Origin of the sequence: Enterobacter cloacae complex sp. P29RS, assembly GCF_014893445.1 — a bacterium.
GTDB lineage: Bacteria > Pseudomonadota > Gammaproteobacteria > Enterobacterales > Enterobacteriaceae > Enterobacter > Enterobacter intestinihominis.
In genome coordinates this window covers 1-57671 of record NZ_JADBPZ010000017.1, presented here as the reverse complement: position 1 = coordinate 57671, position 57671 = coordinate 1, and the positions used below count along the sequence as shown (strand labels likewise).

51 protein-coding genes and 1 riboswitch (1 of these 52 running past the window's edge) are annotated in these 57671 nt (G+C 56.4%); of the genes, 25 read left to right on the top strand and 26 right to left on the bottom strand.

The window, feature by feature from the left end:
- Both rhaA and rhaB read right to left on the bottom strand, forming a co-directional pair.
- Positions 1-644, bottom strand: the 5' portion of a protein-coding gene (gene rhaA / locus IM282_RS14075; RefSeq protein ID WP_192970500.1) for an L-rhamnose isomerase. Its footprint begins 616 nt before the window's first position; only the first 644 of its 1260 coding nucleotides appear in the window; it begins with the start codon at positions 642-644; its stop codon lies beyond the left edge, outside the window.
- Positions 641-2110 (bottom strand): rhamnulokinase, encoded by a 1470-nt coding sequence (gene rhaB, locus IM282_RS14070; protein WP_192970499.1) that lies wholly within the window; start codon positions 2108-2110, stop codon positions 641-643. The genes rhaA and rhaB overlap by 4 nt, the downstream gene beginning before the upstream one ends.
- Positions 2111-2411: 301 nt before the next feature.
- Here rhaB and rhaS point away from each other — a divergent pair, with 301 nt between their 5' ends.
- Together rhaS and rhaR are read left to right on the top strand one after the other, a co-directional pair.
- Positions 2412-3248, top strand: coding sequence for an HTH-type transcriptional activator RhaS (gene rhaS, locus IM282_RS14065; protein WP_022649815.1), 837 nt, complete (start codon positions 2412-2414; stop codon positions 3246-3248).
- A gap of 73 nt (positions 3249-3321) precedes the next feature.
- Positions 3322-4170: an HTH-type transcriptional activator RhaR gene (gene rhaR / locus IM282_RS14060; protein WP_192970498.1), complete on the top strand. Its 849-nt coding sequence runs from the start codon at positions 3322-3324 to the stop codon at positions 4168-4170.
- Here the strand turns inward: rhaR and rhaT are convergent, their stop codons facing one another.
- Positions 4171-5205, bottom strand: a complete 1035-nt coding sequence (gene rhaT, locus IM282_RS14055) for an L-rhamnose/proton symporter RhaT (RefSeq protein ID WP_022649813.1) — start codon at positions 5203-5205, stop codon at positions 4171-4173.
- A 288-nt stretch (positions 5206-5493) separates the two neighbouring features.
- Between rhaT and sodA the strand changes: the two genes are divergently transcribed.
- Together sodA and yiiM are read left to right on the top strand one after the other, a co-directional pair.
- A complete protein-coding gene (sodA, locus tag IM282_RS14050) occupies positions 5494-6114 on the top strand; it encodes a superoxide dismutase [Mn] (protein ID WP_003861999.1) in 621 nt (206 codons plus the stop codon).
- A 66-nt stretch (positions 6115-6180) separates the two neighbouring features.
- Positions 6181-6855, top strand: a complete 675-nt coding sequence (yiiM, locus tag IM282_RS14045; RefSeq protein ID WP_192970497.1) for a 6-hydroxyaminopurine reductase — start codon at positions 6181-6183, stop codon at positions 6853-6855.
- Positions 6856-6954: 99 nt separating this feature from the next.
- Here the strand turns inward: yiiM and cpxA are convergent, their stop codons facing one another.
- Together cpxA and cpxR are read right to left on the bottom strand one after the other, a co-directional pair.
- A complete protein-coding gene (cpxA, locus tag IM282_RS14040) occupies positions 6955-8328 on the bottom strand; it encodes an envelope stress sensor histidine kinase CpxA (RefSeq protein WP_022649811.1) in 1374 nt (457 codons plus the stop codon).
- The gene (gene cpxR / locus IM282_RS14035) at positions 8325-9023 is read right to left on the bottom strand and encodes an envelope stress response regulator transcription factor CpxR (protein WP_003862004.1); all 699 of its coding nucleotides are present in this window, start codon (positions 9021-9023) and stop codon (positions 8325-8327) included. Before cpxR ends, cpxA begins: the two co-directional genes overlap by 4 nt.
- Before the next feature lie 150 nt (positions 9024-9173).
- Between cpxR and cpxP the strand changes: the two genes are divergently transcribed.
- The 6 genes from cpxP to IM282_RS14005 all read left to right on the top strand — a co-directional run bounded on the left by cpxP (position 9174) and on the right by IM282_RS14005 (position 15296).
- The gene (cpxP, locus tag IM282_RS14030) at positions 9174-9680 is read left to right on the top strand and encodes a cell-envelope stress modulator CpxP (protein ID WP_023305089.1); all 507 of its coding nucleotides are present in this window, start codon (positions 9174-9176) and stop codon (positions 9678-9680) included.
- A 153-nt stretch (positions 9681-9833) separates the two neighbouring features.
- Positions 9834-10718, top strand: coding sequence for a CDF family cation-efflux transporter FieF (fieF, locus tag IM282_RS14025; protein ID WP_023298903.1), 885 nt, complete (start codon positions 9834-9836; stop codon positions 10716-10718).
- Positions 10719-10902: 184 nt separating this feature from the next.
- A complete protein-coding gene (pfkA, locus tag IM282_RS14020) occupies positions 10903-11865 on the top strand; it encodes a 6-phosphofructokinase (protein WP_003862009.1) in 963 nt (320 codons plus the stop codon).
- Positions 11866-12073: 208 nt separating this feature from the next.
- Positions 12074-13063, top strand: a complete 990-nt coding sequence (locus tag IM282_RS14015; RefSeq protein ID WP_023298902.1) for a sulfate ABC transporter substrate-binding protein — start codon at positions 12074-12076, stop codon at positions 13061-13063.
- 111 nt (positions 13064-13174) lie between these two features.
- Positions 13175-13918, top strand: a complete 744-nt coding sequence (locus tag IM282_RS14010) for a CDP-diacylglycerol diphosphatase (protein WP_022649807.1) — start codon at positions 13175-13177, stop codon at positions 13916-13918.
- Between the two features lie 73 nt (positions 13919-13991).
- The gene (locus IM282_RS14005; RefSeq protein WP_150312682.1) at positions 13992-15296 is read left to right on the top strand and encodes an SLC13 family permease; all 1305 of its coding nucleotides are present in this window, start codon (positions 13992-13994) and stop codon (positions 15294-15296) included.
- Positions 15297-15343: 47 nt separating this feature from the next.
- Here IM282_RS14005 and tpiA read toward each other — a convergent pair whose 3' ends face one another.
- Both tpiA and IM282_RS13995 read right to left on the bottom strand, forming a co-directional pair.
- The gene (tpiA, locus tag IM282_RS14000; protein WP_003862019.1) at positions 15344-16111 is read right to left on the bottom strand and encodes a triose-phosphate isomerase; all 768 of its coding nucleotides are present in this window, start codon (positions 16109-16111) and stop codon (positions 15344-15346) included.
- A 111-nt stretch (positions 16112-16222) separates the two neighbouring features.
- On the bottom strand, positions 16223-16819 hold the full coding sequence (locus IM282_RS13995) for a DUF1454 family protein (RefSeq protein WP_022649805.1): 597 nt from the start codon (positions 16817-16819) through the stop codon (positions 16223-16225).
- 112 nt (positions 16820-16931) lie between these two features.
- Here IM282_RS13995 and IM282_RS13990 point away from each other — a divergent pair, with 112 nt between their 5' ends.
- Positions 16932-17351 carry a DUF805 domain-containing protein gene (locus IM282_RS13990; RefSeq protein ID WP_022649804.1) on the top strand — a complete coding sequence of 140 codons (420 nt, stop codon included), beginning with the start codon at positions 16932-16934 and terminating at the stop codon, positions 17349-17351.
- Here the strand turns inward: IM282_RS13990 and fpr are convergent, their stop codons facing one another.
- The 4 genes from fpr to IM282_RS13970 all read right to left on the bottom strand — a co-directional run bounded on the left by fpr (position 17352) and on the right by IM282_RS13970 (position 21739).
- Entirely contained in the window at positions 17352-18098 is a 747-nt protein-coding gene (fpr, locus tag IM282_RS13985; protein WP_022649803.1) for a ferredoxin--NADP(+) reductase, read from the bottom strand.
- Positions 18099-18194: 96 nt separating this feature from the next.
- On the bottom strand, positions 18195-19205 hold the full coding sequence (glpX, locus tag IM282_RS13980; protein WP_023307187.1) for a class II fructose-bisphosphatase: 1011 nt from the start codon (positions 19203-19205) through the stop codon (positions 18195-18197).
- A 158-nt stretch (positions 19206-19363) separates the two neighbouring features.
- Positions 19364-20872 carry a glycerol kinase GlpK gene (gene glpK / locus IM282_RS13975; RefSeq protein WP_022649801.1) on the bottom strand — a complete coding sequence of 503 codons (1509 nt, stop codon included), beginning with the start codon at positions 20870-20872 and terminating at the stop codon, positions 19364-19366.
- Positions 20873-20893: 21 nt separating this feature from the next.
- Positions 20894-21739 (bottom strand): MIP/aquaporin family protein, encoded by an 846-nt coding sequence (locus IM282_RS13970; RefSeq protein WP_058646049.1) that lies wholly within the window; start codon positions 21737-21739, stop codon positions 20894-20896.
- Positions 21740-22139: 400 nt separating this feature from the next.
- On the opposite strand from IM282_RS13970, the gene zapB reads away from it, so the two are divergent.
- Positions 22140-22379, top strand: coding sequence for a septal ring assembly protein ZapB (zapB, locus tag IM282_RS13965; RefSeq protein ID WP_022649799.1), 240 nt, complete (start codon positions 22140-22142; stop codon positions 22377-22379).
- 583 nt (positions 22380-22962) lie between these two features.
- Here zapB and rraA read toward each other — a convergent pair.
- The 7 genes from rraA to priA all read right to left on the bottom strand — a co-directional run bounded on the left by rraA (position 22963) and on the right by priA (position 30900).
- Positions 22963-23448, bottom strand: a complete 486-nt coding sequence (rraA, locus tag IM282_RS13960) for a ribonuclease E activity regulator RraA (RefSeq protein ID WP_022649798.1) — start codon at positions 23446-23448, stop codon at positions 22963-22965.
- A 92-nt stretch (positions 23449-23540) separates the two neighbouring features.
- On the bottom strand, positions 23541-24467 hold the full coding sequence (gene menA, locus IM282_RS13955; protein WP_088581795.1) for a 1,4-dihydroxy-2-naphthoate polyprenyltransferase: 927 nt from the start codon (positions 24465-24467) through the stop codon (positions 23541-23543).
- A 62-nt stretch (positions 24468-24529) separates the two neighbouring features.
- The gene (gene hslU / locus IM282_RS13950; protein ID WP_022649796.1) at positions 24530-25864 is read right to left on the bottom strand and encodes an HslU--HslV peptidase ATPase subunit; all 1335 of its coding nucleotides are present in this window, start codon (positions 25862-25864) and stop codon (positions 24530-24532) included.
- A gap of 9 nt (positions 25865-25873) precedes the next feature.
- Positions 25874-26404, bottom strand: coding sequence for an ATP-dependent protease subunit HslV (hslV, locus tag IM282_RS13945; protein WP_022649795.1), 531 nt, complete (start codon positions 26402-26404; stop codon positions 25874-25876).
- Between the two features lie 94 nt (positions 26405-26498).
- On the bottom strand, positions 26499-27467 hold the full coding sequence (ftsN, locus tag IM282_RS13940) for a cell division protein FtsN (protein WP_017383099.1): 969 nt from the start codon (positions 27465-27467) through the stop codon (positions 26499-26501).
- A gap of 92 nt (positions 27468-27559) precedes the next feature.
- A complete protein-coding gene (gene cytR, locus IM282_RS13935) occupies positions 27560-28585 on the bottom strand; it encodes a DNA-binding transcriptional regulator CytR (protein ID WP_022649794.1) in 1026 nt (341 codons plus the stop codon).
- A gap of 119 nt (positions 28586-28704) precedes the next feature.
- Positions 28705-30900 carry a primosomal protein N' gene (gene priA, locus IM282_RS13930; protein ID WP_154850629.1) on the bottom strand — a complete coding sequence of 732 codons (2196 nt, stop codon included), beginning with the start codon at positions 30898-30900 and terminating at the stop codon, positions 28705-28707.
- Between the two features lie 200 nt (positions 30901-31100).
- Here priA and rpmE point away from each other — a divergent pair, with 200 nt between their 5' ends.
- Positions 31101-31313, top strand: a complete 213-nt coding sequence (gene rpmE / locus IM282_RS13925; protein WP_003862040.1) for a 50S ribosomal protein L31 — start codon at positions 31101-31103, stop codon at positions 31311-31313.
- Between the two features lie 48 nt (positions 31314-31361).
- Here rpmE and metJ read toward each other — a convergent pair whose 3' ends face one another.
- Positions 31362-31679 carry a met regulon transcriptional regulator MetJ gene (gene metJ, locus IM282_RS13920; RefSeq protein ID WP_006179183.1) on the bottom strand — a complete coding sequence of 106 codons (318 nt, stop codon included), beginning with the start codon at positions 31677-31679 and terminating at the stop codon, positions 31362-31364.
- Between the two features lie 275 nt (positions 31680-31954).
- On the opposite strand from metJ, the gene metB reads away from it, so the two are divergent.
- The 4 genes from metB (at position 31955) to katG (ending at position 39036) form a co-directional block, all read left to right on the top strand.
- Positions 31955-33115 carry a cystathionine gamma-synthase gene (metB, locus tag IM282_RS13915; RefSeq protein ID WP_017383102.1) on the top strand — a complete coding sequence of 387 codons (1161 nt, stop codon included), beginning with the start codon at positions 31955-31957 and terminating at the stop codon, positions 33113-33115.
- A gap of 2 nt (positions 33116-33117) precedes the next feature.
- Positions 33118-35550, top strand: a complete 2433-nt coding sequence (locus tag IM282_RS13910; RefSeq protein ID WP_023298896.1) for a bifunctional aspartate kinase/homoserine dehydrogenase II — start codon at positions 33118-33120, stop codon at positions 35548-35550.
- A gap of 270 nt (positions 35551-35820) precedes the next feature.
- Positions 35821-36711: a methylenetetrahydrofolate reductase gene (metF, locus tag IM282_RS13905; RefSeq protein ID WP_023307183.1), complete on the top strand. Its 891-nt coding sequence runs from the start codon at positions 35821-35823 to the stop codon at positions 36709-36711.
- Between the two features lie 144 nt (positions 36712-36855).
- The gene (gene katG, locus IM282_RS13900; RefSeq protein ID WP_023298895.1) at positions 36856-39036 is read left to right on the top strand and encodes a catalase/peroxidase HPI; all 2181 of its coding nucleotides are present in this window, start codon (positions 36856-36858) and stop codon (positions 39034-39036) included.
- A gap of 91 nt (positions 39037-39127) precedes the next feature.
- Here katG and IM282_RS13895 read toward each other — a convergent pair whose 3' ends face one another.
- From IM282_RS13895 to argE, 5 genes are all read right to left on the bottom strand, one after another.
- Entirely contained in the window at positions 39128-40231 is a 1104-nt protein-coding gene (locus tag IM282_RS13895) for a glycerol dehydrogenase (RefSeq protein WP_192970496.1), read from the bottom strand.
- 12 nt (positions 40232-40243) lie between these two features.
- Positions 40244-40906, bottom strand: coding sequence for a fructose-6-phosphate aldolase (gene fsa / locus IM282_RS13890; protein WP_192970495.1), 663 nt, complete (start codon positions 40904-40906; stop codon positions 40244-40246).
- A gap of 128 nt (positions 40907-41034) precedes the next feature.
- The gene (locus IM282_RS13885) at positions 41035-41799 is read right to left on the bottom strand and encodes a helix-turn-helix transcriptional regulator (protein WP_023298892.1); all 765 of its coding nucleotides are present in this window, start codon (positions 41797-41799) and stop codon (positions 41035-41037) included.
- Positions 41800-41901: 102 nt separating this feature from the next.
- Positions 41902-44553 (bottom strand): phosphoenolpyruvate carboxylase, encoded by a 2652-nt coding sequence (gene ppc / locus IM282_RS13880; RefSeq protein ID WP_022649787.1) that lies wholly within the window; start codon positions 44551-44553, stop codon positions 41902-41904.
- Positions 44554-44859: 306 nt separating this feature from the next.
- On the bottom strand, positions 44860-46011 hold the full coding sequence (gene argE / locus IM282_RS13875; protein ID WP_192970494.1) for an acetylornithine deacetylase: 1152 nt from the start codon (positions 46009-46011) through the stop codon (positions 44860-44862).
- An 88-nt stretch (positions 46012-46099) separates the two neighbouring features.
- On the opposite strand from argE, the gene argC reads away from it, so the two are divergent.
- From argC to oxyR, 4 genes are all read left to right on the top strand, one after another.
- Positions 46100-47104, top strand: coding sequence for an N-acetyl-gamma-glutamyl-phosphate reductase (gene argC / locus IM282_RS13870; protein WP_192970493.1), 1005 nt, complete (start codon positions 46100-46102; stop codon positions 47102-47104).
- A gap of 6 nt (positions 47105-47110) precedes the next feature.
- Complete coding sequence (gene argB / locus IM282_RS13865; protein WP_094948456.1) at positions 47111-47887, top strand: acetylglutamate kinase; 777 nt, start codon at positions 47111-47113, stop codon at positions 47885-47887.
- 105 nt (positions 47888-47992) lie between these two features.
- A complete protein-coding gene (gene argH, locus IM282_RS13860) occupies positions 47993-49366 on the top strand; it encodes an argininosuccinate lyase (RefSeq protein ID WP_192970492.1) in 1374 nt (457 codons plus the stop codon).
- Positions 49367-49671: 305 nt separating this feature from the next.
- Positions 49672-50589: a DNA-binding transcriptional regulator OxyR gene (gene oxyR, locus IM282_RS13855; RefSeq protein WP_022649783.1), complete on the top strand. Its 918-nt coding sequence runs from the start codon at positions 49672-49674 to the stop codon at positions 50587-50589.
- Here oxyR and sthA read toward each other — a convergent pair.
- Positions 50572-51972, bottom strand: coding sequence for a Si-specific NAD(P)(+) transhydrogenase (gene sthA, locus IM282_RS13850; protein ID WP_003862057.1), 1401 nt, complete (start codon positions 51970-51972; stop codon positions 50572-50574). The genes oxyR and sthA overlap by 18 nt on opposite strands.
- Positions 51973-52168: 196 nt before the next feature.
- On the opposite strand from sthA, the gene fabR reads away from it, so the two are divergent.
- Both fabR and IM282_RS13840 read left to right on the top strand, forming a co-directional pair.
- Complete coding sequence (fabR, locus tag IM282_RS13845; RefSeq protein ID WP_003862059.1) at positions 52169-52807, top strand: HTH-type transcriptional repressor FabR; 639 nt, start codon at positions 52169-52171, stop codon at positions 52805-52807.
- 9 nt (positions 52808-52816) lie between these two features.
- Complete coding sequence (locus IM282_RS13840; protein WP_017383113.1) at positions 52817-53176, top strand: YijD family membrane protein; 360 nt, start codon at positions 52817-52819, stop codon at positions 53174-53176.
- A gap of 90 nt (positions 53177-53266) precedes the next feature.
- Here IM282_RS13840 and trmA read toward each other — a convergent pair whose 3' ends face one another.
- Positions 53267-54367, bottom strand: a complete 1101-nt coding sequence (trmA, locus tag IM282_RS13835) for a tRNA (uridine(54)-C5)-methyltransferase TrmA (protein WP_023298887.1) — start codon at positions 54365-54367, stop codon at positions 53267-53269.
- 104 nt (positions 54368-54471) lie between these two features.
- A riboswitch (cobalamin riboswitch) is annotated at positions 54472-54648 on the top strand.
- Between the two features lie 65 nt (positions 54649-54713).
- Here trmA and btuB point away from each other — a divergent pair.
- Entirely contained in the window at positions 54714-56561 is a 1848-nt protein-coding gene (gene btuB / locus IM282_RS13830; protein ID WP_023330102.1) for a TonB-dependent vitamin B12 receptor BtuB, read from the top strand.
- Positions 56506-57357, top strand: coding sequence for a glutamate racemase (murI, locus tag IM282_RS13825; protein ID WP_023298885.1), 852 nt, complete (start codon positions 56506-56508; stop codon positions 57355-57357). The genes btuB and murI overlap by 56 nt, the downstream gene beginning before the upstream one ends.
- Positions 57358-57671: the final 314 nt, after the last annotated feature.

Genomic DNA, 57671 nt, shown 5'->3' with positions numbered 1-57671 from the left:
TTTTCGCTGATAGCTTCATCCAGCGCGGCCAGCAGACGCTGACGCGGGGCCAGTCGGTCTACGGTGATGTCCTTCATGCCGTCCGGGATCCAGATATTCATTACCGATGGCGTGCCAAGCTGCTCGCCGAAATACGCCGAGACGCGGCGGCTGGCTTTGACATGGTCGATCCAGAACTGGCGGATTTCGTCGTTGGCGTGCGCAAGGGTAAACCCGTCCGCGCTCAGCGGGTGCGAGAAGCAGGACGGGTTAAAATCCAGACCCAGCCGGTTGGCCTTCGCCCACTCCACCCAGTTCTGAAAGTGTTCCGGTTTGATTTCGTTACGCGCGACCGGCTCGTCGGATTCGAGATAAATGGCGTGCAGGTTCAGGCGCTTTGGCCCGGGGATCAGGCTCAGCGCCAGCTCCAGATCCGCACGCAGTTCGGTGGCGTTGCGCGCTTTGCCCGGGTAGTTACCCGTGGCCTGAATACCCCCCGTCAGGGAACCGCCCGGGTTCTCGAAACCGGCGACGTCATCACCCTGCCAGCAGTGCATGGAGACGGGCAGACGGTCGAGCTGGCGCAGCGCCTCTTCGACATCCACGCCGACGGCGGCGAAACGCTGTTTAGCCAGATCCCAGGCTTGTTCAAGTTGAGTGGTCATGCGCAAAGCTCCTTAGTCAGTCGTTTTTGCTGAAACTGCGCCCGGTAGCGGGCAATTTCATGGCAGGGATGGGGGGTGAAGGTGGTCAGGCTGTTATTCGCCGTCACCACCGAACGGAAATCGTCGACGTTTGAAAGTTCGTCCAGGGTCATCAGCTGAATGCCGATATTGCCGAGCGTGGAGGCTTCAATCGGACCTGCCACCACGGTAATGCCGCAGGCATCCGCGCAGAGCTGGTTCAGCAGCTGGTTCTGGCAGCCGCCGCCCACGATATGCAGTTGTGTGAACGGTTTGCCGCGAAGGTCAGCCAGCTCGCTCAGGATGTCGGCATACAGCAGGGCGAGACTGTCAAAAATGCAGCGTGCCAGCTCGGCGGAGCGGGAAGGTACCGGCTGCCCCGCTTCAAAACAGGCGGCCTGGATTTCGGCGCTCATGTGCACCGGGTTGATAAAGCGATCGTCGTTCGGGTTGATCAGGAAGGTGCAGGCCTTCAGCGTTTCGGTTTCCGCGATAAGCGCGGGCAGGTCGGTGATGGCCTGCTCTTTCAGCACACGCTGGAGCAGCCACAGCCCCATGATGTTCTTCAGCACCCGGTAGCGGCCTTCGGCACCGCCTTCGTTGGTGATGTTCGCCGCCATCGCGGCATCGCTGGTGTACGGGGTTTTGCTCTCGAAGCCCATCAGCGACCAGGTGCCGGAAGAGAGATAGGCCGCATCTTTGTCGGCGAGCGGCGAGGCAATGACCGCGCTCGCGGTGTCGTGACTGGCGACGGCGACAACAGGGATTTCATTCCCCTGCGGGCAAAGCCAGTGGCCGATCACATTGCCCGGATGGGTTGGCGCGCCGAACCAGGACGGCGAGGCGCCCGTCCAGGCCAGCAGATGTTCATCCCAGTTATCGGTGTTGATGTTGACCAGCTGCGTGGTGGTGGCGTTGGTGTATTCCCAGTTCATATTGCCGGTCAGACGGTAGCTTAAGTAGTCCGGGATCAGCAGCGCATGCGCCACCTTTTCGACCAGCTCAGGCTGTTGCTCAACCAGCGCACGTAGCTGATACAGCGTGTTAAACGGCAGGAACTGGATGCCACTGCGACCATAGATGTTCTCCTTGCCAAGCTGCGCGATGGCGTGCGCCATCAGCCCATCGGTGCGGCTGTCGCGGTAGGAGACCGGCAGGCCGACGCGTTCGCCGTGACTGTCCAGCAGCACGTAATCCACACCCCAGGTATCAATGCCGATACTGTCGATGCGAATACCGTCTTCGCAGACGTTGTGAAGTCCGGTGCGGATCTCTGCTTCCAGGGCGTCGATATCCCAGGTAACAAAATCGTCCTGTTTTTGCAGACAATTGGCGAAACGGTGCATTTCGCGAAGCGTAAGGGTGTGCAGGTCGCAGTCCCAGGTGGCGAGCATTACACGGCCGCTGGATGCGCCTAAATCGACAGCCACACAATGGCGAAAAGTCATGGTCGGGTCCTTTCTTAAGTCATTACCGAGGAGTGTAAGAAAGGGAAGAAATAGCCACCTTCTCGCCACTGACAGCCCAAATCTCGCGCTGGCAAGAAAGCAAAGATGAACGTGAGGGAGTTCACAGTTTCCAGTAATCGCGGGGTTTGCAGGCAGTGTGACGCTGACCGCATTTCCCGATCTTTCCACCTGTTTCTTGAAAAACCGGCAGCTTTTGCGCGGTTTGCTGTCAAAAATTTAAGGTGAGCGGGGAAGGCCTTAATTACTATTTTGAGAACTTTTCTCATTGGTAGAGGCCGTTATGACCGTACTGCACAGCGTCGATTTTTTTCCTTCGGGGGCTTCGCCGGTTGCGATTGAGCCACGGCTGCCTCAGGCTGCGTTCCCGGAACATCATCATGATTTTCATGAAATTGTGATCGTTGAGCACGGAACGGGCATCCACGTGTTTAATGGTCAGCCGTATACCATCAGCGGCGGTACGGTGTGCTTCGTGCGCGATCACGACAGGCACCTGTATGAACATACCGATAACCTGTGCCTGACCAATGTGCTCTATCGTTCTCCGGATGCGTTTCAGTTTCTCTCCGGGCTGAATCAGCTGTTGCCGCAGGAGAAGGACGGCCATTATCCGTCGCACTGGCGGGTGAATCAGTCCACGTTGCAGCAGGTGCGTCAGCTGGTAAGCCAGATGGAGCAGAGCGAGGATGGACAGGAGACGCACGCCATTGCTACCCGCGAGATGCTGTTTATGCAGCTGCTGGTGCTGCTGCGGCGCAGCAGCCTGGTGGAAGGGCTGGAAAATAACGACGCGCGCCTGAATCAGCTGATGGCCTGGCTGGAAGATCATTTTGCCGAAGATGTCTGCTGGGAAACGCTGGCGGATGACTTTTCGCTCTCGCTGCGCACGCTGCATCGTCAGCTCAAGCAGCATACCGGGCTGACGCCGCAGCGCTACCTCAACCGTCTGCGCCTGATCAAAGCGCGTCACCTTTTAAGGCACACGGATGAAAGCGTCACGGATATCGCCTATCGCTGCGGTTTCGGCGACAGTAACCACTTTTCAACGCTGTTTCGTCGGGAATTTAGCTGGTCGCCGCGCGATATCCGTCAGGGGAAAGACGCGTTGCTTCAGTAACGCGAGGGCAGTCACCGTTTTTTTACCGCAGAAAGGCTAATAATGTCCGGTTATTCGCCGTCGAGGTTGTGGTGTGGCTGCTCAGTTAATTCTTCGTAAAGATGATTTTTTTGCCTCCGCGAGTCAGGCCGTCGCGGTGGCGGACCGCTATCCGCAAAACGTCTTTGCCGAGCATACCCACGAGTTCTGCGAGCTGGTGCTGGTGTGGCGGGGCAACGGCCTGCACGTCCTCAACGACCGTCCCTACCGCATCACGCGCGGAGACCTGTTCTACATCCGCGCCGAAGATAAACACTCTTACGCCTCGGTTAACGATCTGGTGTTGCAGAACGTCATCTACTGCCCTGACAGGCTTAAACTGAATGTCGACTGGTCGGGCAATATCCCCGGTTTACATGATGCCAGAGGCGAACCGCACTGGCGCTTAAGCAGCAACGGCATGGCTCAGGTGCGCCAGACGATTTCCCAGCTGGAGCAGGAGAGCCAGAAGAGCGATCCGGTGGCAAACCAGATGTCGGAGCTGCTTTTTGCCCAGCTGGTGATGACCCTGAAGCGCCATCGTTACGCTACGGATAATCCCTCTGCCACCACGCAGGAAGCGCTGCTGGATAAGCTCATCACCCGGCTTGCGGGCAGTCTTAACAAGAGTTTCGTGCTGGAAAAATTCTGCGAGCAGGAGCAGTGCAGCGAGCGCGCGCTGCGCCAGCAGTTCCGCACCCAGACGGGGATGACGGTAAACCACTATCTGCGCCAGCTGCGCATCTGCCACGCTCAGTATCTGTTACAGCATACTGAGCTGATGGTGAGTGAAGTGGCGATGCGCTGCGGCTTTGAGGACAGTAACTACTTTTCGGTGGTGTTTAACCGTGAGGTGGGGATGACGCCGGTTCAGTGGCGTCATCGCAGTCGAAAGGAAGCGTAATCAGTTCGCCATGCCGAGGCCGACGATATTGGCCGCAATAATAATCACCACGCAGCCCAGGCTCAGCACGCCAACCGGACGACGCCCGGCGTTGTTCCACTCTTTCAGCACCAGCCCAACCAGCCCGCCGCACAGCACGTAGAAGCTCATGTGCAGCATCCAGCTCATGTAGTCATACTGCGCCGGAATACTGGCGTGACCCCAGGCGTAGAAGAAGAATTGCAGATACCACATCAGACCGCCGAGGGCGGAAAGCAGGACGTTGGTGACGATCAGCGGTTTTGCCAGCGAGAAGTCGGCTTTTACCGACAGATTCTTCACTTTTGCCAGACGAATGAAGCAAAAGCCGAGGTTTACCAGTGCGCCGCCGCCCATGATCACCACGTAGCTTGGCAGGGCAACGTACAGCGGGTCGACGCCCAGCGCCGCAGCGGCGTCGTGCATCGGTTTGGCGGCGTTCATCGCGAACGACATGCCCGCCGAGAAGACGCCGCACATCACCGCCAGTAGCAGCCCTTTCTTCAGGTTGAACTCTTCGGCTTTGATGCCCATCTTGCGTTCTTTCAACTGGCCCGCGCGGGTGACAATTCCCACGCCGATCACCGCTACCAGCACGCCCAGCAGCGTCATTCGCCCACCCTGGGTGTTGATCAGCACATCGAAGTTGCCGTTGAGGATTGGCGTCATCAGGGTGCCAACAATCAGCGTAATGCCGATCGCGATGCCAATCCCCATCGACATTCCGAGGTAGCGCATGGTGAGGCCGTAGTTGATATTACCGATACCCCACATCGCGCCGAACAGGAATACCGGCAGCAGGGTGGAGGCGTTGAAGGAGGAGAAGTAGCCCCAGAAATCGGGCAGCAGCATGGCGCTGATTGTCCACGGCAAAATCAGCCAGGACACGGTACCGCCAACGGACCACATGGTTTCCCATGACCAGCCTTTCACCTTTTTAAACGGGGCATAGAAACAGGCTGCACTGGCCGCGCCTATCAAATGCCAGAAGATACCCATCGTAATCGCATGATTCATTTTTACATCCTCATCGTTTTTATAGCCGGAGGCTTCCCGCCGACTTGATGAGTGTAAAAATTAGGCGGTTTGGGAACCTTCAGAAGGTTGCCGCACTTTTGTTTTGAATGGCAATCAGCACGTTAACCGCGTGAGCAGACTCACAATTCCTTCATTTCTCAAAAACCGAATAACCTTATAAAAACTACGGCATTGATAATCATTTTCAATATCATTTAATTAACTATAATGAACCAACTGCTTACGCGGCATTAACAGCTGTGCCGCCCGACAATAATGGAGAGGATTATGAGTTATACACTGCCATCCCTGCCGTATGCCTACGACGCACTGGAACCGCATTTCGACAAGCAGACGATGGAAATCCATCACACTAAACATCACCAGACCTACGTGAATAACGCGAATGCTGCGCTGGAAAGCCTGCCAGAGTTCGCTAATCTGCCTGTTGAAGAGCTGATCACCAAACTGGACCAGCTGCCAGCAGACAAGAAAACCGTGCTGCGCAACAACGCGGGCGGTCACGCTAACCACAGCCTGTTCTGGAAAGGCCTGAAAACCGGCACCACCCTTCAGGGCGACCTGAAAGCGGCTATCGAGCGTGACTTCGGTTCCGTTGACAACTTCAAAGCGGAATTCGAAAAAGCCGCTGCAACCCGTTTCGGCTCTGGCTGGGCGTGGCTGGTCCTGAAAGGTGACAAACTGGCGGTCGTTTCAACCGCAAACCAGGACTCCCCGCTGATGGGTGAAGCTATCTCTGGCGCATCCGGCTTCCCAATTCTGGGTCTGGACGTGTGGGAACACGCTTATTACCTGAAGTTCCAGAACCGTCGCCCTGACTACATCAAAGCCTTCTGGGATGTAGTGAACTGGGACGAAGCAGCAGCGCGTTTCGCCGCTAAAAAATAAGGTTGCATTGACGCCTGTGAGAAGCGAGTCTGATGACTCGCTTTTTTTGTATCTGAAGGAGTGGAGATGCATTACCCGGTGAATGTGTTTACAGGCAAGGTAAGGGAGTACGAAGGCAGTCGCCCGAGCGCTATCGCCAAAGTGCAGGTCGACGGTGAGCTGACGCTTACCGAGCTTGGTCTGGCGGGTGACCAGCAGGCCGAAAAGAAAATCCACGGCGGGCCCGATCGCGCGCTGTGCCACTATCCGCGCGAGCACTATCAGCACTGGAAAACCGAATTTCCTGGACAGGCGGACCTCTTCGTCGCCCCCGCGTTTGGCGAAAATCTCTCAACGGAAGGGCTGACGGAGAAGAACGTCTTTATTGGCGATATTTATCGCTGGGGCGATGCTCTGATTCAGGTCACCCAGCCGCGCTCGCCGTGCTTCAAGCTTAACTACCATTTTGGCATTCAGGATATGTCGGCCCAGCTGCAAAACGCGGCTAAAACCGGCTGGCTGTATCGCGTTGTGCAGGCGGGACAGATTTCGGCGGATGCGCCGCTTGAGCTGGCTTCGCGCCTGAGTGAGGTGTCGGTATACGAGGCCTGTGCCATTGCCTGGCATATGCCCTTCGACGATGAACAGTTTCACCGCCTGCTGTCAGCGGCAGGATTATCCACCAGCTGGACCAGAACGATGCAGAAGCGGCGGATAAGCGGCAAGATCGAGAGCAGTTCGCGGAGATTATGGGGGAAATAATTGCCCCTCACCCCGGCCCTCTCCCCAAAGGGGCGAGGGTGAAAAGACCGCACCGAGCCGTCCCCTCTCCCCTATGGGGAGAGGGTTAGGGTGAGGGGATTACGAACGCTTATACAGCGGCAGCCACAGCGTTAACCGCAGACCGCCCAGCGGGCTGTCATCGGCTTTCACCCAGCCACGGTGCTGCTGCATGGCGGTTTCAACAATCGCCAGACCCAGCCCCGTACCGCCAGATTCACGGTCGCGCGCCTCGTCGGTACGGTAGAACGGACGGAAAATCTGCTCGCGATCTTCCGGGCTGACGCCTGGACCGTCGTCGTCCACGATGATAGTGATCCCGTCTTTATCCACCGAAAACGCCACTTCAATCTTCGTATGCGAGTAGCGCAGGGCGTTACGCACGATATTCTCCAGCGCGCTTTCCAGCGTGTTGGGGTTACCGTACAGCGGCCACGGGCCCGGCGGGAAATTGACGGTGAAGGATTTGCCCATCTGTTCCGCTTCGAACGCCGCGTTGTCCAGCACCTCATGCCAGAGGTGATTGGCTTTCACCGTTTCGCTCACCAGCGCGTTTTTCTGCTGATTACGCGACATCACCAGCAGGTCGTTGATCATGCTGTCCAGGCGATGCGCTTCCGTCTCAATACGCTCCAGCTCTTTGCTCTCACCGCTGCGACGGCGCAGCAGGGCGGTACCCAGCTGTAAACGCGTGAGCGGCGTCCGCAGCTCGTGGGAGATATCCGACAGCAGACGTTGCTGGGCCGTCATCATTCGATCAAGCGCGCTCACCATCTGGTTAAAACTGGTTCCGGCGGCCAGGAACTCCTGCGGCCCGGATTCCAGCTCCGGATGCTGCCTCAGGTTGCCCTGCGCCACTTCGTCCGCCGCGTTTTTCAGCTTACGCGCCGGTTTCGCCAGGCTCCACGCCAGCCATAACAGCAGTGGGGAACTAACCAGCATGGTGACAATCAACAGCAACAGCGGACGGTCAAACAGCAGGTTGATGAAGTCGGACTGGGAACTGCTCGCGGGGCGAATCAGGTAGAGCTGGTAGTTATCTTCCCCATCCCGCACCGAGAAAGGACCCACCATTTCTACCCGACCATATTTCTTTTTCTGTGGGTGATCGGCGTTATCCGCCTGGCCAATAAAGTTGCGGATAATCTGCATTTCATTGCGATCGGCCCCAATCACGCGGCCTTCACTGGTGACCAGTAAAAGACGTTGTCCGGGGGGCGCCCACTTGTCGATAGCGCGAAACAGCCTGCGCCACCACATTAAATCGTTCGGCGGATCGTTTGCCAGCTCCGCTTCCACGTGCTGCTCGATCATCACGCCCTGACGTTGCTCGCTGTCGAGCAGCTCCGTCATCTGGCGTGAGTCGAGTTTTGGCAACATCAAAACGAGCATTAAAACCAGTGCCAGCGTCAGCCAGAAGATGGCGAAGATGCGGGCGGTTAAGCTGCCTATCATGAAGCGGAAACCATCAGATAACCGCGACCACGCAGGGTTTTAAACCAGGGGTGACCGTCTTTACGCTCCGGCAGTTTACGGCGCAGGTTCGAGATATGCATATCGATGGCGCGGTCAAACGGGGTGAGGCGTTTGCCCAGCACTTCCTGGCTCAAGTGTTCACGCGACACCACCTGGCCGAGATGCTGCGCCAGCAGATACAGCAGGGTGAACTCGGTGCCGGTTAGCTCCAGCGTTTCACCGTCGAAGCTCGCTTCCTGGCGGCCCGGGTTCAGGCTCAGGGAGTCCACTTCCAGCGTAGGTGAGCTGTTGTCGGTATTCTGCTGCTGCTCGCTCCAGTGAGAGCGGCGCAGGATCGCGCGAATACGGGCCACCAGTTCACGGTCGTTGAACGGCTTAGGTAAATAGTCATCCGCACCCAGCTCAAGGCCGAGTACGCGGTCAAGCTCGCTGCCGCGTGCGGTCAGCATAATGACGGGGGTCTGGTGTGTCTGGCGAAGCTCTTTCAACGTATCAATACCGTTTTTCTTCGGCATCATGACGTCGAGCAAAAGTAAATCGATGCTGTCGTCAAGGAGACTCAGCGCCTGTTCCCCATCATGGGCAACCAGGACGTTGAAACCTTCCATGTCGAGCAACTCCTTTAAAAGAGATGTGAGCTCTCGGTCATCATCAACTAACAGGATTTTATTCATTGTTTAAATACCTCCGAGGCAGAAATTACGACATCAAGGCTATCTAATCCATGACTTTACGTTGTTTTACACCCCCTGACGCATGTTTGCAGCCTGAATCGTAGACTGTCTCTCGTTGAATCGCGACACGAAAGATTTTGGGAGCAAGTGATGCGCAAAGTTACCGCTGCCGTCATGGCCTCAACGCTGGCCTTCTGTGCGTTTAGCCAGGCTGCTGTAGCTATCAACAGCGATAACGGTTCCTCAGCAGAGGGCGCAACGCAGCACAGCAGCCAAAGCCATATGTTTGACGGCATAAGTTTAACCGAACATCAGCGTCAACAGATGCGAGATCTGATGCAGAGGGCAAGACACGACCAGCCCCCTGTTAATGTTAGCGAAATGGAGACAATGCATCGCCTTGTCACCGCAGAAAATTTTGACGAAAGCGCTGTACGCGCTCAGGCAGAAAAAATGGCGCAGGAACAGGTTGCCCGCCAGGTAGAAATGGCGAAGGTTCGCAACCAGATGTTCCACCTGCTAACGCCCGAGCAGCAAGCGGTTTTGAATACCAAACATCAGCAACGTATGAACCAGTTGCGTGAGGTTGCACGGATGCAGCGAAGCTCAGATATGACGCTTTTCAGTAGCAATAGCAGTACCCGTAGTAACCAGTAAACCCTGTTTTCCTTGCCATAGACACCATCCCTGTCTTCCCCCACATGATGTGGGGGTTTTTTTTGCCCATCGTTCAGTGTTGTTAACGCTTTATTCATCCTTTCACTCCACCGCCATCCGTTATACTAGCGCCATGGCATGACAGGAGTGTTTATGAATCAATCCTATGGACGGCTGGTAAGCCGGGCCGCAATAGCCGCGACGGTGACGGCGTCGTGTTTGCTGATCATTAAAATTTTCGCGTGGTGGTACACCGGGTCGGTTAGTATTCTGGCGGCGCTGGTGGATTCACTGGTGGATATTGCCGCCTCGCTGACCAACCTGCTGGTGGTGCGCTATTCGCTGCAACCGGCAGATGAAGAGCATACGTTTGGCCACGGCAAAGCGGAATCGCTGGCCGCGCTGGCACAAAGTATGTTTATTTCTGGCTCCGCGCTTTTCCTGTTTTTGACCGGCATTCAGCATCTTATTTCGCCTTCTCCGATGAACGATCCGGGCGTTGGTGTGGTCGTAACCGTAGTTGCACTTATAAGCACACTTGTTCTTGTAACGTTCCAGCGCTGGGTTGTACGCAAAACACAAAGCCAGGCTGTACGGGCCGATATGCTTCATTATCAGTCTGATGTTATGATGAATGGGGCTATTCTTATTGCGCTCGGTCTGGCCTGGTATGGCTGGCATCGTGCCGATGCGTTGTTTGCGTTAGGGATAGGGATCTATATTTTATACAGCGCGTTGCGGATGGGGTATGACGCGGTACAGTCGCTTCTTGACCGTGCGCTTCCGGATGCAGAACGTGATGAAATTTATGCCATCGTGACCCACTGGCCTGGCGTCAGTGGTGCTCACGATCTTCGTACGCGGCAGTCAGGGCCGACCCGCTTTATTCAGATTCATTTGGAAATGGAAGACAACCTGCCACTGGTTCAGGCGCATATGGTCGCTGAACAGGTGGAGCAGGCGATTTTGCAGCGTTTCCCTGGGTCAGACGTCATTATTCACCAGGATCCGTGCTCTGTCGTCCCCAGGGCGTTTTGAGCTTTCGTAATTCGTTGTAAAAAAGTGAGCCAGACCAGCATTTTGTGGATAAATTACCACCATATGGCCTGACCTGAATCAATTCAGCTGGAAGGGATTGATATACTATTTGCAGTATTCGACGGTTGAACAGTTTCTTCCGGCAGCAGATTTCAATTTTGCATTCCTAAGTTCAGAGGTAGTCATGATTAAGAAAATCGGTGTGTTGACAAGCGGCGGTGATGCGCCGGGCATGAACGCGGCAATCCGTGGGGTTGTCCGTGCAGCGCTGACGGAAGGTCTGGAAGTTTTTGGTATCTATGACGGTTACCTGGGTCTGTATGAAGACCGCATGGTTCAGCTCGACCGCTACAGCGTGTCTGACATGATCAACCGTGGCGGTACTTTCCTCGGTTCCGCGCGCTTCCCGGAATTCCGTGACGAACACATCCGTGAAGTGGCTATCGAAAACATGAAAAAACGGGGTCTGGATGCGCTGGTGGTTATCGGCGGCGACGGCTCGTACATGGGTGCAAAACGTCTGACTGAAATGGGCTTCCCGTGCATCGGCCTGCCTGGCACCATCGACAACGACATCAAAGGCACTGATTACACCATCGGTTACTTCACCGCGCTGGGTACCGTTGTGGAAGCGATTGACCGCCTGCGTGACACCTCTTCCTCTCACCAGCGTATTTCCATTGTTGAAGTGATGGGCCGTTACTGCGGCGACCTGACCCTGGCGGCGGCCATTGCCGGTGGCTGTGAGTTCGTGGTAGTTCCGGAAGTAGAGTTCAGCCGTGAAGATCTGGTCGCAGAGATCAAAGCCGGCATCGCGAAAGGTAAGAAACACGCCATCGTTGCTATCACCGAGCACATCTGTGACGTTGACGAGCTGGCGAAGTACATCGAAACCGAAACCAAACGCGAAACCCGCGCGACCGTTCTGGGTCACATTCAGCGTGGCGGTTCCCCAGGCCCGTACGACCGTATCCTGGCGTCCCGCATGGGTGCGTACGCGATCGAGCTGCTGCTACAGGGCCACGGCGGCCGCTGCGTCGGTATTCAGAACGAGAAACTGGTTCACCATGACATCATCGACGCCATTGAAAACATGAAGCGTCCGTTCAAAGGTGACTGGCTGGACTGCGCGAAAAAACTGTACTGATCGGCTCTGTTGCCCGGTGGCGCTGCGCTTACCGGGCCTACAAAAGCACGGATCGTAGGCCGGGTAAGGCGTAGCCGCCACCCGGCTTTTTTGTGCCCATCCTTTTTTTATTCCTCCACGTTATAGCCAATCTTTTTTTATTCTTTAATCATCGGTTAGCTTTCTGGCACGCTGCATTCATCAAAACACTAAACAAGAGAGCCGGGCGATGAATAAATGGGGCGTGGGGTTAACATTATTGCTGGCATCGACCAGCGTTCTGGCAAAGGACATTCAGTTACTGAACGTGTCGTACGATCCGACGCGTGAACTGTACGACCAGTACAACAAAGCTTTTGCGGCGCACTGGAAACAGGAAACCGGCGATAACGTGGTGGTTCGCCAGTCTCACGGCGGTTCAGGTAAGCAGGCGACATCGGTGATCAACGGCATTGAAGCCGATGTGGTTACCCTGGCGCTGGCTTATGACGTAGACGCGATCGCGGAGCGTGGCCGTATCGACAAAAACTGGATCAAGCGCCTGCCGGACAACTCTGCGCCATACACCTCGACCATTGTCTTCCTGGTGCGCAAAGGCAACCCGAAACAGATTAAAGACTGGAACGACCTGATTAAGCCGGGCGTGTCTGTCATCACGCCGAACCCGAAAAGCTCCGGCGGCGCACGCTGGAACTACCTGGCGGCCTGGGGCTACGCCCTGCACCACAACAACGGTGACCAGGCTAAAGCGCAGGAATTCGTGAAAGCGCTGTTTAAAAATGTCGAAGTGCTGGACTCCGGCGCGCGCGGCGCAACTAACACCTTCGTCGAGCGCGGCATCGGCGACGTACTGATTGCCTGGGAAAACGAAGCCCTGCTGGCGACCAACGAGCTGGGTAAAGACAAATTCGAGATCGTGACCCCGAGCGAATCCATCCTGGCTGAGCCGACCGTCTCCGTCGTCGATAAGGTTGTTGATAAGAAGGGCACCAAAGCGGTGGCGGAAGCCTACCTGAAGTACCTCTACTCACCGGAAGGGCAGGAAATTGCGGCGAAAAACTTCTACCGCCCGCGCGATGAGGCCGTCGCGAAGAAATACGAAAACGCCTTCCCGAAACTGAAGCTGTTCACTATCGATGATGTTTTTGGCGGCTGGACCAAAGCGCAAAAAGAGCACTTCTCTAACGGCGGCACCTTCGACCAGATCAGCAAGCGCTAAGCGTTTTACAAAGAACGACACGGTAACCCGGTGTGAGAAATCCACCGGGTTTTTTATTTGGTCATCATTTTGCGTTACTCTTTTGCCTCTATTGAAAACAGGGAACGCGTTGTGAAAAAAATTATCTTACTGATTCTGATCGTTATCGCCCTTGCCGCAGGCGGCGTGTACTGGATGAAAGCGGGTAATCCGAATGCGTTGCGTCATATCGTTCTCGACCAGTGTGTGCCCAACCAGCTGCATAACCGTAACCCGGCACCGTGTGCGCAGGTGATGCCAGATGCGGGCTACGTGGTGTTCAAGGACCGCAACGGACCGCTGCAATACCTGCTGATGCCCACGTACCGTATCAACGGCACCGAAAGCCCGCTGCTGACTGAGCCTCAGACACCGAATTTCTTCTGGCTGGCATGGCAGTCTCGTCATTTTATGAGCATGAAACGGGGAGCCGACGTGCCTGACAGCGCTGTTTCTCTGACCATCAACTCCCCGACCGGGCGCACGCAAAACCATTTCCATATCCACATCTCCTGCCTGCGCCCGGACGTGCGCGAGAAGCTGAACGCGGCGCAGGGGCAAATCAGCACCCAGTGGCTACCGCTTCCGGGCGGGCTGGAAGGGCATGAGTACCTTGCCCGTCGGGTGACGGAGAACGAACTGGTGCAGCGCAGCCCGTTTATGATGCTGGCGGAAGAGCTGCCGGAAGCGCGCGACCATATGGGACGCTTCGCGCTGGCGATGGCGCAGCAGTCAGACGGCTCGTTTGTATTGCTGGCGACAGAGCGTAACCTGCTTACCTTTAACCGCGCGTCGGCTGAGGAATTGCAGGATCATCAATGCGATATCCTGAAGTGACCCCACCATAAATAGCGTTTACTCGCCCTGCCTGTCGCCGTAGACTTGCTGAAAAATTCTACAGGAGACAGGTATGTCGCTCTGGTTAACGCATCCTCTGCTGCTTCCCTCGCTGATCGTCGGCGTCACCATCGTGCTGTGGGCGACGTCGCTGTTGCCGGAATTTATCACCGCGCTGCTGTTCTTTACGGCGGCGATGACCGCCAGAATCGCCCCGCCGGAAGTGATCTTTGGCGGCTTCGCCTCGTCTGCCTTCTGGCTGGTGTTCAGCGGCTTTGTGCTGGGCGTGGCGATTCGGAAAACCGGCCTGGCGGACAGGGCCGCCCGGGCGCTGTCGGCAAAGCTTACCGACTCCTGGGTGCTGATGGTGGCAAGCGTTGTGCTGCTGAGCTATGCCCTGGCATTCGTGATGCCGTCGAACATGGGACGTATTGCGCTGCTGATGCCGATTGTCGCCGCGATGGCGAAGCGGGCCGGCATTCCTGATGGCTCGCGGGCCTGGTTTGGCCTGGCGCTGGCGGTCGGGTTTGGCACCTTCCAGCTCTCGGCCACTATTTTGCCCGCTAACGTGCCAAACCTGGTGATGAGCGGCGCGGCGGAGGGCTCATACGGCATCCACCTCAACTATGTCCCGTATCTGCTGCTGCACACGCCGGTGCTGGGTATTCTCAAAGGCCTGATTCTGATTGGCCTGATCTGCTGGCTGTTTCCCGGCAACCCAAAACCGGCGAAGGATCTCGCGCCATCGGAACCGATGGGGCGTGACGAAAAACGACTCGCCTGGCTGCTGGCGGTGGTGTTGACGATGTGGGTAACGGAGAGCTGGCACGGCGTGGGCCCAGCGTGGACAGGGCTGGCGGCCTCGGTCATCGTCCTGCTCCCGCGCATTGGTTTTATCACCGGTGAGGAGTTCTCGGCGGGGGTGAATATGCGCACCTGTATTTACGTCGCGGGTATACTCGGGCTGGCCATTACGGTGACGCAGACCGGTATCGGTGCGGCCGTAGGTGAGGCGTTGCTCCATATCATGCCGCTGGATGCAGACCGCCAGTTTACCAGCTTCCTGGCGCTGACGGGGATCACCACGGCGCTCAACTTCATTATGACCGCCAACGGCGTTCCGGCGCTGTACACCACGCTGGCGCAGAGCTTCTCCGACGCGACCGGCTTCCCGCTGCTGTCGGTGATCATGATTCAGGTGCTGGGGTATTCCACGCCGCTGCTGCCGTATCAGGCGTCGCCGATTGTGGTGGCGATGGGCTTAGGGAAAGTGCCTGCGAAGGCGGGGATGCTGCTCTGCCTGGCGCTGGCGATTGCGACGTATCTGGTGCTGCTGCCGCTGGATTATTTGTGGTTTAGCGTATTAGGACGTTTGTAGTGGTTTTGTAGGGCGGGTTAGCGAAGCGCCACCCGCCCCAAAGGCAATTACGCCTGCTTAGCCGCTTCTGCCGCTTTAACGATCACCGCGAAAGCGTCTGCTTTCAGGGATGCGCCGCCAACCAGCGCGCCATCGATGTCTGGCTGGGTGAACAGCTCAGCTGCGTTTGATGCGTTAACGGAACCGCCGTACTGGATGATGACCTGCTCAGCCACTTTCGCGTCTGCTTTTGCAATGTGGTCACGGATGAACTTGTGCACCGCCTGTGCCTGCGCTGGAGTTGCAGATTTGCCGGTACCGATCGCCCAGACTGGCTCGTAAGCGATAACCGCGCCTTCGAACGCTGCCGCGCCCTGGGTTTTCAGCACAGCGTCGATCTGACGTGCGCACACTTCTTCGGTTTTACCCGCTTCGTTTTCTGCTTCGGTTTCACCGATGCACAGAACCGGGATCAGACCCTGCTCTTTCAGCACAGCGAATTTCTTCGCGATGAACTCGTCAGATTCTTTGTGGTAGGTGCGACGCTCAGAGTGGCCGATGATGATGTATTTCGCGCCGATGTCTTTCAGCATTTCAGCGGAGGTTTCACCGGTAAACGCGCCAGACAGGTTAACGTCAACGTTCTGCGCGCCCAGAATGATGTGGCTGCCGTCAGCGGCACGTTTAGCCAGATCCAGGTACATATCCGGCGGAGCGATAGCAACCGCGCAGCCGGTCACGCCAGCCAGCTCTTTACGCAGGTTAGCAACCAGTTCGTTTACCATGTGGCGGCTGCCGTTCAGTTTCCAGTTACCCATCACTAAAGGATGTCGCATTTCAATTCTCCACGCTCAATAAGCGAATTAAGGAATATGGCCGCCCTTAAGGGCAGCATGGTCTGTGAATCAGTATAGAGATTTTCCCTCGAAAGGCTTTGCTTTTTGTCATTAATTCGCCCCCTCGAGTGCGTCTGATAGGGCCAGCTTAATCGGTTCAACCGCGAAGGTCAGCCCCTTTTCGCCGTTATCTGCGACAACATAGCGAACGGCACCTTCCGTATCGGCGTAATAGCGTTTGTTTTTCCCGGCGGTAAGCAGTTTTTGCAGCTTTTGCTGGCTTTGCGCTTTCGTGAAGGTGGGAGTAAAGGCGCGCAGAATAGCGCTCATATACTCCAGCGCTTTCGCTTTCGCTGCTTTCTGCTCTGGGCCCTGAATCGGCAACCAGGTGATCTGCATGCTTTTGATTTTTAACGTTCCGCGCTCAAGGGCAGTGGAAGCATATAGATTCTCGTTAATTTTGCTGGCAGCGCGGGTCAGGGTTGGCGTATCGCGGGCACCGTCAATCGCACGGAACTCCCCCAGCGCAAGCGAGGGGTTTTCTTTATTGAAGGCTTCGCGGAACTGGCTGATAGATTGATCGAAAGAGGGGGCGCCCGCCAGAAGGTAGGGGGCGGTGACCGGGGAAGCCGGTTCCGCGGCGTGCAGAGAAAAACTGGCGCTCAGCATCGCTAAACACAAATAAAGAGAGTGTGCCGAACTTTTCATCAACATTGCCCCTGGCCGTTATTGCCCATGATTAAAACGATATCTGGTCGGCTTGTCAAAAGGTCACAACTCCAGGGTAAAATGCGGGCTAAACAATAATAAGGAACCTTACATGACCATACAGCAGTGGTTGTTTTCATTCAAAGGGCGTATTGGACGCCGTGACTTCTGGATCTGGATGGCAGCGTGGGTTGTCGCTATGCTGCTTCTGTTTTTTGTTGCCTATAACGCCTGGCTGAGCACGCAAACTGCGGCTTTTGCGCTGGTCTGTTTACTGTGGCCAACCGCCGCCGTGGTGGTGAAACGTCTGCACGATCGCGGTCGCTCCGGCGCTTGGGCTTTTCTGATTATTCTGGCGTGGATGCTGGTGGCGGGGAACTGGTCAATGCTGCCCTCCATCCTCCCGTGGGTGGTGGGCAGACTGCTGCCGACGGTTATCTTTGTGATGATGGTTGTCGAACTGGGTGCGTTTATTGGCACCCAGAGCGAGAACAAATACGGAAAAGATACCCTTGAGGTGAAGTACCGCTGATCACCAGTAGTGTTCGGCGGTCATATGGCCCGGTCGGCGGCGAAGGTGTTTCGTCATCTGCCGGGTATCCTTCAGCAGTTGCTGCGTATCGCGCACCATTTGCGGGTTACCGCACAGCATCACATGGCTGGTTTCGGTATTCATCGGTAAACCCACCGCCTCTTCCAGCGCGCCGCTTTCAATCAACGCCGGAACGCGGCCGGTTAACGAGCCAGCTGCGGTTTCGCGGCTGACCACCGTCTGAATTTTTAACTTCCCGCCATATCGCTGTTCCAGCGCCTGCATCTGCGGCAAATAGCTCAGGTCTGCGGCGTAGCGCGCGGCGTGAACCAGCACGATATTCTTAAAGCGCTCCAGATCTTTGCCGTACTCCAGGATAGAGAGATACGGGCCGATGGCCGTGCCGGTCGCCAGCATCCAGAGCGTGTCACAGTCGGGGATTTCATCCAGCACGAAGAACCCCGCCGCGTCGGAGACAATCTGCACCTCATCGCCCGGTTTCAGCGCGGCGAGGCGCGGGCTGAGCTTACCGTCCGGGACGGTGACCAGATAGAACTCGAGATCCGGGTTATCAGGCGCGTTAACGTAAGAGTAGGCGCGCTGTACGCGTTCACCGTCGATATCCAGCCCGAGCTTGGCAAACTGCCCGGCGGTAAACGGATGAACGGGAGCGTGCAGCGTGAGGCTAAATAGCGCATCGGTCCAGAACTGTACCTTTGTGACTTTACCTGTTACCCAGTCCGCCATGATCTTCTCCTGTGCTGTTTCTCTCTTCTATCTTCCGTACTTGTGGGAAACATTTCCAGCCCATTCGGGCCGGAAAGCTCTATCGATCAAACGGTTTTACAGAATGTGCGTCTGTACGTCCGGGTCTTTGCGGTCGAGATAATGAATGGACTGAATGCGGCGAATGGTGCGGGATTTGCCGCGGATCAGCAGGGTTTCAGTGGTGGCCATGTTTCCCTTGCGGGTGATGCCATCCAGCAGATCGCCTTTGGTGATGCCGGTTGCGGAGAAGACCACGTTATCGCTGCGAGCCATCTCGTTCAGCGCGAGCACTTTATTGGCCTCGATGCCCATCGCCGCACAGCGCGCCAGTTCGTCTTCACCAATGCGAAGGTTCTCGTCGCTGTCGCCTTTGACCTCATGGCGTGGCAGCAGACGCGCCTGCATATCGCCGTCCAGCGCGCGGATCACTGCCGCAGAGACCACACCTTCCGGCGCGCCGCCGATGCCGTAAAGCACGTCGACCTCGCTGTCCGGCATGCAGGTCAGAATAGAGGCGGCAACGTCGCCATCAGGAATGGCAAATACGCGCACGCCGAGTGCTTGCAGATAAGCGATGGTGGCGTCGTGGCGCGGTTTCGCCAGGATGGTCACGGTGAGTTCGTTGAGCGGTTTACCCAGCGCCGCTGCGATATTGCGCAGGTTGGCATCCAGCGGCAGGCTAAGGTCGATAGCGCCTTTAGCACCAGGACCGACAATCAGCTTTTCCATGTACATATCTGGCGCGTTGAGGAAGCAGCCCTTATCGCCCACCGCCAGCACCGCCAGCGCGTTGGCCTGGCCCATCGCCGTCATGCGCGTGCCTTCGATCGGGTCGACCGCGATATCCACCGCATCGCCTTTGCCTGTCCCGACTTTTTCACCGATGTAGAGCATCGGGGCTTCGTCGATTTCGCCTTCGCCAATGACGATAGTGCCATCGATATTGACCTGATTAAGCACAATGCGCATGGCGTGGACGGCTGCGCCGTCTGCGGTATTTTTGTCGCCACGGCCCAGCCACTTGTAGCCTGCGAGGGCGGCAGCTTCGGTGACGCGGGAAAACTCGATAGCAAGTTCACGTTTCATGAGGTACTCGTACAATCAAAAGGAATTGCACGAAGTTTATCACAGAGTGGGGAGGGGGAGGGGTGGTGCGGTCTGAGCCCCTCACCCCAAAGGGGAGAGGGTGTTTTAAGTCCCCTCGCCCCTTTGGGGTGAGGGTTAGGGTGAGGGGTGAGTCTGTCTTACTCGTCGTGCTCTTCCCATGCCAGGGCACGTTTCACCGCTTTCTTCCAGCCGCTGTAGCGGTAGTTGCGCTCGGTGGTTTCGATGCCTGGACGGAATTCGCGTTCGATCACCGCTTTTTCCTGAAGCTCGTCGAGGTTTTGCCAGAAGCCAACCGCCAGACCTGCCAGATACGCCGCGCCCAGCGCCGTCACTTCTCGCACCTCAGGACGTTCAACGCGGGTACCCAGAATGTCGGACTGGAACTGCATTAGGAAGTTGTTGGCTACCGCACCGCCGTCCACGCGCAGGGCGTGCAGACGAATGCCGGAGTCCGCCTGCATCGCTTCCAGCACGTCGCGCGTCTGGTAGGCGATGGATTCCAGGGTCGCACGAATAATGTGGTTTGAGTTCACACCGCGCGTCAGGCCGAAAATCGCGCCGCGGGCGTACGGATCCCAGTACGGTGCGCCCAGACCGGTAAACGCTGGCACCACGTATACGCCATTGGTGTCTTTCACTTTGGTCGCGAAGTATTCGGAGTCAAACGCATCGCTGATCAGCTTCATCTCGTCGCGCAGCCACTGAATGGAGGCGCCCGCCATGAATACCGCCCCTTCCAGGGCATAGTTCACTTCACCGCGTGGGCCGCATGCGATGGTGGTCAGCAGACCGTTTTCTGATTTCACCGCTTTCTCGCCGGTGTTCATGAGCATAAAGCAGCCGGTGCCGTAAGTGTTCTTCGCCATCCCTTCCTTGACGCACAGCTGGCCGAACAGCGCCGCCTGCTGGTCACCGGCAATACCGGCGATAGGAATACGGGTGCCGCCTTTACCGCCGATGTTGGTCTGGCCGTAAACTTCTGAAGATTTGCGCACGTCTGGCAGCATCGCACGCGGAATGTCCAGCGCGTCCAGCATCTTGTCATCCCACTCCAGAGTGTTGATGTTGAACAGCATGGTGCGCGAGGCGTTGGTGTAGTCGGTGACGTGAACGCGTCCCTGAGTCATCTTCCAGATAAGCCATGTATCGACGGTGCCAAACAGCAGCTCGCCGCGTCGTGCACGTTCGCGTGAACCTTCCACGTGATCGAGGATCCACTTCACTTTGGTGCCGGAGAAATAGGGGTCAATGACCAGACCGGTTGTACTGCGCACGTACTCTTCCATTCCGTCGCGCTTCAGTTTTTCGCAGATCTCTGAGGTGCGGCGGCACTGCCAGACAATGGCGTTGTAGATGGGCTTACCGGTTTCGCGCTCCCAGACAACGGTGGTTTCACGCTGGTTGGTGATACCGATAGCGGCAATCTCGTCAGAACTGATGTCGGCTTTCGCCAGCACTTCCACCAGCGTGGAGCTTTGTGACGCCCAGATCTCCATCGGGTCGTGTTCAACCCAGCCTGGACGCGGATAGATTTGCTCAAATTCGCGTTGAGACACGCTGACAATGTTCGCGTCATGATCCATTACGACAGCGCGGGAGCTGGTAGTGCCCTGGTCGAGCGCAACGATATATTTTTTTTCGGTCATGGTATGTGTCCCGTAGTCAGATTACAGCGAAGCTTTTTGTTGTGTGGTGGAAGTCGTCTCTTTTTCCTCTTCCACACAGGTGTCGCACGGTAAGTGGCGACCAATTAATTTGCGATAGCCGAATGCGCCCAGCGCCGCCCCTACGATTGGCCCGAACAGCGGAACCAGGAAGTAAGGAATGTCTTTGCCGCCGGTAAAGGCGACATCGCCCCATCCTGCAAAGAAGGCGAAGGTTTTTGGACCCAGGTCACGCGCCGGATTCATCGCAAAGCCGGTCAGCGGACCCATGGATGCGCCAATTACCGCAATCAGAAGGCCAATCAAAAGTGGTGCCAGCGGGCCGCGCGGAATGCCGTTTCCGTCGTCGCCCAGTGCCATAATGACGCCCATCAGAATAGCGGTAATCACCATTTCAACTGCGAACGCCTGCACAAAATTAATATGCGGATTCGGATACGTTGAGAAAATGCCTGCCAGATCCAGACTTTCGACACTGCCACGCACCATATGATGCGTCTGTTCGAAGTCGGTGAAAAGATTGTAATAAAGCCCGTAAACTAACGCCGCTGCGCAAAAGGCGCCGGCAAATTGTGAAATGATGAAAGGGACAACTTTGCGTCCGTCAAAGCACGCGAATAGCCACAACGCGATGGTCACCGCCGGGTTAAGATGTGCGCCGGAAACCCCTGCGGTCAGGTAGATGGCCATCGCCACGCCCAAACCCCAGATAATACTGATTTCCCACTGACCAAAACTGGCACCTGCCACTTTCAGTGCAGCGACACAGCCTACTCCGAAGAATATCAACAACCCGGTACCCAGGAACTCGGCAATGCACTGGCCTTTTAAGGTTGATGTCTGACTCATAATCGGAATCCTGCAAAAGAGTAATGTTTATTGTTTGCGTGACCGCCCGTGACAGCCACGATGCCCTGTAGACATAGTGTTAATTTATCGTTAACGAGCACAAACGAGAAATATCGAAATCAAAATGTGTGGTCTGTGTCAATAAAATGAGCGTTTTCGCGCCATAAAGCGCGTTTTTGCATCAACGGTATAATGTGAGCTGAATCATTTCATTAACTAAAGAGTTAACAATTTAGGGGTATATGCCGCGAACGCACCAGGACCAGACCTAAAAGTGTTGCAAACCGCGATCTGCGCGGTGTGTCGCTGGACACAGAGCGCCGCGCTCCATACAATCGACGGTATATGTCGTGCGCGTTTACGTTAAAGCGTCGCCTTGCAATTCAGGAGAGGTAGCATCATGTCTTTAGAAGTGTTTGAGAAACTGGAATCGAAAGTACAGCAGGCGATCGACACCATCACCCTGCTGCAGATGGAAATTGAAGAGCTGAAAGAGAAAAACAACTCCCTGTCCCAGGAAGTTCAGAATGCTCAGCACAGCCGTGAAGAACTGGAGCGCGAAAACAACCAGCTGCGCGAACAGCAGAACGGCTGGCAGGATCGCCTGCAGGCACTGCTGGGACGTATGGAAGAAGTTTAATTCCGGTGGGGTTAACTGATTAGGCCGGGTAAGGCGAAGCCGCCACCCGGCTTTTTTATGGTTTTCGCTAACCGATATCAAACCATAAAAAAGGCCGCCCGAGGCGGCCTTAACGCTACTTGTCCTGCGCTGTCGTAGCAAAAGCAACAAACCCAACAGGTTCATCGCTCTTTACAACGAGTACGCTGGCGACAATGAACGCGATACATAAATAGCGTTTCATTATGCGGTCCCTGCTGCTTACCGCTCCACCGTTCACCACCGGTGATAAGTCGGTGGACACAAGCCCGGTTAAAGGTTGCTTTACGGTTGTGAATACACCTTTCCCTGGACCGGCGCCCATTTGCGAGATGGCGGAAAGGGACACAGCATCATAATGAGCAACAGCTGCGGAGTTAAGGTTTCCACACATAATTAGGAATTCATAAAGGGTCGACAGGGGTTACCTGAGGAATGAATCAGGGTAAGATAAAAATCCTGGTTAAAGGTTGCAATATCACCCAACGGACCGCGAATCCCGAGGGACAAAAAAACCGCCACATTGCTGTTGGCGGTTTTTTTATGCATCTCGCTTACCGATTAACTACTCAATATCCAGCGCATCCTCAGAAAGGATAATGCCGGTATTGTCAGCATAAAGGTGGTCGCCCGAGAAGAAGGTCACGCCGCCGAAATTGACGCGCACGTCGCTTTCGCCGATGCCGTCGCCCGCTGCGCCTACCGGTATGGCCGCGATGGCCTGAATCCCGATATCCATGTCTTCGAGATCGTCCACCTGACGCACGGAACCGTACACCACAATGCCTTCCCACTCGTTCTGGACGGCAATTCCCGCCAGTTCAGCATCAATCAATGCACGGCGCACGGAACCGCCGCCGTCGACCACCAGAACGCGGCCACGGCCGTTCTCTTCGAGCAGATCGTACAGCAACCCGTTGTCCTCGAAACATTTCACCGTGATGATTTGTCCGCCAAACGACGACCGTCCACCAAAGTTGGAGAACAGGGGTTCAACGACGTTGACATCTTCCTGGTAGATGTCACAAAGCTCGGAGGTATCGTATTTCATAGGTTTAACGCTCTGTTGCTGCGAATGTGTTCAGTATATCGTGCGAAATGCCTTGTTGGCAAAATCATCAATTGTTAATTGATATTTGTCAGCTAACTCAGCGTCTGGCTTAAGACAATCCCGATGACGAACAGCAGGTTAGTCAGCAACGCGCCTTTTACCGTGCGCTCCAGCATCGGCGGCATGGCAGCCGGGCTGAGTTCACGCATGACATAGCGGGCCTGCTTAACCAGCAGCGGTGCGGCGAGCACAAACAGCCAGCCCCACAGGCTGTGCAGAGAGATCAGATTGAACAGTGCCAGGCAGACCAGCGCGCCGATGAGCAGGCAGGCGTGATAGCGGCGGGCATTCACCGGGCCCAGACGCACGGCCAGCGTGTTCTTACCGTTCTCACGGTCGCTGTCGATGTCGCGCAGGTTATTGATATTCAGCACCGCCGTCGCCAGCAGACCGCAGGCGGTCGCGGGCAGGAACAGGGCGGGGATCACCGTATGCGCCTGCAAGTACCAGCTTCCCATGACGCTCAGCCAGCCGAAGAACACCAGTACGGAGATGTCGCCCAGACCAATATACCCGTAAGGACGCGTCCCGACGGTATAGGTAATTGCTGCAATAATGGCGAGCAAGCCCAGCACCAGGAAGCCAATGAAATCGCTGGTGGTTTTCGAGGCGACCGTCACCAGCGCCAGGCCGGACAGGCAAATCAACACCACGGTGATAATCAGCGCCCGCTTCATCTGTGCCTGGGTAATCACCCCTTTTTGCATCCCGCGCAGCGGCCCGATACGATCAGGTTTATCGCTGCCTTTTACCGCATCGCCGTAATCATTGGCGAGATTAGAGAGGATTTGCAGTAGCCCGGCGGTGACAAGCGCCAGACCAGCCACCAGGGGATCGAAATGCCCCTGCCACCAGGCAAGTGCGGTACCGACGATAATGGCGGCAAAAGCCAGAGGAAGCGTTTTTGGACGCAGACTTTCGAGCCACGCCTGCGTACGGCTGATATCAGTCATAGTTATTTAGCCAATAAAAATGGGGGCCATAGCCCCCATCAACAGTGATGAAAATGCATTGAACGCGATTATAGAATAAAACGGCTCAGATCTTCATCTGCCACTAACGCATCCAGGTGTTTGCCCACATACTCTGCGTCAATGGTAATGGTTTGACCGTTAAGGTCGCTCGCATCGTAAGAGATATCTTCCACCAGGCGTTCCAGCACGGTGTGCAGACGACGCGCACCAATGTTTTCGGTGGTTTCGTTGACCTGCCATGCGGCCTGAGCGATGCGTTTGATCCCATCGTCGGTGAACTCGATATTCACGCCTTCGGTCGCCATCAACGCTTTGTACTGTACGGTCACAGAAGCGTTTGGCTCAGTCAGGATACGTTCGAAATCTTCAGTGGTCAGCGCCTGCAGCTCAACGCGGATTGGCAGACGACCCTGCAGTTCCGGAATGAGATCGGATGGGCTGGCAACCTGAAACGCACCTGACGCGATAAACAGAATGTGGTCAGTTTTCACCATGCCGTGCTTGGTAGAGACGGTGCAACCTTCCACCAGCGGCAGCAGGTCGCGCTGAACGCCTTCGCGGGAAACATCCGGGCCGGAGCTGTTGCCGCCGCGCTTACAGATTTTGTCGATTTCGTCGATAAACACGATACCGTGCTGCTCAACCGCGTCGATAGCGTCCTGTTTCAGCTCTTCCGGGTTAACCAGCTTCGCGGCTTCTTCTTCAATCAGCAGCTTCATCGCGTCTTTGATTTTCAGCTTACGCGCTTTCTGTTTCTGCCCGCCCAGGTTCTGGAACATGGACTGCAACTGGCTGGTCATCTCTTCCATGCCCGGAGGGGCCATGATTTCAACGCCCATTGGCGCGGCAGCGAGATCGATCTCAATCTCTTTGTCGTCCAGCTCGCCTTCACGCAGTTTTTTGCGGAATGCCTGACGCGCAGCAGAAGGTTCAGGCTGCTGTTCAGCCTGTCCCCAGTTATTTTTTGCCGGTGGGATCAGCACGTCGAGAATACGCTCTTCGGCCATCTCTTCGGCGCGATAGCGGTTTTTCTCAATCGCCTGGACACGCACCATCTTAATCGCTGAATCGGTCAGGTCGCGGATGATGGAGTCCACTTCTTTACCCACATAGCCCACTTCGGTGAACTTGGTGGCTTCAACTTTGATGAACGGCGCGTTAGCCAGTTTGGCCAGACGACGGGCGATTTCGGTTTTACCCACCCCGGTCGGGCCGATCATCAGAATATTTTTTGGTGTCACTTCGTGGCGAAGCTCTTCGTCGAGCTGCATGCGACGCCAGCGGTTACGTAGTGCGATAGCCACGGAGCGCTTGGCGTTGTCCTGGCCGATAATGTGTTTGTTCAGTTCGCTGACAATTTCGCGTGGGGTCATTTCAGACATGGGCGATCCTTACGCTTTGGAGGTCAATTCTTCGATGGTGTGATTGTGGTTGGTATAGATGCAGATATCACCTGCAATATCCAACGCTTTCACCGCGATATCGCGTGCGTTCATGTCGGTATTTTCCAACAGCGCACGGGCTGCGGCCTGGGCGTACGGGCCGCCAGAGCCGATGGCAATCAGGTCGTTTTCAGGCTGAACCACGTCGCCGTTACCGGTGATGATCAGCGAGGCGTTTTCGTCAGCCACGGCCAGCAGTGCTTCGAGCTTGCGCAGCATGCGGTCGGTACGCCAGTCTTTTGCCAGCTCAACGGCGGCTTTCACCAGATGACCCTGATGCATTTCCAGTTTGCGTTCAAACAGTTCAAACAGCGTGAAGGCATCAGCCGTGCCGCCTGCGAAACCGGCGATCACTTTGTCGTTATAAAGACGACGTACTTTCTTCACGTTGCCTTTCATGACGGTATTACCCAGCGTGGCCTGGCCATCACCGGCAATTACCACCTGGCCGTTACGGCGTACACTTACTATTGTTGTCACGAGCAGACCCCCTGGTTACAGATTCGGGAAACAGAAGCCCTGAGCCTGTGCTCAGGGCTGAATTAAATGATAGATGGGGGGGATTTTGGGGGTTTCAACCCCCGGAGGCGAGTCGAATGCAGTTTGTGTGGCCAGCCACTTTCAAACGGGAAATGGTGCCGTCTGCGTTTTCTTTGCCTTTGACCGGTCCAATCACCACGCGATTCCAGCCGTTATTGGTGGTAATGCGTGAGTCAAATCCTTCAAATGCCAGCTGAGCTCGCACCGTTTCTGCCTGTTCGGCGCCTTTAAACGAACCGCACTGAACCATCCAGCGGCGTTCATCTTTTTTCTCAGCCGTCTGCTTTGGTGCCTCGGTCTCTTTAGTGACCGGCGCAGCCTGCTGCGTTTTTGGCTGTTGCGCAGTGGTATGTGCAGGCGTCTGCAACAGATCCTGATACGGCTGTGCTGTTTGCTTCTGCGGCTGGGCTTTCGGCTGCTGCTGAACAGGCTGCGTTTGTACAGTACGCGTCTGCTGCTGCGGTTGTGTACGCGGCTGCTGTACCGGCTGCGTCTGCGTCCACTGCTGCTGTTGCGTTTGCTGCTGTGCCTGACGCTGGCGCTGCAACGTTTGCTGACGCTGCGCCGGGGTTTGTTCGTTCCACGGTACTTCGTTCAACTGCGTAGGCTGCTGGCGCATGTCCGCCTGCATCTGAGCGAGCAACTGGCGCTGTTCGTCCGTCAGCTGATCGGCATTCTTCACTTCACCCCCGGCAGAAGGCTCGGTAGGCGCACGTACGCCAGGCTGGCGGCTTTCCAGCTCTTTAATGTAGCGCCAGCGCTCTTCAGGCTTCGGAGGAAGGCCGTTGCCGACGACCTTGTTACCCTGAAGGGCTTCAGACTCTTCTTTTTTATGATGCGTAATGAAGTAGAGGCCGCCAATAAAGGCCACCAGCACAGCCGCAGCAATGGCGACCATGGCTGGGGAGACAGCAGACAGGCTACGTTGCTTGCTTTTTGAACTACTCTTTTTGCGTCGCGAAGGTGCCGGCTGGCCGCGACGTACATAATCTCGTTGTGCCACTATCGTTTCGCTGTATTTATTCGTTCGTCAGCCCGCCATGTTACTTAAGCGACGGGGCTTTGACCAGATAAGGGTGTCGAAAGGTATTTACTTTAAGTTAATGCCTGGGTAGAGCCGCGCACAATCAGCTCACAATCCAGTAGTCGTGACCCACTGCTAACTGTTTGACCGTGCAGCTGATCCAGCAAAAGCAGCATCGCTTCCCGGCCAATGTCATACCGCGGCTGCGAAACAGTCGAAAGCGGCGGATCGCAAAACTCCGAAAGCGAAATATTATCAAAACCGATTATCGACAGGTCCTTTGGCACGCGCAGGCCGTGACGTTTGGCGTAGGATAACGCCCCCAGCGCCATCACGTCGCTGTGGCAGAAGACCGCGGTAGGCGGTTCTGGCAAGGCAAGCAATTTTTCCAGCGCCTGCCCGCCCGCTTCAAAGGTGAAATCACCGCGCGCAATGTAGTGCGGATCGACAACAGCCCCGGTACGGCGAAGCGCCTGAACGTAGCCCTGCAACCGGTAATGACACAGCGGCATCTCTTCTGGTCCGGCAATACAACCGATACGCTTATGCCCCAGCTCCTGAAGATAGTTCACGGCGTTGAACGCGGCGGTGAGGTTATCGATATGAACGGTCGGCAGCTCCAGCTCCGGCGCGAATTCGTTCGCCATGACCATTGGCGGTAAATTGCGCTGTTCTTCAATGCTGGCATCAAACGGCAGGCGTGAGCCAAGCAGCAGCATGCCATCAATCTGCTTGGTGATGATCAGGTCGATGAACGTTTTTTCCTGCTGGTTCTGGTGGGCACAATCACCAATCAGCACCAGATAGCCCTGGGCGGCGGCCGTGACCTCAATGCCGCGGATGATTTCGCTGAAGAAGGGATCGCAGATGTCCGGCACGATCACCAGGATGGTGCGGGATTCGTTGCGTTTAACGTTGCGCCCCATGGCTTGCGGGAAATAACCGACCTCAAGCGCCGCCTTTTCAACCCGGTTTCGGGTCGCCTGGGAGACTTTGTCAGGGTTCATCAATGCGCGGGACACGGTTGCTGTTGAGACTTGTGCTTTCTCGGCAACGTCTTTCATGGTCGCCGAGGCAACCTCTTTCCTGGACTTCAACGTCTTCTCCTCGCCTGAACACCGAACTGCGGACCGCACCATTTTTACAGATAGTTAATGGAATCGGTTACAGAATTTTCATAAAAAGTGTGAGGCGCATTAAATTTTTCGATCCGTCTTCAGCCTTCAATCGGATCGACGTCCAGAACCCACTTCACTTTTCGCGCTTCCGGCAGGGTATTAATCAGCGCCAGCGTGCCGCTGACGATCTGCTGTAAACGGATACGCGAAGGGTGCTGAAGTAAGAGTTGCCAGCGGAAACGGCCGCCGCGTTTCGGGGCGAGCGCGGGTACCGGGCCTAAAATCCACAGCTGATTATCCACCAGTGGGCTGGCCTGCAGGAGATTTCTCAGCTGTTGCAGGAATAGCGGCGCCTGCTGGTTGTTATGATCTTCCGCACGGATGATGACGTGGCTGGTCCACGGAGGAAGCTGCATCGTCTGCCGTTCGGCCAGCGCCTGGTCCGCGAAGGCGTCATAGCCTTTGTGCAGCAGCGTTTGCAGCAGCGGGTGCTCAGGATGGTGCGTTTGCAGCACTACTTCGCCCTGCTTACCCGCTCGACCGGCGCGACCAGCAACCTGGGTATAAAGCTGTGCGAAACGCTCGGCGGAGCGAAAATCCGCGGAGAACAGCGCGCCGTCGACGTCCAGCAGGGCGACCAGCGTCACGTCCGGGAAGTGATGCCCTTTCGCCAGCATTTGAGTACCAATCAGGATGCGCGCGCCGCCGCGATGCACTTCCGCCAGCTGCTGCTCCAGTGCCCCTTTGCGGCTGGTGGTGTCCCTGTCGATACGCGAAATGGGCACATCAGGGAAGAACGGTGCCAGCGCCTGTTCGAGCTGCTCCGTCCCCAGACCCACCGGCACGATGTGCGTTGAGCCGCAGGACGGGCACTGACGGGGTACCGGACGCTGGCTGTCGCAGTGGTGGCAGCGTAAATGGCGCTGAGCCTGGTGGAAGGTGTAGTAGTGATCGCAGCGCGGGCACTCGGCAATCCAGCCGCAGTCGTGGCACAGCAACGCAGGCGCGAAGCCGCGGCGGTTCAGGAACAGGATCACCTGGTTGCCCGCCTGCAAATGTTGGCGCATGCGGTTAATCAGCGCAGGCGCTAACCCGGCCTGCACCTGCTGGCCTTTCAGATCCAGCACATGCTGAATAGCCGGACGGGCATTTCCCGCGCGGCGCGTCAGGCGCAGCATGTGGTATTTACGCTGGCGAACGTTGTGCAGCGTTTCAAGCGCGGGGGTGGCGGACCCCAGAATAATGGGGATTTGCTCGCTGTGGGCGCGGTACACGGCTAAGTCGCGGGCGTGATAGCGCCAGCCTTCCTGCTGTTTATAGGAGCTGTCATGCTCTTCATCGATCACGATAACGCCGAGATTTTTAAACGGCGTAAAGAGTGAGGAACGGGTGCCAATCACAATCGCCGCTTCGCCGTTTTTCGCTTTCAGCCAGGCGCTGAGGCGCTCGCTGTCGTTCAGGCCGGAGTGCAGAACCTCAACGGGCGCATTAAAGCGTTCACGGAAACGGGCGATGGTTTGCGGCGTCAGGCCGATTTCCGGCACCATTACCAGCGCCTGTTTGCCCTGCGCGAGCACATTTTCCAGTACGCTCAGATACACTTCGGTTTTACCGGAGCCGGTGACGCCCGCCAGCAGCCAGGCGGAGAAACGATCGGCGGCGCTGTGAATCGCGCCCACGGCGGTGGCCTGCTCGGTATTCAGACGCAGGCGATCGCCCGAGACGGAAAAGCCGTCGCGCCAGTCGTGAAGGGCAGGTGCTTCGCTGGCCAGCTCGCTCAGCCCTTTCTTCCTTAATGCCTGCAACGCGGTTTCGCTCACCTCGAGCTCGTCGACCTGATGGCGCCAGATTTTCCCCTGGCGTAGCGCGGCCAACGCCTGCTGTTGTTTTTGCGAGCGCTTCAGGCTGTTAATGTCGACCGCCTGACCCTGCTCGGTGGCAAACCAGTACCACATTGGCGCATGGCTGGCGCGCTTACCCTGACGCAGCATAATCGGCAGGGCGTGGAACAATACGTCGCCAATAGGATGGTGATAATAATCTGCCGCCCACAGCAGCAGTCGCCAGGTGCTGTGAGAGTAAACAGGTTCATCATCCAGCACTTCAACGATCGATTTCAGCTCGGTAAGCGGCAGCTCGCTTTTATCGCTGACGGAGACGATGATCCCCACGCGCTGCTGTTTACCGAACGGCACGGTCACGCGACAGCCCGCTTTGGCGCTCATGCTGTCGGGCAGCAGGTAGTCAAAGGTGCGGGGAAGCGGAACGGGCAGGGCAACGTGAGCGACGGGCATCGAATCTTCCTGACTTGAAAAGTGGCGCGTTAGTATACACATTAGTGAAAGCGGCGTGCGGATCAGTTTGCATACGTTGGTTAAATTCTGTATGATTCGCCGCCTTTGGTGTACTTTACGCCAAAGAACTTACATTCAACATCGCGTGGTGTCTGGCGTTAGGGCTGGAAGAGCGACGCGGCCTTAACTGAGGTTCTCCCATGAAAAAAGATATTCACCCGAAATACGAAATGATTACTGCAAACTGCTCTTGCGGTAACTCTATCCAGATCCGCTCTACCGTGGGTCACGATCTGAACCTGGACGTGTGCGGCAAATGCCACCCGTTCTACACTGGTAAGCAGCGTGATGTTGCAACCGGTGGCCGTGTTGACCGCTTCAACAAGCGTTTCAGCATCCCGGGCGCTAAATAAGTTTCCCGAAAAAAAGGCACCGCAAGGTGCCTTTTTTGTATCCGCTTATCAGTATTCCCACGTATCCGGGTCGATACCCAGTTCACGCATGATCACCTTCGCCTCTTCTGGAATTTCGTCACTGCGCTCTTTGCGCAGATCGTCATCGTTCGGCAACGGTTGGCCGGTAAACGCATGCAGGAACGCTTCGCACAGCAGTTCGCTGTTAGTGGCGTGACGCAGGTTGTTCACCTGACGACGCGTACGTTCATCGGTGAGGATCTTCAACACCTTCAGAGGAATGGACACCGTGATTTTCTTGACTTGCTCACTCTTCTTACCGTGCTCAGCGTATGGGCTGATATATTCGCCGCTCCATTCAGCCATGAGATACCTTTAATCCTCTCAGTCATTAATCTAAAGGTGCAAAACCGGTAACCATCAGTTTTGAACCGTAATCTTGCGTAGTTTACCGTAGAGACGATACCGAGGCACGGATATTGCCGCTGTAGCGTGTCCTAAAGCATATAATTTTAACGGCTATTTGCGCATTGCTCAATCTATACGCAAAGAAGTTTAGATGTCCAGATGTATTGACGTCCATACTTTCAATGTTTACTCTGGTGCCTGACTTTTCACCTCATTCGCCAGGAAGCCTCACCATGACGCGTAAACAGGCCACCATCGCAGTGCGTAGCGGATTGAATGATGACGAGCAGTACGGCTGCGTTGTCCCGCCAATTCATCTCTCCAGCACCTATAATTTCACCGGATTTAATGAACCTCGCGCGCATGACTACTCGCGTCGCGGCAATCCTACGCGTGACGTTACCCAGCGCGCGCTGGCGGAACTGGAAGGCGGCGCAGGGGCGGTATTAACCAATACCGGCATGTCTGCCATTCACCTGGTAACCACGGTGTTCCTGAAACCTGGCGATCTGCTGGTGGCGCCGCACGACTGCTACGGCGGCAGCTATCGTCTGTTTGATAGCCTGGCGAAACGTGGCTGCTACCGCGTGTTGTTTGTCGATCAAAACGACGAACAGGCGCTGAAACAGGCGTTAGCCGAACAGCCGAAGCTGGTTCTGGTGGAAAGTCCAAGCAATCCATTGTTGCGCGTAGTCGATATTGCGAAAATTTGTCAGCTCGCAAGGGATGCGGGAGCGATAAGTGTAGTGGATAATACGTTCCTCAGTCCGGCCCTTCAGAACCCACTGGCACTGGGTGCCGATCTGGTGTTGCATTCATGCACGAAATATCTGAACGGCCATTCTGACGTGGTAGCGGGTGTGGTGATTGCCAAAGATCCTGATGTTGTCACTGAACTGGCATGGTGGGCCAATAACATTGGCGTCACCGCGGGCGCGTTCGACAGCTATTTGCTGCTGCGCGGCATCCGCACGCTGTCACCGCGTATGGACGTGGCGCAGCGTAATGCCCAGGCGATCGTGGATTTCCTGAAAACCCAGCCGCTGGTGAAGAAGCTTTATCACCCGTCGCTGCCGGAAAACCAGGGGCACGAGATTGCCGCGCGCCAACAGAAAGGATTTGGCGCGATGTTAAGTTTTGAACTGGACGGTGACGAGCAAACGCTGCGTCGCTTCCTGAGCGGGTTGTCATTGTTTACGCTGGCGGAATCCTTAGGGGGAGTAGAAAGCTTGATCTCCCACGCCGCAACCATGACGCACGCAGGTATGGCACCCGAAGCACGTGCCGCCGCCGGGATTTCCGAGACGCTGCTGCGTATCTCGACCGGTATTGAAGATTCTGAAGATTTAATTGCCGATCTGGAAAATGGCTTCCGGGTCGCAGCCAAGGGGTAATCATGAGTGTGATAGCGCAGGCAGGGGCGAAGGGTCGTCAGCTGCACAAGTTTGGTGGTAGTAGTCTTGCTGATGTGAAATGTTATCTGCGTGTCGCAGGGATCATGACCGAGTATTCACAGCCGGGGGACATGATGGTTGTCTCTGCGGCGGGCAGCACCACCAACCAGCTGATTAGCTGGCTGAAACTGAGCCAGACCGATCGCCTCTCTGCGCATCAGGTGCAACAGTCCTTACGTCGTTACCAGAGTGAACTGATTGCCGGTTTGCTGCCTGCGGACGTGGCGGACGGGCTGATAAGCGCCTTTACTCACGACCTTGAGCGTCTGGCAGCTCTGCTGGACAGCGGCATTACCGATGCGGTGTATGCGGAAGTGGTTGGCCATGGTGAAGTGTGGTCTGCGCGCCTGATGGCCGCCGTGCTGCAACATCTTGGCGTGGAAGCCGCCTGGCTCGACGCGCGTGATTTCCTGCGTGCCGAACGCGCCGCACAGCCGCAGGTAGACGAAGGGTTGTCCTACCCGCTGCTGCAACAGCTGCTGGTGCAACATCCGGGTAAACGTATTGTAGTGACCGGCTTTATCAGTCGCAGCAACGCAGGTGAAACCGTACTGCTGGGCCGTAACGGCTCTGACTACTCGGCAACGCAGATTGGCGCCCTGGCGGGCGTGTCCCGCGTCACCATCTGGAGCGACGTGGCCGGTGTCTACAGCGCGGACCCGCGCAAAGTAAAAGATGCCTGCCTGCTGCCGCTGCTGCGTCTCGACGAAGCGAGCGAGCTGGCGCGTCTGGCGGCACCAGTGCTGCACGCGCGCACGCTACAGCCGGTTTCCGGCAGCGACATCGACCTGCAACTACGCTGTAGCTACACGCCGGATCAGGGTTCCACTCGCATCGAGCGCGTGCTGGCATCCGGTACGGGCGCGCGCATTGTCACCAGCCACGATGACATCTGCCTGATTGAGTTCCAGGTACCTGCGGGCCAGGATTTCAAACTGGCGCACAAAGATATCGACACCATCCTGAAACGTGCCCAGGTGCGTCCGCTGGCCGTTGGCGTGCATAACGATCGCCAGCTGTTGCAGTTCTGCTATACCGCTGAAGTGGTGGACAGCGCCCTGAAGATTCTGGATGAAGCGGGACTGCCGGGCGAGCTTCGCCTGCGTCAGGGACTGGCGCTGGTGGCAATGGTGGGCGCGGGCGTCACCCGTAACCCGCTGCACTGCCACCGCTTCTGGCAGCAGCTGAAAGGGCAGCCGGTGGAGTTCACTTGGCAGTCGGAAGAGGGCATCAGCCTGGTTGCCGTTCTGCGCAAGGGGCCAACCGAAAGCCTGATTCAGGGCCTGCACACCTCCCTGTTCCGTGCGGAAAAACGCATCGGCCTGGTACTGTTCGGGAAAGGGAACATCGGTTCCCGCTGGCTGGAGCTGTTCGCCCGCGAGCAGGTCACGCTTTCGGCGCGTACCGGATTTGAGTTTATTCTGGCAGGCGTGGTGGACAGCCGCCGCAGCCTGTTGAACTACGAAGGGCTGGACGCCAGTCGGGCGCTGGCCTTCTTTAACGATGAAGCGGTTGAGCAGGACGAAGAGTCGCTGTTCCTGTGGATGCGCGCTCACCCGTACGACGATCTGGTGGTGCTGGACGTTACCGCCAGCGAGCAACTGGCCGATCAGTATCTGGATTTTGCCAGCCACGGGTTCCACGTCATCAGCGCCAACAAGCTGGCAGGCGCGAGCAGCACTGATAAATATCGCCAGATCCACGACGCGTTCGAAAAAACGGGTCGTCACTGGCTGTATAACGCCACCGTTGGCGCAGGTCTGCCGGTTAACCATACCGTGCGCGATCTGATTGATAGCGGCGACAGCATTCTGGCGCTGAGCGGGATCTTCTCCGGCACGCTCTCCTGGCTGTTCCTGCAATTTGACGGTACCGTGCCGTTCACCGACCTGGTGGATCAGGCGTGGCAGCAGGGCTTAACCGAGCCGGATCCGCGCGTCGACCTTGCCGGTAAAGACGTGATGCGCAAGCTGGTGATCCTGGCGCGTGAAGCGGGCTACGACATTGAGCCTGGCCAGGTTCGCGTTGAGTCTCTGGTGCCTGCGGGCTGCGAGGAAGGATCTGTCGATCACTTCTTTGAGAACGGCGACGAGCTGAACGAGCAGATGGTGCAACGTCTGGAAGCGGCAAACGAGATGGGCCTGGTGCTGCGTTACGTGGCGCGCTTCGAGGCGAACGGTAAAGCGCGCGTGGGCGTGGAGGCGGTACGTCCTGAACATCCGCTGGCGGCGCTGCTGCCGTGCGATAACGTCTTCGCCATCGAAAGCCGCTGGTACCGCGATAACCCGCTGGTGATCCGTGGCCCGGGTGCGGGGCGCGATGTGACCGCCGGAGCCATTCAGTCCGACATTAATCGCCTGGCTAAGCTACTGTAACCCCTCACCCTAACCCTCTCCCCTTAGGGGAGAGGGGACTGCTCGGTGCGGTCTTTCCCCCCTCGCCCCTTTGGGGAGAGGGCTGGGGTGAGGGGCCTTCTCACCCCCCATCATGAATCCCCTTCATCTTCCCTGAACAAACCTCACCGTTAATGTTGATTATTTCTGTTGACGTCATCCCGCTTTTCCGTCATTTTTACATCTGGACGTCTAAACGTATAGAAGTTCACAACACAACAAACAATGACACGCGAAAGATAGAGGTAAGGTATGAGCTTTTTTCACGCCAACCAGCGGGAAGCCCTGAATCAGAGCCTGGCCGAAGTAAACGGCCAGATTAACGTCTCTTTTGAATTTTTCCCGCCGCGCACCAGTGAAATGGAGCAAACCCTGTGGAGCTCTATCGATCGCCTGAGCAGCCTGAAGCCGAAGTTCGTCTCCGTGACCTACGGCGCCAACTCCGGTGAGCGTGACCGCACGCACAGCATCATTAAGGGCATTAAAGACCGAACCGGTCTGGAAGCGGCACCGCACCTCACCTGTATCGACGCCACCCCTGATGAACTGCGCGCGATTGCTCAGGACTACTGGAACAACGGCATTCGTCATATCGTTGCCCTGCGCGGCGACCTGCCGCCGGGGAGCGGTAAGCCGGACATGTACGCCACCGATCTGGTTGCCCTGCTGAAAGACGTTGCTGACTTTGATATTTCCGTTGCCGCTTACCCGGAAGTTCACCCGGAAGCGAAAAGCGCCCAGGCGGATCTGCTCAACCTGAAGCGTAAGGTGGACGCAGGTGCCAATCGCGCCATTACTCAGTTCTTCTTTGATGTGGAAAGCTATTTACGCTTTCGCGACCGCTGCGTCTCGGCGGGTATTGATGTCGAAATCATCCCTGGCATTCTGCCGGTCTCGAACTTCAAACAGGCGAAGAAATTCGCGGATATGACCAACGTGCGCATTCCGCTGTGGATGTCCAAAATGTACGAAGGTTTGGACGATGACCCGGAAACACGCAAGCTGGTGGGGGCCAATATCGCGATGGATATGGTGAAGATTTTAAGCCGTGAAGGGGTGAAGGATTTCCACTTCTATACGCTTAACCGCGCGGAGATGAGTTACGCCATTTGCCATACGCTGGGTGTCCGCCCGGTGTTATAAAGTAAAAAACCCTCATAAAGTGAGGGATTTTTACTCGAACAGAAAGTTAAAAGGTATTAGCTATCGAATCTGTGGATTAATTCAACTATCTCTTATCGCTAGTGGTGTATATCGTAACGGTAACACTGTAAAGGGAGCATAGCGATGAGCATGTCAGACGAGACCAATAACGCGGCATCCGCCGGCAAATGTCCGTTCCACCAGGGCGGCGTCGATCACAGCGCGGGTGCAGGTACCGGCAGCAAAGAGTGGTGGCCTAAACAACTCCGCATCGATTTACTTAATCAACACTCCAGCCGTTCAAACCCTCTGGGTGAAGACTTCGACTACCGCAAAGAATTCAGTAAGCTCGACTATTCCGCCCTTAAGGGCGATCTCAAAGCACTGTTAACCGACTCACAACCGTGGTGGCCTGCCGACTGGGGCAGCTATGCGGGCCTGTTTATCCGTATGGCCTGGCACGGTGCGGGTACCTATCGCTCCGTTGATGGTCGCGGCGGTGCCGGTCGCGGTCAGCAGCGTTTTGCGCCGCTGAACTCCTGGCCTGATAACGTCAGCCTGGATAAGGCTCGCCGTCTGCTGTGGCCAATTAAGCAAAAATACGGACAAAAAATCTCCTGGGCCGACCTGTTTATCCTCGCGGGAAACGTGGCGCTGGAGAACTCCGGCTTCCGCACCTTTGGTTTCGGTGCCGGGCGTGAAGACGTCTGGGAACCGGATCTGGACGTGAACTGGGGCGATGAAAAAGCCTGGCTGACTCACCGTGACCCGGAAGCGCTGGCGAAGCGCCCGCTGGCCGCCACAGAAATGGGCCTGATTTACGTTAACCCGGAAGGGCCAAACGCCAGTGGTGAACCGCTGTCTGCGGCGGCGGCGATCCGCGCTACCTTTGGCAACATGGGCATGAATGACGAAGAGACCGTTGCGCTTATTGCAGGCGGCCATACGCTCGGTAAAACGCACGGTGCAGGCGAAGCCACGCACGTGGGCACTGACCCTGAAGCGTCGCCTATTGAAGCGCAGGGCCTGGGCTGGGCCAGCACGCACGGCACCGGTATTGGCGCTGACGCCATCACCTCCGGGCTGGAAGTTATCTGGTCTCAAACCCCAACCCAGTGGAGCAACTATTTCTTCGAGAACCTGTTCAAATACGAATGGGTGCAGACGCGTAGCCCGGCGGGCGCAATTCAGTTTGAAGCCGTGGATGCGCCGGAAATTATGCCTGACCCGTTCGACCCGTCGAAAAAACGCAAGCCAACCATGCTGGTCACCGACCTGACGCTGCGTTTTGATCCGGAATTCGAGAAAATTTCCCGTCGTTTCCTGAACGATCCGCAGGCCTTCAACGAAGCCTTTGCGCGCGCGTGGTTCAAGCTGACCCACCGCGATATGGGGCCAAAAGCGCGGTACATCGGCCCGGAAGTACCGAAAGAAGATCTGATTTGGCAGGATCCGCTGCCTCAGCCGGTGTTCCATCCGACGCAGGAAGATATTGAAAGCCTGAAAGCGGAAATCGCGGCCTCTGGTCTCTCCGTGAGCGAGCTGGTTTCCGTGGCCTGGGCGTCGGCATCGACCTTCCGCGGCGGCGACAAGCGTGGCGGCGCTAACGGCGCGCGTCTGGCGCTGGCACCTCAGCGCGACTGGGACGTTAACGCCGCGGCGGTGCGGGCATTACCGGCTCTGGAAGCGATCCAGCGCACCACCAACAAAGCGTCACTGGCCGATATCATTGTGCTGGCGGGTGTCGTGGGCGTTGAGCAGGCGGCGAAAGCGGCAGGCGTTTACGTCAACGTACCGTTCACTCCAGGTCGTGTGGATGCGCGTCAGGATCAGACGGATATCGAGATGTTTAACCTGCTCGAACCGATTGCCGACGGTTTCCGTAACTATCGCGCGCAGGTGGATGTGTCCACCACGGAGTCGCTGCTGATCGACAAAGCCCAGCAGTTGACCCTGACCGCGCCGGAACTGACGGTGTTGATCGGCGGTTTGCGCGTACTGGGTGCAAACTTCGATGGCAGCAAGAATGGCGTGTTTACTAACCGCGAGGGCGTGCTGAGCAACGACTTCTTCGTCAATCTGCTGGATATGAACACCCAGTGGAAAGCGACCGACGACTCAAACGAGCTGTTTGCCGGTAGCGATCGCGCCAGCGGGGAAGTGAAATATACCGCCACCCGCGCCGATCTGGTCTTCGGTTCCAACGCTGTCCTCCGCGCGCTGGCCGAAGTTTACGCCAGCAGCGATGCACAAGAGAAGTTTGTCCGCGACTTCGTTGCCGCATGGGCGCGAGTGATGGATTTGGATCGGTTTGACGTGAAGTAACCCTTGTGCCGGGTGGCGGCTACGCCTTACCCGGCCTACAAATTAAAGTGCCATGTAGGCCGGGTAAGCGCAGCGCCACCCGGTTTTTCTATTACGCCCACTCCTGCAAGAATCGCTGTCCATACTGGTCCGCCACCAGCAGCGCCGCATAGACCTGATCCGGCGTTACGCCGCCAGGCATGTTGTGAATGGTTTCCCCTTCGGCACAGGACGCCTCCGCGATCAGCCGCATTTTAGCCGGAATATCCTCTTTGATATTCAGCTGCGCCAGCGTAATTGGCAGCCCGACGCTATGGCACAGCGCCGCAACGGTTTCGATTTCTTCTACCGGCGCGTTCTCCAGTACCAGTTGCGTCAGCGTACCAAATGCCACTTTTTCACCGTGGTAGAAATGGTGCGCATCCGGCACCGCCGTCATGCTATTGTGAATGGCGTGTGCCGCCGCCAGCCCGCCACTTTCGAAGCCCACGCCGCTCAGATAGGTGTTGGCTTCAATAATGCGTTCCAGAGCAGGCGTCACCACGTGTTGTTCCGCCGCCAGCATCGCTTTCTCGCCCTCTTCAACCAGCGTGTTGTAGCACAGCTCAGCCAGCGCTAACGCTGCCTGCGTGCACTTGCCACCCGCCATGGTCGTGGCGCCGCTACGCGAACAGGCGCGCGCTTCAAACCAGGTTGCCAGGGCATCGCCAATCCCGGCGGCCAGCAGGCGCGCAGGTGCGCCCGCCACCACCCTGGTATCGACAATCACCATGTTCGGGTTGTGCGGCAGCATCAGGTAGCGATCGAACTCGCCGCTGTCGGTATAAATCACGGAAAGGGCACTGCACGGCGCATCGGTGGAGGCAATGGTCGGGGCAATAGCCACCGGCACGTCCATAAAGTGCGCCAGCGCTTTGGCGGTATCCAGCGTTTTTCCGCCCCCGATACCCAGCACCGCCAGGCAGTCGGTACTGTCGGCCAGTTTTTTCAGGCGATCGATTTCATTTTGCGAACATTCGCCGCCAAACGGTGCAATTTCGGCATGGAGTCCGGCTTTTTTAAAACTCTGACGCAGGGTTTCTTCGGCAAAACCCAGCACAAATTTATCGCCTACCACCAGCCAGCGAGCCGCCAGCGGCTTCAGGTAGTCGCCGAGACGAGTGAGAACATCAGCGCCCTGGATGTACTTCCCCGGCGATTGAATGATACGGTCCATAACATTTCTCCCTTAGAGGTTGAGGTTACCAAACGCGTTTTTCCAGTCCTGCTCGAACTTCTCTATGGCTGACTCTACCGCTGGCGTGCCGAGCATTTGTTGCGCTACGTCTAAGGGAAGCGTGATTGCCTCACATCCTGCCAGCAGGCAATCCAGCGCCTGGCGCGGCGTTTTAAAGCTGGCAGCCAGCACCATGCTCTCTGGCGCATGCTGTTCCAGCAGGGATTGCAGTTCCTGTACCGTGCGAATGCCGTCACCGCCCTGCGCATCGACGCGGTTTACATACGGTGCGACATATTTCGCTCCTGCCAGCGCGGCCAGTAACCCCTGAGCGGCGCTGTAAACGACGGTTCCCAGCGTGGTAATTCCCTCTTTCTTCAGCGCTTTAATCGCGATGAGCCCCTGTGCAGTGACGGGAATTTTTACCACGATGTCCGGCAGGGCATTGTTCAGCCGTTTTGCTTCCGCCACCATTCCTTCGGCGTCGCGGCTCATGGTTTGGGCAAACAGCCTGCCCTCCGGGCCGATAGCATGCTGCAGGCGCGGCAACACCTCCCAGACAGATTCGCCGCTGGCGGCTACGATGCTTGGGTTGGTGGTCACGCCCGCAATGGGAAAAATGCGCGCCAGGCGTTCAACTTCTGCCACGTTGGCGGTATCCAGGTACAGTTCCATTATTTTTCCTTAAGTCAGAAAGGTTGAATAAAGGATACGGCGCACCCAGTCGCGGCGAATACAGGTCAATTTTGCCAAATACTGGATAAATGTAATGTCCCTGGCGAAGTGAGAGAGCGATCACAATGCTACTTTTTGGCGATCAGCTGGCTGTGATACTGGCGTCGATATTCGGAAGGGGAACGTTCAGTGTGCTTGCGAAAGAGACGGCAAAAGTAGTTACTGTCCGTAAATCCGCAGCTTGCAGCGATATCTTTGATTTTAAACTCGTAGCCTTTAAGAAGCTGACGCGCGTGCTCGAGGCGTGTTTGCGTAAGATATTCGTTGAACCCCACGCTGCCTGTTTTTTGAAAAAGATGAGAAAGGTAGTTCGGTGAAATATAAAACGCCTGCGCCACCGATTCACGGGTCAGTGCAGAGGCGTGATGTTCTTCGATGTAGTGACGAATCGCTTCAAATAATGCACGGCTGCGGCTGGCGGTATGGATATCGCTGCCCAGCAGATCGCGACAGTGGCTGAGCAAACTTAATACCACCAGTCTGGCCGTTTCCCGATCGTCTGGCTGCATTTGCAATTCAGCGAGCGTCTGCAAAAGGAATGCGCCCACTCGCGGCCCGCGTCTGGCAACCTGTTGCTGTTGCAAAAGCGTGTTGTCGCGCTCGAGCTGAAGAGTCAGTTGTTGCTTGCCGAAGCTGATGTTGAGCGAAAAGGCGGGTTGAAGCGGAATATTACCGGATGAAAAAAATAACGCTTCGCAGGCCGTATCAAAGCTAAGCACGAGGCAAGGTGACGTTCGGGGGAGCGGTTTAGCCGAAGGGGGGAAATGCACCTGACGCAGCGGCAAGGTGCCGTTGATCAGGTCATTCAGGATGTGGGGGATATCGTGGTGCATGGTGTGGATACCAGGGTATTGCCCGGCGACGCTGGCGCTTGCCGGGCCTACGAAAAGCCTATTGTAGGCCGGGTAAGCGTAAGCGCCACCCGGCAAAACCGATCAACCGGTGTTACGCATCCCCGCCGCAACGCCCGCAATCGTCACCATCAGCGCCTGTTCAACGCGCGGATCCGGCTCTTTACCTTCCTCTTCCGCCAGACGCGAACGGTGCAGCAGTTCAGCCTGTAAAACGTTCAGCGGGTCGGTGTAGATGTTACGCAGTTGGATAGACTCGGCAATCCACGGCAGGTCTTCCATCAGGTGGGAGTCGTTAGCGATATCCAGCACCACTTTGATGTCGCCTTCCAGCAGCTCGCGTAGCTCTTTACCCAGCGCCCACAGCTCGGGTTTCACCAGACGCTGATCGTAGTATTCCGCCAGCCACAGGTCGGCTTTCGAGAAGACCATCTCCAGCATGCCCAGACGGGTAGAGAAGAATGGCCAGTCGCGGCACATGGTTTCCAGTTCGCTCTGCTTACCGTCTTCCACCACTTTTTGCAGCGCCGCACCGGCACCCAGCCAGGCTGGCAGCATCAGACGGTTTTGCGTCCAGGCAAAGATCCACGGAATGGCGCGCAGGGATTCAACGCCGCCAGTAGGACGACGCTTGGCCGGGCGCGAGCCGAGCGGCAGTTTACCCAGCTCCTGCTCAGGCGTGGCTGAGCGGAAGTAAGGCACAAAGTCTTTGTTTTCACGCACGTAGCCGCGATACAGATCGCAGGAGATGTCAGACAGCTCGTCCATAATCCGGCACCAGGATTCTTTTGGCTCCGGCGGCGGCAGCAGGTTGGCTTCCAGGATCGCACTGGTATAGAGCGACAGGCTGCTGATGGTCACTTCCGGCAGGCCGTACTTGAAGCGGATCATCTCGCCCTGCTCGGTCACGCGCAGTCCGCCTTTCAGGCTTCCTGGTGGTTGGGAGAGCAGCGCCGCGTGTGCAGGCGCACCGCCACGACCAATGGAGCCGCCGCGTCCATGGAACAGGGTCAGTTCAATACCGGCTTTTTCGCAGGTTTTAATTAGCGCATCCTGCGCCTGATACTGCGCCCAGGAGGCTGCCATCACGCCCGCATCTTTCGCGGAGTCGGAATAGCCAATCATCACCATCTGCTTGCCCTGAATAAAGCCGCGATACCAGTCGATGTTCAGCAACTGGGTCATCACGTCGTTGGCGTTGTTCAGGTCGTCGAGAGTCTCAAACAGCGGTGCTACCGGCAGAGCGTAGTCGATGCCCGCTTCTTTCAGCAGAAGGTGAACGCCCAGCACGTCGGACGGGGTTTTCGCCATGGAGATCACATAGGCGGCCACCGATCCTTTCGGGGCATCCACGATCGCTTTACAGGTGTTGAGCACTTCGCGGGTGTCATTGCTTGGCTCCCAATTGCGCGGCAGCAGCGGGCGCTTGGAGTTCAGCTCGCGGATCAGGAACGCCTGTTTGTCGGCTTCGGACCAGCTTTCATAGTCGCCAATGCCGAGATAGCGGGTCAGCTCGCCCAGCGCTTCGGTATGACGGGTGCTTTCCTGACGGACGTCGATACGCACCAGCGGCACGCCGAAACACTTCACGCGGCGCAGGGTGTCGAGCAGTTCGCCATTGGCAATGATGCCCATCCCGCAGGCCTGAAGCGATTTATAACAGGCGTACAGCGGTTCCCAGAGCTGTTCGTTCTGGCTCAGCAGACCTTCCGGCTTCGGCAGGCGCTGGCCTTTCAGGCGCGCTTCCAGCCAGGCCTGCGTGGCCATCAGCTGACCGCGCAGTTTTTTCATCAGGAAACGGTACGGCTCACTGGCGCCTTCTTCACCGGCCAGCGCGCGCAGTTCCGGCGTCGCTTCTACCATCGACAGCTCGGAGATCAGCACCTGAATATCTTTCAGGAACAGGTCGGTTGCTTTCCAGCGGCTCAACAACAGGACGTGACGGGTGATTTCCGCCGTCACGTTCGGGTTGCCGTCGCGGTCGCCGCCCATCCAGGAAGTGAAGCGAACCGGCACAAAGTCGACCGGCAGGCGATAGCCCAGATTTTCTTCCAGCTGTTCGTTAAGCTCGCGCAGGTAGTTTGGCACCCCTTCCCACAGGCTGTTTTCCACCACCGCAAAGCCCCATTTGGCTTCGTCGACCGGGCTTGGGCGATGCTTACGAATTTCATCGGTGTGCCAGGACTGAGCAATCAGCTGGCGCAGGCGGCGCATAAGCTGGTTACGTTCGTAGTCGGCAATGTCTTTGTTATCCAACTGCTTCAGACAGTTGTTCACTTCCACCATTTTGTGGATCAGCGTACGACGCGTGATTTCGGTTGGGTGTGCGGTCAGCACCAGCTCCAGCGAAAGGGATTCCACCGCTTTTTTGATGGTCGCTTCGTTGAGGTTGGGCTGATCTTTGAGTTTACGAAGGGTGCGGGCAATGACTTCCGGGTTGCTGGCCGCTTCGCCTTTTGGCGAAATGCTGTGGTATTGCTCAGCGGTGTTTGCCAGGTTCAGAAACTGGCTGAAGGCGCGGGCAACGGGCAGTAGCTCATCATTAGAGAGGTTCTGCAAGGTGGTGAGCAGCTCCTGACGATTGGCCTCGTTACCGGCGCGGGAAGATTTGGACAGCTTGCGGATGGTTTCAACACGGTCGAGGATGTTCTCCCCCAACGCATCTTTGATGGTATCTCCAAGCACTTTGCCGAGCATACTGACATTACTACGCAACGCGGAATATTGTTCGTTCATAAAAACCCAGTCACCCCATCATTTTTGTTTATGCCCAGGCGAAAATTTTCTGGACATTATTTTGTCATCTCCCTTTATAAAGCCACGTAAAACCCCCGTCGTCAATTGCTGCGAAAACGGTTCAGCAGATGAATAAATGCGGGCAATTTACGAAATTTAATTCGTATTGCGTCAGATAAGAGATGCTTATGGGAATGTGACGGAGATCGCGGGATTTACTCCCCTCACCCTAACCCTCTCCCCAAAGGGGAGAGGGAACTTGAATACCCTCTCCCCTTTGGGGAGAGGGCAGGGTGAGGGGCCGTTTTAATGCCAGCAGAAGTGATGCACAACCTGGGTAATAAGTTCGCGGGTGGGCTTGATGAAGCGGGTTTCGAGATATTCGTCCGGCTGGTGGGCCTGGTTGATGGAGCCAGGGCCCAGAACCAGCGTCGGGCACAGGGTCTGAATAAACGGCGCTTCGGTGCAGTAGTTCACCACGTCGGTTTTCTCTCCGAGCAGTTTTTCCACCACCTGAACCAGCTGGTGGTCAGGCGGACATTCGTAGCCTGGAATCGGCGGATGCAGTTCGGAGACCGTCAGACGTCCCGGCCAGCGCTCGCTGACCGGGGCCAGCGCTTCGTTCAGTAAGCCATCCAGATCGCTCAGCGTCATGCCCGGCAGAGGACGGATATCCATATGCAGTTCGCAGCAGGCGCAGATACGGTTGGACGCATCACCGCCGTGCAGGCTGCCGAGGTTCAGCGTCGGATACGGCACGGTGAACGCCTCGTAGTGATAGCGCTCTTTCAGATCGTCGCGCAGGGTCATGATGCGGCCAATCGCGTCATGCATCAGCTCAATGGCGTTCACGCCGCGCGCCGGATCGCTGGAGTGACCAGACTGGCCCAGCACGCGCACTGCGGTAGAAATATGGCCTTTGTGCGCCCGAATCGGTTGCAGAGCGGTAGGTTCACCGATGATCGCGCAGTCCGGGCGAATCGACGTGTTTTCAGAGAAATACCGTGCGCCCGCCATGCTGGTCTCTTCATCGGCGGTCGCCAGAATGTAGAGCGGCTTTTTCAGCGTTGTCACGTCCACGTCACGCAGCGCGTCGAGGATAAAAGCAAAGAAGCCTTTCATGTCCGCCGTGCCGAGACCGTAGAGCTTGTTGTCGTGCTCTGTCAGGGTGAACGGATCGCGGGTCCAGCGGCCATCGTCAAACGGCACGGTGTCAGTGTGACCAGCCAGCAGCAGGCCGCCAGCGCCATGTCCGGTGCTGGCGAGCAGGTTAAATTTGTGACGTGTTCCGGGGACGGGCTGAACCTCAACGTTAAACCCAAGATCGCTAAACCAACCCGCCAGCAGATTGATTAAAGACTCATTGCTCTGATCCAGCGCTTCTTCCGTTGCGCTGATGGACGGTGTGGCAATCAGGGCGCGGTAAATCTCGATAAATGGCGGTAAGTTCATTTTCATTGTTGACACACCTTAGGTCGTGATAGTATCAATATTCATGCAATAAATGTGAATAAAAATACATTAACGTTGAGCATAAAGGAACCCGATGTTGAATACGCTGATTGTAGGCGCTAGCGGTTATGCGGGCGCAGAGCTTGTAAGCTACGTGAATCGCCACCCACATATGACCATAACCGCTTTGACCGTGTCAGCGCAAAGCAATGATGCCGGAAAGTTAATTTCCGATTTGCATCCACAACTTAAGGGCGTGGTTGATTTGCCTTTGCAGGCCATGTCTGACATCAGCGAGTTTACCGACGGCGTTGACGTGGTGTTTTTAGCCACCGCACACGAGGTCAGTCACGACCTGGCGCCGCAGTTTCTGGCAGCCGGTTGCGTGGTCTTCGATCTCTCCGGCGCGTTTCGCGTTAACGACAGCGCGTTCTACGAAAAATATTACGGCTTCACCCATCAGCACCCGGATCTGCTCGAAAAAGCGGTGTACGGCCTGGCGGAGTGGAGCGCAGATAAACTGAAAGAAGCGAATCTGATTGCCGTGCCTGGCTGTTACCCGACGGCGGCGCAGCTCTCCCTTAAGCCGCTGATCGACGCGGGTCTGCTGGATCTTGACCAGTGGCCGGTGATCAACGCCACCAGCGGCGTGAGCGGCGCCGGGCGCAAGGCCGCGATCTCCAACAGTTTCTGCGAAGTGAGCCTTCAGCCGTATGGCGTGTTTAATCACCGTCATCACCCTGAAATCACCACCCATCTGGGCGCGGAGGTGATCTTCACCCCGCACCTCGGTAGCTTCCCGCGCGGGATCCTTGAAACCATTACCTGTCGCCTGAAGCCGGGCGTGACCAAAGACCAGGTGAGCGAAGTCTTCACGCAGGCGTATGCGGATAAACCACTGGTGCGTCTGTATGACAAAGGCGTACCAGCGCTGAAAAACGTGGTCGGCCTGCCGTTCTGCGACATCGGCTTTGCCGTGCAGGGCGAGCATCTGATTGTGGTCGCCGCGGAAGATAACTTACTCAAAGGCGCTGCCGCACAGGCAATGCAGTGTGCAAATATTCGTTTCGACTTCCCTGAAACGCAGGCTCTTATTTAAGGTGTGATGATGAACCCATTAATTATCAAACTCGGTGGTGTACTGCTGGACAGCGAAGAAGCGCTGGAGCGCCTGTTTACCGCGCTGGTGAACTATCGTGAATCACATCAACGTCCGCTGGTGATTGTCCACGGCGGCGGCTGTGTGGTGGACGAGCTGATGAAAGGGCTCAACCTGCCGGTGATTAAGAAAAATGGCCTGCGCGTCACGCCTGCCGACCAGATTGACATTATTACTGGTGCGCTGGCGGGGACGGCGAACAAAACGCTGCTGGCGTGGGCGAAGAAGCACCACATCGCGTCCGTTGGTCTCTGTCTGGGCGATGGCGATAGCGTGAAAGTGACCCAGCTCGACGAAGCGCTTGGCCATGTTGGACTGGCGCAGCCAGGTTCGCCTAAGCTGATTAACACCCTGCTGGAAGGTGGTTTCCTGCCGGTGGTGAGCTCAATCGGCGTGACCGAAGAGGGCGAGCTGATGAACGTCAATGCGGACCAGGCGGCGACGGCGCTGGCGGCCACGCTGGGCGCAGACCTGATCCTGCTCTCCGACGTGAGCGGTATTCTGGACGGCAAAGGCCAGCGCATTGCGGAAATGACCGCCGCAAAAGCCGAACAGCTGATCGATCAGGGCATTATCACCGACGGCATGATCGTTAAGGTGAACGCGGCGCTGGATGCCGCGCGCACGCTGGGTCGTCCGGTGGATATCGCCTCCTGGCGTCACGCGGAGCAACTCCCGGCGCTGTTTAACGGTACGCCGATTGGTACGCGTATTCTGGCTTAAGATTCTGTGCCGGATGGCGCTTCGCTTATCCGGCCTACGGGAATTTTGTAGGCCCGGTAAGCGCAGCGCCACCGGGCAAAAATATCATCATTAAGGAAATTCGTTATGGCACTTTGGGGTGGGCGTTTTACACAGGCAGCGGATCAGCGGTTCAAACAGTTCAACGACTCTTTGCGCTTCGACTACCGCCTGGCCGAACAGGATATTGTCGGCTCTGTGGCCTGGTCCAAAGCGCTGGTGACCGTGGGCGTGCTGACCGCAGAGGAACAGCAGCAGCTGGAAGAGGCGCTGAATAATCTGCTGGAAGAGGTGCGTCTGGATCCGCAGCAAATCCTCCAGAGCGATGCCGAAGATATTCACAGTTGGGTGGAAGGCAAACTGATCGACAAAGTCGGCCAGCTGGGTAAAAAGCTCCATACCGGGCGTAGCCGTAATGACCAGGTGGCGACCGACCTGAAGCTGTGGTGTAAAGAGACCGTCGGCGAACTGCTGGCGGCGAATCGTCAGCTGCAGAGCGCGCTGGTGGACACTGCACAGAACAATCAGGATGCGGTGATGCCGGGTTATACCCACCTGCAACGCGCACAGCCGGTGACCTTTGCGCACTGGTGTCTGGCCTACGTTGAGATGCTGGCGCGTGATGAGAGCCGTTTACAGGATACCTTAACGCGTCTGGACGTCAGCCCGCTGGGCAGCGGCGCGCTGGCCGGTACGGCTTATGAAATCGACCGTGAGCAGCTGGCAGGCTGGCTGGGCTTTGCTTCCGCCACCCGCAACAGCCTGGACAGCGTCTCTGACCGTGACCATGTGCTGGAGCTGCTGTCGAATGCCTCTATCGGGATGGTGCACCTGTCGCGCTTTGCCGAAGACCTGATCTTCTTTAACTCTGGCGAAGCGGGCTTCGTCGAGCTGTCTGACCGCGTGACGTCCGGCTCCTCCCTGATGCCGCAAAAGAAAAACCCGGATGCGCTGGAGCTGATCCGCGGCAAATGTGGCCGCGTGCAGGGCGCGCTGACCGGCATGATGATGACCCTGAAAGGGCTGCCGCTGGCATACAACAAAGACATGCAGGAAGACAAAGAGGGGCTGTTCGACGCGCTCGACACCTGGCTGGACTGTCTGCATATGGGCGCGCTGGTGCTGGAAGGTATTCAGGTGAAACGTCCGCGCTGTCAGGAAGCGGCGCAGCAGGGATATGCTAACTCAACTGAGCTGGCGGACTACCTGGTGGCGAAAGGCGTACCGTTCCGCGAGGCGCACCATATTGTGGGTGAAGCGGTAGTGGAAGCGATTCGTCAGGGTAAAGCCCTTGAAGAGCTGGCGCTTGCCGACCTGCAAAAATTCAGTGCGGTTATTGGGGAGGATGTCTACCCGATTCTGGCCCTGCAATCCTGCCTGGATAAGCGTGCGGCGAAAGGTGGAGTCTCGCCGAAGCAGGTGGCGCAGGCGATTGCGGACGCGAAAAACCGGTTGGTTTGATTTGTGCGGGCTGGTGCCCTCGCCCCGGCCCTCTTCCACAGGGAGAGGGAGAAAAACGGAGCCTGGCTTAGTGCTGGGCTTTTTTATACGCAAAAAAAAGCGGACCACGGGGTCCGCAAAAGTTCACGTTGGCTTTAGTTTTTCGAGTTTTGAGAGAAACTCGCTGACGGTGCGGGGTCGTTTTGGGTCAAACACGTGCCGCCTCGTCTATGTGATGTATTATTCAACAGAATGCTTGATAGGGATAATCGTTCGTTGCTATGCTATCTATCGCCATGAACTATCGTGGCGACGGAGGGTGAATAATGAATATTCGTGATCTTGAATACCTGGTAGCGTTAGCTGAGCATCGCCATTTTCGCCGCGCGGCAGACTCCTGCCACGTCAGCCAGCCAACGCTGAGCGGTCAGATCCGCAAGCTGGAAGATGAGCTGGGCGTGATGCTGCTGGAGCGCACCAGTCGTAAGGTACTGTTCACGCAGGCAGGTCTGCTGCTGGTGGATCAGGCGCGCACCGTACTGCGCGAGGTCAAAGTGCTCAAGGAAATGGCAAGCCAGCAGGGGGAGGCGATGTCCGGCCCGCTGCATATTGGCCTGATCCCAACCGTTGGCCCGTATCTGTTGCCGCAAATCATTCCGCTGCTGCACCAGACGTTCCCGAAACTCGAAATGTACCTGCATGAAGCGCAAACCCATCAGCTGCTGGCGCAGTTAGACAGCGGCAAGCTCGACTGCGCGATCCTGGCGCTGGTCAAAGAGAGTGAAGCCTTTATTGAAGTACCGCTGTTCGATGAGCCGATGATGCTGGCGATCTATGAAGATCACCCGTGGGCGAACCGCGATCGCGTGCCGATGGCCGATCTGGCCGGAGAAAAGCTGCTGATGCTGGAAGACGGCCACTGTCTGCGCGATCAGGCGATGGGCTTCTGCTTCGAAGCGGGTGCAGATGAAGATACCCATTTCCGCGCAACCAGCCTGGAAACGCTGCGTAACATGGTCGCGGCGGGAAGTGGCATTACGCTGCTGCCTGCGCTGGCCGTGCCGCGCGAGCGTAAGCGTGATGGCGTGGTCTATCTGCCGTGTATTAAGCCAGAGCCGCGTCGCACGATCGGCCTGGTTTATCGTCCGGGTTCACCGCTGCGCAGCCGCTATGAGCAGCTGGCAGAGGCCATCCGTGGTGCAATGGATGGCCATTTCGACAACGCGTTAAAACAGGCGGTTTAAGCCGTTCAGCGCAGCTACCCGATAGGCTTCCGCCATGGTCGGGTAGTTAAAGGTGGTGTTAACGAAGTACTCGATGGTGTTGCCACCACCTTTTTGCTCCATGATCGCCTGGCCGATATGAATGATTTCCGCGGCACGTTCACCAAAGCAGTGAATACCGAGGATCTCTTTCGTCTCGCGATGGAACAGGATCTTCAGCGTACCCACGCTCATCCCCACAATTTGTGCGCGCGCCAGGTGTTTAAACTGGGCACGACCCACCTCGTAAGGCACCTTCATGGCCGTCAACTGCTGCTCGGTTTTGCCGACAGAACTGATTTCCGGGATGGTGTAGATGCCCGTCGGGATGTCCTCGATCAGATGCGCCGTCGCTTCACCTTTCACCAGCGCCTGTGCGGCGATGCGGCCCTGATCGTAAGCAGCGGAGGCCAGACTTGGGTAACCAATAACGTCGCCGACCGCGTAAACGTGCGGTAGCGCAGTCTGGTACATGCTGTTGACCTTGAGCTGACCGCGGCTGTCGGTTTCAAGCCCGATATTCTCCAGCTGCAATGAATCCGTGTTGCCGGTACGGCCGTTGGCATACAGCAGGCAGTCCGCCTTCAGCTTCTTACCAGATTTCAGGTGCATGATCACACCGTCGTCGCAGCCTTCGATTTTCTCGTACTCTTCGTTGTGGCGAATCACCACGCCACTGTTCCAGAAGTGGTAGGAGAGGGAATCTGACATCTCCTGATCGAGGAACGCCAGCAGCCGGTCGCGGGTGTTGATCAAATCAACTTTGACCTCCATTCCCCGGAAAATCGACGCATATTCACAGCCAATCACGCCCGCGCCATAGATGATCACATGGCGTGGCTCGTGGTGCAGGCTGAGGATGGAGTCGCTGTCGTAAATGCGTGGATGAGAGAAGTCCACGTCTGCCGGATGATATGGGCGCGATCCGCAGGCGATCACAAATTTTTCAGCGGTGAGCGTCTCAACCGAACCGTCGTGGCACTCCAGCGCCAGGGTGTGTTCATCCACAAAATGCGCGTTACCCTGCAGAATTTCACAGTGGTTGCGCTCATAGAAACCCTGACGCATGCGCGTCTGCTGGTTAATGACCGTGTCTGCGTGATTCAGGATATCGGCAAAAGAAGAACGAAGAAGTCGGGAGTGGTCGCTGTAAAGAGGGTTCTGGTTAAATTCGATAATGCGGCTAACGGCGTGGCGGAGGGCTTTCGAAGGGATGGTGCCCCAGTGGGTGCAACCGCCGCCGACATTATGGTAGCGCTCAATAACCGCTACTCTGGCTCCCTGTTTTACCAGACCCATAGCAGCACCTTCGCCGCCGGGGCCGGAACCAATAACTATTGCGTCGTAATCGTAGGAATGTGGCATGGCAAGGCTTACCTGTTCTTATACATAAAAGCAACAGAATCATAACATCATTGCCTGGGTAACCCAATTATCGTTGTGCTTTTTTCGGGCAGTGGAGCACAAACCGCGCGTAAACAATCATTCACAAAGCCAGGTAAACAGATTAATTTTATTCTCTGGTATAGTGCCAACGGGCCTTTGGAAGGATTCAACTATCGTGATGGGCGTAAGAGCACAACAAAAAGAGAAAACCCGGCGTTCGCTGGTGGAAGCCGCATTCAGTCAACTGAGTGCTGAGCGGAGTTTTGCCAGTTTAAGCCTGCGCGAAGTGGCGCGCGAGGCCGGGATTGCGCCAACGTCCTTCTATCGTCATTTCCGTGATGTGGATGAACTGGGCCTGACCATGGTCGACGAGAGCGGTTTGATGCTGCGCCAGCTTATGCGTCAGGCGCGTCAGCGTATTGCCAAAGGCGGCAGCGTGATCCGCACTTCCGTGTCGACATTTATGGAATTTATCGGCAATAACCCTAACGCGTTTCGCCTTTTGCTGCGCGAGCGCTCTGGCACGTCGGCGGCGTTTCGTGCCGCCGTCGCGCGTGAAATTCAGCATTTCATCGCGGAACTTGCCGACTATCTTGAACTCGAAAACCATATGCCGCGTGCGTTTACTGAAGCACAGGCCGAGGCGATGGTGACCATTGTTTTCAGTGCGGGTGCCGAAGCGCTGGATGTCAGCATTGAGCAACGTAAGCAACTCGAAGAGCGACTGGTATTGCAGCTGCGGATGATTTCTAAAGGTGCGTACTACTGGTATCGCCGTGAACAAGAGAAGTTGGCACATCAAAACGATGAGTGAAGGTGAGTAATGAAACAGTCAGGTCAGGATAAAGGAACGCTGTTGCTGGCATTGATCGCTGGCTTATCCATTAACGGTACGTTTGCGGCGGTTTTCAGCTCAATTGTACCGTTCTCGATTTTCCCGATTATCGCGCTGGTGCTGACGGTATATTGCCTGCATCAACGTTATCTGAACCGCACCATGCCGGTTGGGTTACCGGGGCTGGCCGCAGCCTGTTTTATTCTGGGTGTATTGTTGTACAGCACCGTGGTGCGTGCAGAGTATCCGGATATCGGTTCTAACTTCCTGCCTGCGGTGCTGTCTGTGGCGCTGGTGTTCTGGATTGGCTCGCGCATGCGTAGCCGCAAGAGCCAGTTACCAGAGTAAAGGGTTTTGTCATTGTAGGCCGGATAAGCGAAGCGCCATCCGGCTTTTTTGGCAGGTGGCGCTTCGCTTACCTGCCCTACAAGGCCCACATTACTTCGCCGTGAGCAGTACGCCGCACTCCATATGGTGCGTATATGGGAACTGATCGAACAGCGCCAGACGTTCAACCTTGTGCGTCTGGCTTAATGTTTCCAGATTCTTGCACAGCGTCTCCGGGTTACAGGAGATGTACAAAATACGCGGGTACGCCTGCACCATCTTCTCGGTTTCGCTGTCCAGGCCACTGCGCGGCGGATCGACAAAAATTGTCTCACACTGGTAGCTCTTCAAATCAATCCCTTGCAGGCGGTTAAACTCACGTACGCCGTTCATCGCCTGGGTAAACTCTTCTGCCGCCATACGAATGATCTGCACATTATCAATATGGTTAGCGGCGATGTTGTACTGCGCGGCGGCCACCGACGGTTTGGCGATTTCCGTCGCCAGCACGCGCTCGAAGTTACGCGCCAGCGCCAGCGAGAAGTTGCCGTTACCGCAGTAGAGCTCCAGCAGATCGCCCGTCGACCCTTCCGTCGCATTCAGCGCCCACTCCAGCATCTGCACGTTCATTGCCGCATTCGGCTGGGTGAAGCTGTTCTCCACCTGACGGTAAACCATCTCTTTTCCTGCCACCGGCAAACGCTCGTCGATGTAATCCTGGTCCAGCATGATTTTGGTTTTGGTCGCGCGGCCAATCAGGTGCACGTTGATGTTCTGCGCGCGCAGCGCATCGCGCAGGGCTTCTGCCTGCTCGCGCCACTCGTCGGTCAGCGCTTTGTGATAGAGCAGAGAGACAATGGCCTGATTGCTTTGGGTGGTCAGGTAGTCAATCTGGAACAGCTTGTTGCGCAGCACCGGATTAGTGCGCACACCGTCGATCATCAGCGTCATTAGCTGGTTGATAAGCTCACTCGCCGCCGGGAAACTGTCTACGCGAATCCGGGATTTCGTCTGCTGATCGAAAATGATGTGGTACAGGTCATCGCCATCGTGCCAGATGCGAAACTCAGCGCGCATACGGTAGTGGCTGACCGGAGAACGAAACACCTCGGGAACGGGCGCGTTGAAAGGCGTCATCATACTTTGCAGGCGGACAACTTTTTCTGCCAGCTGTGCGTCGTACTGTTCTGTCGGGAGGTGTTCGGGGGTCATGATGCGTCCTGAGTGATAAAGAATTACGCGGGGATTGTAGGGATTGTGCAGTGGATGTCCAGATTTAATGGCTAATAGCTATCTGGACATCTATACGTGTCTAATTGTAGCATTCTGTTTCCGGTCTCCTGAGAGTGAAAAGGGAATCCAGTGCAAATCTGGAGCTGACGCGCAGCGGTAAAGACTGGCGGGATGAGAGTTGTAGACACTGTGAAAACGGGAAGTCTTCATCCGTATAACGCCACCCAGCCCGAAGACCTGCCGGGATCACGTCGCATTTGGTTTCATCATCGCGTGCTATCGATGAGGCCTGCGGCATCCTTCTTATATTGTGGATGCTTTAACAATGATTAAAAAAGTATCGCTGTTGACGGCGTTTTCCGTCACGGCATTTTCGGGCTGGGCGCAGGAAAGCGCCGACTCGTTGGTGGTGACAGCAAACCGTTTCGAACAACCTGAAAAATCTGTTCTGGCTGCGACTTCTGTCGTGACGCGGGCCGATATCGACCGCTGGCAATCCACCACGGTTCTGGATGTCATGCGTCGCCTGCCTGGCGTAGATACGGCACAAAATGGCGGGATGGGGCAGCTCTCTTCTCTCTTTATACGCGGTACGAACTCCAGCCATGTCCTGATTCTCGTCGACGGGATCCGTCTTAACCAGGCGGGCGTCACGGGGTCGTCCGATCTCAGCCAGTTTCCGATCTCCCTGGTGCAGCGCATCGAATATCTTCGTGGACCGCGTTCGGCGGTGTACGGCTCGGATGCGATCGGTGGTGTAGTCAACATTATCACTACGCGTGCGAAGGATGGCACAACGCTGAATGCTGGCGTTGGGACACACGGCTTCCAGAATTATGGTGGCAGCACCCAGCAAACATTGGGTGAAAGTACGCGCGTTACGCTGGCGGGGGATTACACCTACACAAAAGGCTTTGACGTCGTTGCTGACGGTAATAACGGCGGCCTTGCCCAGACCGATCGCGACGGCTTTATGAATAAAACGCTCTACGGCGCACTGGAGCATGCTTTCTCTGAGCAATGGAGTGGTTTCGTTCGCGGCTATGGTTACAGCAACCGTACCGCCTATGACGGCTATTACAGTTCATTCACCCCTGATGTGCTGGTTGATACCCGCCAACTCTATAGCCAGACCTGGGATGCCGGATTGCGGTTTAACCGGGATGTTTTCCATTCACAGTTGCTCTCCAGCTACAGTCACAGCAAAGACTACAATTACGATCCGCACCTTGGACGCTATGACTCCACAGCAACCCTGGATGAAATCAAACAGTACAATGTTCAGTGGACCAACTCAGTTGACGTGGGACATGGCAACATCGGCGCGGGCGTTGACTGGCAGAAACAGAGCACCGAGCCGGGTACCAACTACGTAACCAACGCCTATGACCTGCGTAACACTGGCGTCTACCTGACTGGGTTGCAGCAGTTTGGAGATTTCACTCTGGAGGCGGCGGCCCGCAGCGATGACAACTCTCAGTTTGGTCGCCATGGTACCTGGCAAAGTAGCGCAGCCTGGGAGTTCGTTGACGGTTACCGCTTCATAGCCTCTTATGGCACGGCCTATAAAGCGCCGAATCTGGGTCAGCTCTATGGCTTCTACGGCAATACCCATCTTGATCCTGAAGAGAGCAAGCAGTGGGAAGGGGCGTTTGAAGGCCTGACGGCAGGCGTAAGCTGGCGCGTATCCGGCTATCGTAATGACGTTGATAATCTCATCGACTTCAACAATAACCTGCAGCAATATTACAACGTCGGCAAAGCACGCATTAAAGGTGTAGAAGCGACAGCGTCGTTTGATACGGGTCCGTTGACGCATACTGTGGGCTACGACTATGTGGATGCCCGCAATGCGGCAACCAATCAACTTCTGGACCGTCGTGCTAAACAGCAGGTGAAATATCAGCTTGATACGCAGATCTATGATGTTGACTGGAGCCTGACGTATCACTATCTCGGCACGCGCTACGACACCGACTTTGGAACCTATCCGTCAGAGAAAGTTAAAATGGGCGGCGTCAGCCTGTGGGACGTCGCGGTTTCATATCCTGTCACCTCACATCTCACAGTTCGTGGTAAAATAGCCAACCTGTTCGATAAAGATTACGAGACAGTTTATGGCTACCAAACTGCAGGACGGGAATACACCTTGTCTGGCAGCTACACCTTCTGATCCGCGTCCCACCGTGCTGGTGTTTGATTCCGGCGTCGGTGGGCTTTCGGTCTATGATGAGATTCGGCAGCTCCTGCCGGATCTCCATTACATCTACGCCTTCGATAACGTCGCGTTCCCGTATGGGGAAAAGAGTGAAGACTTTATCGTTGAGCGTGTGATTGAAATCGTCACTGCGGTACAAAAGCGCTATCCCCTGGCGCTGGCGGTTATTGCCTGTAATACGGCAAGCACGGTCTCTCTTCCTGCCCTGCGCGAAAAATTCCCGTTCCCGGTTGTGGGCGTTGTCCCGGCAATCAAACCTGCGGCGCGTCTGACGGCGAACGGTATCGTGGGGTTGCTGGCGACACGCGGTACGGTAAAACGTCCTTATACGCGTGAGCTTATTGAGCGCTTTGCCAATGAATGCCAGATCGCCATGCTCGGCTCCGCGGAGCTGGTGGAAATGGCGGAAGCGAAACTGCACGGCGAGACGGTATCGCTTGAAGAGCTGCGTCGTATTCTGCGTCCATGGCTGCGGATGCAGGAACCACCGGATACGGTTGTTCTCGGCTGTACCCATTTCCCGCTATTACAGGAAGAGCTGTTAAAGGTTCTGCCTGAAGGGACCCGGCTGGTGGATTCCGGTGCTGCGATTGCGCGTCGGACGGCCTGGTTGCTGGAACACGAGGCGCCGGATGCGAAATCCGCTGATGCGAACATCGCTTTTTGTATGGCGATAACAAAAGAAACCGAACAACTTTTGCCCGTTTTACGTCGTTATGGCTTTGAAACGCTCGAAAAACTGGCGCTGTAGCACGGTTTTGAGCAAAAAAGAGACGGTTGAACGTTTTTTTTCAAAGAGGGGTTGTCAACGTCTGAGAACTCCCTATAATGCGCCTCCACTGACACGGAACAACGGCTTGCAAGCCGCCGGGACAGCGGGGTTCAGAGATGAACACCAACAGAGAAAAGTGAAAATAATTGCTTGACTCTGAATGAGGAAAACGTAATATACGGGACCTCGCAACGATGAGCTGAAAGCCGCGTTGCAACTGCTCTTTAACAATTTATCAGACAATCTGTGTGGGCACTCAAAGTGACATGGATTCTTAACGTCCTCGGACGAAA

Bases quoted from the DNA above. Each gene is read 5' to 3' on its own strand.
- metJ (WP_006179183.1), bottom strand. From the start codon at position 31,679: ATGGCTGAATGGAGCGGCGAATATATCAGCCCATACGCTGAGCACGGT.
- fpr (WP_022649803.1), bottom strand. From the start codon at position 18,098: ATGGCGGACTGGGTAACAGGTAAAGTCACAAAGGTACAGTTCTGGACC.
- cpxP (WP_023305089.1), top strand. From the start codon at position 9,174: ATGCGCAAAGTTACCGCTGCCGTCATGGCCTCAACGCTGGCCTTCTGT.
- fsa (WP_192970495.1), bottom strand. From the start codon at position 40,906: ATGGAACTGTACCTGGATACCGCCAACGTGGCAGAAGTTGAACGCCTG.
- cpxA (WP_022649811.1), bottom strand. From the start codon at position 8,328: ATGATAGGCAGCTTAACCGCCCGCATCTTCGCCATCTTCTGGCTGACG.
- IM282_RS13910 (WP_023298896.1), top strand. From the start codon at position 33,118: ATGAGTGTGATAGCGCAGGCAGGGGCGAAGGGTCGTCAGCTGCACAAG.
- IM282_RS13840 (WP_017383113.1), top strand. From the start codon at position 52,817: ATGAAACAGTCAGGTCAGGATAAAGGAACGCTGTTGCTGGCATTGATC.
- murI (WP_023298885.1), top strand. From the start codon at position 56,506: ATGGCTACCAAACTGCAGGACGGGAATACACCTTGTCTGGCAGCTACA.
- IM282_RS13895 (WP_192970496.1), bottom strand. From the start codon at position 40,231: ATGGACCGTATCATTCAATCGCCGGGGAAGTACATCCAGGGCGCTGAT.
- glpK (WP_022649801.1), bottom strand. From the start codon at position 20,872: ATGACCGAAAAAAAATATATCGTTGCGCTCGACCAGGGCACTACCAGC.
- trmA (WP_023298887.1), bottom strand. From the start codon at position 54,367: ATGACCCCCGAACACCTCCCGACAGAACAGTACGACGCACAGCTGGCA.
- zapB (WP_022649799.1), top strand. From the start codon at position 22,140: ATGTCTTTAGAAGTGTTTGAGAAACTGGAATCGAAAGTACAGCAGGCG.
- rpmE (WP_003862040.1), top strand. From the start codon at position 31,101: ATGAAAAAAGATATTCACCCGAAATACGAAATGATTACTGCAAACTGC.
- priA (WP_154850629.1), bottom strand. From the start codon at position 30,900: ATGCCCGTCGCTCACGTTGCCCTGCCCGTTCCGCTTCCCCGCACCTTT.
- IM282_RS13970 (WP_058646049.1), bottom strand. From the start codon at position 21,739: ATGAGTCAGACATCAACCTTAAAAGGCCAGTGCATTGCCGAGTTCCTG.
- IM282_RS13995 (WP_022649805.1), bottom strand. From the start codon at position 16,819: ATGAAAAGTTCGGCACACTCTCTTTATTTGTGTTTAGCGATGCTGAGC.
- argC (WP_192970493.1), top strand. From the start codon at position 46,100: ATGTTGAATACGCTGATTGTAGGCGCTAGCGGTTATGCGGGCGCAGAG.
- argB (WP_094948456.1), top strand. From the start codon at position 47,111: ATGATGAACCCATTAATTATCAAACTCGGTGGTGTACTGCTGGACAGC.
- ppc (WP_022649787.1), bottom strand. From the start codon at position 44,553: ATGAACGAACAATATTCCGCGTTGCGTAGTAATGTCAGTATGCTCGGC.
- katG (WP_023298895.1), top strand. From the start codon at position 36,856: ATGAGCATGTCAGACGAGACCAATAACGCGGCATCCGCCGGCAAATGT.
- tpiA (WP_003862019.1), bottom strand. From the start codon at position 16,111: ATGCGACATCCTTTAGTGATGGGTAACTGGAAACTGAACGGCAGCCGC.
- argH (WP_192970492.1), top strand. From the start codon at position 47,993: ATGGCACTTTGGGGTGGGCGTTTTACACAGGCAGCGGATCAGCGGTTC.
- rhaT (WP_022649813.1), bottom strand. From the start codon at position 5,205: ATGAATCATGCGATTACGATGGGTATCTTCTGGCATTTGATAGGCGCG.
- rhaB (WP_192970499.1), bottom strand. From the start codon at position 2,110: ATGACTTTTCGCCATTGTGTGGCTGTCGATTTAGGCGCATCCAGCGGC.
- metB (WP_017383102.1), top strand. From the start codon at position 31,955: ATGACGCGTAAACAGGCCACCATCGCAGTGCGTAGCGGATTGAATGAT.
- argE (WP_192970494.1), bottom strand. From the start codon at position 46,011: ATGAAAATGAACTTACCGCCATTTATCGAGATTTACCGCGCCCTGATT.
- rhaS (WP_022649815.1), top strand. From the start codon at position 2,412: ATGACCGTACTGCACAGCGTCGATTTTTTTCCTTCGGGGGCTTCGCCG.
- glpX (WP_023307187.1), bottom strand. From the start codon at position 19,205: ATGAAACGTGAACTTGCTATCGAGTTTTCCCGCGTCACCGAAGCTGCC.
- yiiM (WP_192970497.1), top strand. From the start codon at position 6,181: ATGCATTACCCGGTGAATGTGTTTACAGGCAAGGTAAGGGAGTACGAA.
- rraA (WP_022649798.1), bottom strand. From the start codon at position 23,448: ATGAAATACGATACCTCCGAGCTTTGTGACATCTACCAGGAAGATGTC.
- hslU (WP_022649796.1), bottom strand. From the start codon at position 25,864: ATGTCTGAAATGACCCCACGCGAAATTGTCAGCGAACTGAACAAACAC.
- fieF (WP_023298903.1), top strand. From the start codon at position 9,834: ATGAATCAATCCTATGGACGGCTGGTAAGCCGGGCCGCAATAGCCGCG.
- sodA (WP_003861999.1), top strand. From the start codon at position 5,494: ATGAGTTATACACTGCCATCCCTGCCGTATGCCTACGACGCACTGGAA.
- IM282_RS13885 (WP_023298892.1), bottom strand. From the start codon at position 41,799: ATGCACCACGATATCCCCCACATCCTGAATGACCTGATCAACGGCACC.
- sthA (WP_003862057.1), bottom strand. From the start codon at position 51,972: ATGCCACATTCCTACGATTACGACGCAATAGTTATTGGTTCCGGCCCC.
- IM282_RS14015 (WP_023298902.1), top strand. From the start codon at position 12,074: ATGAATAAATGGGGCGTGGGGTTAACATTATTGCTGGCATCGACCAGC.
- IM282_RS14005 (WP_150312682.1), top strand. From the start codon at position 13,992: ATGTCGCTCTGGTTAACGCATCCTCTGCTGCTTCCCTCGCTGATCGTC.
- IM282_RS13990 (WP_022649804.1), top strand. From the start codon at position 16,932: ATGACCATACAGCAGTGGTTGTTTTCATTCAAAGGGCGTATTGGACGC.
- btuB (WP_023330102.1), top strand. From the start codon at position 54,714: ATGATTAAAAAAGTATCGCTGTTGACGGCGTTTTCCGTCACGGCATTT.
- cpxR (WP_003862004.1), bottom strand. From the start codon at position 9,023: ATGAATAAAATCCTGTTAGTTGATGATGACCGAGAGCTCACATCTCTT.
- oxyR (WP_022649783.1), top strand. From the start codon at position 49,672: ATGAATATTCGTGATCTTGAATACCTGGTAGCGTTAGCTGAGCATCGC.
- metF (WP_023307183.1), top strand. From the start codon at position 35,821: ATGAGCTTTTTTCACGCCAACCAGCGGGAAGCCCTGAATCAGAGCCTG.
- pfkA (WP_003862009.1), top strand. From the start codon at position 10,903: ATGATTAAGAAAATCGGTGTGTTGACAAGCGGCGGTGATGCGCCGGGC.